General features: G+C 72.2%; 49 protein-coding genes (2 of these 49 running past the window's edge). 33 read left to right on the forward strand and 16 right to left on the reverse strand.

The annotated features are described in order from the left end of the window. From ACFQO7_RS12585 to ACFQO7_RS12595, 3 genes are all read left to right on the forward strand, one after another. Window positions 1-342 carry the 3' end of a cystathionine beta-synthase gene (locus ACFQO7_RS12585; protein WP_203689591.1) on the forward strand. It extends 1032 nt beyond the left edge of the window, so 342 of the gene's 1374 nt are visible here — the last part of the coding sequence; the start codon falls outside the window, past its left edge; its stop codon occupies window positions 340-342. A gap of 187 nt (window positions 343-529) precedes the next feature. Next, window positions 530-1531 carry a choice-of-anchor A family protein gene (locus tag ACFQO7_RS12590; RefSeq protein WP_376806528.1) on the forward strand — a complete coding sequence of 334 codons (1002 nt, stop codon included), beginning with the start codon at window positions 530-532 and terminating at the stop codon, window positions 1529-1531. A gap of 102 nt (window positions 1532-1633) precedes the next feature. Beyond that, window positions 1634-1972, forward strand: a complete 339-nt coding sequence (locus ACFQO7_RS12595) for a hypothetical protein (RefSeq protein ID WP_360522029.1) — start codon at window positions 1634-1636, stop codon at window positions 1970-1972. 262 nt (window positions 1973-2234) lie between these two features. On the opposite strand, the gene ACFQO7_RS12600 is transcribed toward ACFQO7_RS12595, so the two are convergent. Continuing rightward, window positions 2235-3398: a hypothetical protein gene (locus ACFQO7_RS12600; protein ID WP_376806529.1), complete on the reverse strand. Its 1164-nt coding sequence runs from the start codon at window positions 3396-3398 to the stop codon at window positions 2235-2237. A 67-nt stretch (window positions 3399-3465) separates the two neighbouring features. After that, complete coding sequence (locus tag ACFQO7_RS12605) at window positions 3466-4389, reverse strand: ribonuclease Z (RefSeq protein WP_376806530.1); 924 nt, start codon at window positions 4387-4389, stop codon at window positions 3466-3468. Window positions 4390-4514: 125 nt separating this feature from the next. On the opposite strand from ACFQO7_RS12605, the gene ACFQO7_RS12610 reads away from it, so the two are divergent. Further along, on the forward strand, window positions 4515-5060 hold the full coding sequence (locus tag ACFQO7_RS12610) for a peptidase associated/transthyretin-like domain-containing protein (protein ID WP_376806531.1): 546 nt from the start codon (window positions 4515-4517) through the stop codon (window positions 5058-5060). Here ACFQO7_RS12610 and ACFQO7_RS12615 read toward each other — a convergent pair. Next, on the reverse strand, window positions 5039-5563 hold the full coding sequence (locus ACFQO7_RS12615) for a GNAT family N-acetyltransferase (RefSeq protein ID WP_376806532.1): 525 nt from the start codon (window positions 5561-5563) through the stop codon (window positions 5039-5041). The genes ACFQO7_RS12610 and ACFQO7_RS12615 overlap by 22 nt on opposite strands. 251 nt (window positions 5564-5814) lie before the next feature. On the opposite strand from ACFQO7_RS12615, the gene ACFQO7_RS12620 reads away from it, so the two are divergent. The 4 genes from ACFQO7_RS12620 (at window position 5815) to ACFQO7_RS12635 (ending at window position 9929) form a co-directional block, all read left to right on the forward strand. Further along, window positions 5815-8175, forward strand: a complete 2361-nt coding sequence (locus ACFQO7_RS12620; RefSeq protein ID WP_376806533.1) for a beta-xylosidase/alpha-l-arabinosidase — start codon at window positions 5815-5817, stop codon at window positions 8173-8175. A gap of 90 nt (window positions 8176-8265) precedes the next feature. Then, window positions 8266-8853 carry a hypothetical protein gene (locus tag ACFQO7_RS12625; RefSeq protein ID WP_376806534.1) on the forward strand — a complete coding sequence of 196 codons (588 nt, stop codon included), beginning with the start codon at window positions 8266-8268 and terminating at the stop codon, window positions 8851-8853. Window positions 8854-8931: 78 nt separating this feature from the next. After that, window positions 8932-9459 carry a hypothetical protein gene (locus ACFQO7_RS12630; RefSeq protein WP_376806535.1) on the forward strand — a complete coding sequence of 176 codons (528 nt, stop codon included), beginning with the start codon at window positions 8932-8934 and terminating at the stop codon, window positions 9457-9459. A gap of 98 nt (window positions 9460-9557) precedes the next feature. Then, on the forward strand, window positions 9558-9929 hold the full coding sequence (locus tag ACFQO7_RS12635) for a hypothetical protein (protein WP_376806536.1): 372 nt from the start codon (window positions 9558-9560) through the stop codon (window positions 9927-9929). A 69-nt stretch (window positions 9930-9998) separates the two neighbouring features. Here ACFQO7_RS12635 and msrA read toward each other — a convergent pair whose 3' ends face one another. Further along, the gene (msrA, locus tag ACFQO7_RS12640; protein WP_361040223.1) at window positions 9999-10655 is read right to left on the reverse strand and encodes a peptide-methionine (S)-S-oxide reductase MsrA; all 657 of its coding nucleotides are present in this window, start codon (window positions 10653-10655) and stop codon (window positions 9999-10001) included. Between the two features lie 30 nt (window positions 10656-10685). Between msrA and ACFQO7_RS12645 the strand changes: the two genes are divergently transcribed. After that, a complete protein-coding gene (locus tag ACFQO7_RS12645) occupies window positions 10686-11822 on the forward strand; it encodes a cystathionine gamma-synthase (RefSeq protein WP_376806537.1) in 1137 nt (378 codons plus the stop codon). Window positions 11823-11929: 107 nt separating this feature from the next. Here the strand turns inward: ACFQO7_RS12645 and ACFQO7_RS12650 are convergent, their stop codons facing one another. Then, a complete protein-coding gene (locus tag ACFQO7_RS12650; RefSeq protein ID WP_376806538.1) occupies window positions 11930-12556 on the reverse strand; it encodes a hypothetical protein in 627 nt (208 codons plus the stop codon). A 116-nt stretch (window positions 12557-12672) separates the two neighbouring features. Here ACFQO7_RS12650 and ACFQO7_RS12655 point away from each other — a divergent pair, with 116 nt between their 5' ends. The 3 genes from ACFQO7_RS12655 (at window position 12673) to ilvA (ending at window position 16224) form a co-directional block, all read left to right on the forward strand. Next, entirely contained in the window at window positions 12673-14046 is a 1374-nt protein-coding gene (locus ACFQO7_RS12655) for an amidase (protein WP_376806539.1), read from the forward strand. A gap of 172 nt (window positions 14047-14218) precedes the next feature. Then, window positions 14219-15001 carry a DUF4328 domain-containing protein gene (locus ACFQO7_RS12660; RefSeq protein ID WP_376806540.1) on the forward strand — a complete coding sequence of 261 codons (783 nt, stop codon included), beginning with the start codon at window positions 14219-14221 and terminating at the stop codon, window positions 14999-15001. Then, entirely contained in the window at window positions 14998-16224 is a 1227-nt protein-coding gene (gene ilvA / locus ACFQO7_RS12665; RefSeq protein WP_376806541.1) for a threonine ammonia-lyase, read from the forward strand. The genes ACFQO7_RS12660 and ilvA overlap by 4 nt, the downstream gene beginning before the upstream one ends. A gap of 95 nt (window positions 16225-16319) precedes the next feature. Here the strand turns inward: ilvA and greA are convergent, their stop codons facing one another. Then, a complete protein-coding gene (greA, locus tag ACFQO7_RS12670) occupies window positions 16320-16808 on the reverse strand; it encodes a transcription elongation factor GreA (protein WP_360522080.1) in 489 nt (162 codons plus the stop codon). Window positions 16809-16922: 114 nt separating this feature from the next. After that, window positions 16923-17363, reverse strand: a complete 441-nt coding sequence (locus tag ACFQO7_RS12675; RefSeq protein WP_376806542.1) for a DUF4307 domain-containing protein — start codon at window positions 17361-17363, stop codon at window positions 16923-16925. A gap of 79 nt (window positions 17364-17442) precedes the next feature. On the opposite strand from ACFQO7_RS12675, the gene mca reads away from it, so the two are divergent. The 5 genes from mca to ACFQO7_RS12700 all read left to right on the forward strand — a co-directional run bounded on the left by mca (window position 17443) and on the right by ACFQO7_RS12700 (window position 23618). Then, on the forward strand, window positions 17443-18333 hold the full coding sequence (mca, locus tag ACFQO7_RS12680; RefSeq protein WP_361040208.1) for a mycothiol conjugate amidase Mca: 891 nt from the start codon (window positions 17443-17445) through the stop codon (window positions 18331-18333). 5 nt (window positions 18334-18338) lie between these two features. Next, window positions 18339-18560, forward strand: coding sequence for a hypothetical protein (locus ACFQO7_RS12685; protein ID WP_376806543.1), 222 nt, complete (start codon window positions 18339-18341; stop codon window positions 18558-18560). Window positions 18561-18669: 109 nt separating this feature from the next. Further along, the gene (locus ACFQO7_RS12690; protein ID WP_376806544.1) at window positions 18670-21219 is read left to right on the forward strand and encodes a putative bifunctional diguanylate cyclase/phosphodiesterase; all 2550 of its coding nucleotides are present in this window, start codon (window positions 18670-18672) and stop codon (window positions 21217-21219) included. Between the two features lie 66 nt (window positions 21220-21285). After that, window positions 21286-22905 carry a hypothetical protein gene (locus tag ACFQO7_RS12695; RefSeq protein WP_376806545.1) on the forward strand — a complete coding sequence of 540 codons (1620 nt, stop codon included), beginning with the start codon at window positions 21286-21288 and terminating at the stop codon, window positions 22903-22905. Window positions 22906-22907: 2 nt separating this feature from the next. Next, on the forward strand, window positions 22908-23618 hold the full coding sequence (locus tag ACFQO7_RS12700) for a PspA/IM30 family protein (RefSeq protein ID WP_376806546.1): 711 nt from the start codon (window positions 22908-22910) through the stop codon (window positions 23616-23618). Window positions 23619-23714: 96 nt separating this feature from the next. Here the strand turns inward: ACFQO7_RS12700 and ACFQO7_RS12705 are convergent, their stop codons facing one another. Together ACFQO7_RS12705 and ACFQO7_RS12710 are read right to left on the reverse strand one after the other, a co-directional pair. Continuing rightward, on the reverse strand, window positions 23715-24803 hold the full coding sequence (locus tag ACFQO7_RS12705) for a DUF3626 domain-containing protein (protein WP_376806547.1): 1089 nt from the start codon (window positions 24801-24803) through the stop codon (window positions 23715-23717). A gap of 329 nt (window positions 24804-25132) precedes the next feature. Then, a complete protein-coding gene (locus ACFQO7_RS12710; protein ID WP_376806548.1) occupies window positions 25133-25369 on the reverse strand; it encodes a hypothetical protein in 237 nt (78 codons plus the stop codon). Window positions 25370-25513: 144 nt separating this feature from the next. On the opposite strand from ACFQO7_RS12710, the gene ACFQO7_RS12715 reads away from it, so the two are divergent. The 6 genes from ACFQO7_RS12715 (at window position 25514) to purE (ending at window position 33455) form a co-directional block, all read left to right on the forward strand. Then, window positions 25514-26794, forward strand: a complete 1281-nt coding sequence (locus ACFQO7_RS12715) for a helix-turn-helix domain-containing protein (RefSeq protein ID WP_376806549.1) — start codon at window positions 25514-25516, stop codon at window positions 26792-26794. Further along, window positions 26791-27300, forward strand: coding sequence for a flavoprotein (locus tag ACFQO7_RS12720; protein WP_376806550.1), 510 nt, complete (start codon window positions 26791-26793; stop codon window positions 27298-27300). The genes ACFQO7_RS12715 and ACFQO7_RS12720 overlap by 4 nt, the downstream gene beginning before the upstream one ends. A gap of 154 nt (window positions 27301-27454) precedes the next feature. Then, entirely contained in the window at window positions 27455-29464 is a 2010-nt protein-coding gene (locus tag ACFQO7_RS12725) for a thioredoxin domain-containing protein (RefSeq protein ID WP_376806551.1), read from the forward strand. Between the two features lie 110 nt (window positions 29465-29574). Continuing rightward, the gene (locus tag ACFQO7_RS12730; RefSeq protein WP_376806552.1) at window positions 29575-31752 is read left to right on the forward strand and encodes an asparagine synthase-related protein; all 2178 of its coding nucleotides are present in this window, start codon (window positions 29575-29577) and stop codon (window positions 31750-31752) included. A gap of 15 nt (window positions 31753-31767) precedes the next feature. Beyond that, window positions 31768-32952, forward strand: coding sequence for a 5-(carboxyamino)imidazole ribonucleotide synthase (locus ACFQO7_RS12735; protein ID WP_376806553.1), 1185 nt, complete (start codon window positions 31768-31770; stop codon window positions 32950-32952). Continuing rightward, complete coding sequence (gene purE, locus ACFQO7_RS12740) at window positions 32949-33455, forward strand: 5-(carboxyamino)imidazole ribonucleotide mutase (protein ID WP_203689520.1); 507 nt, start codon at window positions 32949-32951, stop codon at window positions 33453-33455. Before ACFQO7_RS12735 ends, purE begins: the two co-directional genes overlap by 4 nt. Before the next feature lie 126 nt (window positions 33456-33581). Here purE and ACFQO7_RS12745 read toward each other — a convergent pair whose 3' ends face one another. Further along, window positions 33582-38534, reverse strand: coding sequence for an SCO7613 C-terminal domain-containing membrane protein (locus ACFQO7_RS12745; protein WP_376806554.1), 4953 nt, complete (start codon window positions 38532-38534; stop codon window positions 33582-33584). Between the two features lie 257 nt (window positions 38535-38791). Then, window positions 38792-40144, reverse strand: a complete 1353-nt coding sequence (locus ACFQO7_RS12750; RefSeq protein ID WP_376806592.1) for a UDP-glucose dehydrogenase family protein — start codon at window positions 40142-40144, stop codon at window positions 38792-38794. A 244-nt stretch (window positions 40145-40388) separates the two neighbouring features. Between ACFQO7_RS12750 and ACFQO7_RS12755 the strand changes: the two genes are divergently transcribed. Further along, window positions 40389-41543, forward strand: a complete 1155-nt coding sequence (locus ACFQO7_RS12755; RefSeq protein WP_376806555.1) for an acyl-CoA dehydrogenase family protein — start codon at window positions 40389-40391, stop codon at window positions 41541-41543. 26 nt (window positions 41544-41569) lie between these two features. On the opposite strand, the gene ACFQO7_RS12760 is transcribed toward ACFQO7_RS12755, so the two are convergent. The 3 genes from ACFQO7_RS12760 to ACFQO7_RS12770 all read right to left on the reverse strand — a co-directional run bounded on the left by ACFQO7_RS12760 (window position 41570) and on the right by ACFQO7_RS12770 (window position 45449). Next, window positions 41570-41764 (reverse strand): hypothetical protein, encoded by a 195-nt coding sequence (locus ACFQO7_RS12760; protein WP_376806556.1) that lies wholly within the window; start codon window positions 41762-41764, stop codon window positions 41570-41572. 95 nt (window positions 41765-41859) lie between these two features. Next, entirely contained in the window at window positions 41860-42033 is a 174-nt protein-coding gene (locus tag ACFQO7_RS12765; protein ID WP_376806557.1) for a hypothetical protein, read from the reverse strand. A gap of 158 nt (window positions 42034-42191) precedes the next feature. After that, a complete protein-coding gene (locus ACFQO7_RS12770; protein ID WP_376806558.1) occupies window positions 42192-45449 on the reverse strand; it encodes a S8 family peptidase in 3258 nt (1085 codons plus the stop codon). A 145-nt stretch (window positions 45450-45594) separates the two neighbouring features. Between ACFQO7_RS12770 and ACFQO7_RS12775 the strand changes: the two genes are divergently transcribed. Together ACFQO7_RS12775 and ACFQO7_RS12780 are read left to right on the forward strand one after the other, a co-directional pair. Further along, the gene (locus ACFQO7_RS12775) at window positions 45595-46131 is read left to right on the forward strand and encodes a SigE family RNA polymerase sigma factor (RefSeq protein WP_376806559.1); all 537 of its coding nucleotides are present in this window, start codon (window positions 45595-45597) and stop codon (window positions 46129-46131) included. After that, entirely contained in the window at window positions 46124-46813 is a 690-nt protein-coding gene (locus ACFQO7_RS12780) for a hypothetical protein (protein ID WP_376806560.1), read from the forward strand. Before ACFQO7_RS12775 ends, ACFQO7_RS12780 begins: the two co-directional genes overlap by 8 nt. A 40-nt stretch (window positions 46814-46853) precedes the next feature. On the opposite strand, the gene ACFQO7_RS12785 is transcribed toward ACFQO7_RS12780, so the two are convergent. Then, window positions 46854-47351 (reverse strand): MarR family winged helix-turn-helix transcriptional regulator, encoded by a 498-nt coding sequence (locus tag ACFQO7_RS12785; protein ID WP_376806561.1) that lies wholly within the window; start codon window positions 47349-47351, stop codon window positions 46854-46856. Window positions 47352-47462: 111 nt separating this feature from the next. On the opposite strand from ACFQO7_RS12785, the gene ACFQO7_RS12790 reads away from it, so the two are divergent. The 3 genes from ACFQO7_RS12790 (at window position 47463) to ACFQO7_RS12800 (ending at window position 50359) form a co-directional block, all read left to right on the forward strand. After that, window positions 47463-47915, forward strand: a complete 453-nt coding sequence (locus tag ACFQO7_RS12790; protein ID WP_376806562.1) for an SgcJ/EcaC family oxidoreductase — start codon at window positions 47463-47465, stop codon at window positions 47913-47915. A 91-nt stretch (window positions 47916-48006) separates the two neighbouring features. After that, entirely contained in the window at window positions 48007-48504 is a 498-nt protein-coding gene (locus ACFQO7_RS12795; RefSeq protein ID WP_376806563.1) for a YflT domain-containing protein, read from the forward strand. A gap of 76 nt (window positions 48505-48580) precedes the next feature. Continuing rightward, on the forward strand, window positions 48581-50359 hold the full coding sequence (locus ACFQO7_RS12800) for a glycoside hydrolase family 35 protein (RefSeq protein ID WP_376806564.1): 1779 nt from the start codon (window positions 48581-48583) through the stop codon (window positions 50357-50359). A 96-nt stretch (window positions 50360-50455) separates the two neighbouring features. On the opposite strand, the gene ACFQO7_RS12805 is transcribed toward ACFQO7_RS12800, so the two are convergent. Next, complete coding sequence (locus tag ACFQO7_RS12805) at window positions 50456-51046, reverse strand: Dps family protein (protein WP_376806565.1); 591 nt, start codon at window positions 51044-51046, stop codon at window positions 50456-50458. Between the two features lie 254 nt (window positions 51047-51300). Here ACFQO7_RS12805 and ACFQO7_RS12810 point away from each other — a divergent pair, with 254 nt between their 5' ends. From ACFQO7_RS12810 to hrpA, 4 genes are all read left to right on the forward strand, one after another. Further along, entirely contained in the window at window positions 51301-52074 is a 774-nt protein-coding gene (locus tag ACFQO7_RS12810; protein ID WP_376806566.1) for a VOC family protein, read from the forward strand. A gap of 42 nt (window positions 52075-52116) precedes the next feature. After that, window positions 52117-53157, forward strand: a complete 1041-nt coding sequence (locus ACFQO7_RS12815) for a glycosyltransferase family 2 protein (protein ID WP_376806567.1) — start codon at window positions 52117-52119, stop codon at window positions 53155-53157. A 48-nt stretch (window positions 53158-53205) separates the two neighbouring features. Continuing rightward, complete coding sequence (locus ACFQO7_RS12820; protein ID WP_376806568.1) at window positions 53206-54615, forward strand: glycoside hydrolase family 18 protein; 1410 nt, start codon at window positions 53206-53208, stop codon at window positions 54613-54615. Between the two features lie 201 nt (window positions 54616-54816). Next, window positions 54817-57550, forward strand: partial view of an ATP-dependent RNA helicase HrpA gene (gene hrpA, locus ACFQO7_RS12825; protein ID WP_376806569.1) — the 5' portion only. It continues 1241 nt past the right edge of the window; the window shows 2734 of its 3975 coding nt (coding positions 1-2734); the start codon lies at window positions 54817-54819; its stop codon lies beyond the right edge, outside the window.

Genomic DNA, 57550 nt, shown 5'->3' on the forward strand with positions numbered 1-57550 from the left:
CACGTGCACCCCACCGAGACCGTGCGCGACGCGATCGACATCATGCGCGAGTACGGCGTCTCCCAGCTGCCGGTGCTCAAGGCCGAACCGCCGGTCGTCACCGGTGAGGTCGCCGGCGCGGTGGCCGAGAAGGACCTGCTGGACGCGCTGTTCACCGGGGCGGCCGCGCTGCACGACCCGCTGGACCGGCACGTCGGCCCCGCGCTGCCGATGATCGGCGGCGGCCAGCCGGTCGCCGAGATCGTGGCACTGCTGGAGAAGGCAGACGCCGCGATGGTGCTGATCGACGGCAAGCCCCACGGCGTGCTCACCCGCCAGGACCTACTCGCCCAGCTGGGCTGATCCCGCCGCTCCGCCAAGATCGCTCGACTTGCCGGGCACTTGTGTGAATCGATCGTCAGGATACGCACAGGTGCCCGGCAAGTCTGCCGATCTTGGTGGGGCGGGCGGCCCGCGGTATGCGATCGGGTCGGTGTGTCGGGGATGCCACATTCACGATCGGCGTGCGGCGGGGGGCTACCCTCCGGTCATGCGGAGGCCGAGCGCGCTGAGCCGCTGGGTACGCCGGACGGATGCCGGCGCGCCGGGACGAGCCGTGTTCGCGGTGCTCCTCGCGCTGCCGCTGGCACTCGCCGCCGGTTCCGCCGGCGTGGCCGCGCCCACCCCGGACCCCGCCGAACGCGACCGCTCGGCGGCGCTGGCCGCCTGTTCGCCGAACGTCGACCTGCGCGCCCCCGACGGCGGCCCGCTGACCCCGCCGCTGGCCCGCGGTTCGCGGGTGCTGGTCCACCTGCGCCAGGACCGCACCAACGTGCTCACCATCCGCTCGGGCGACCTCAACCGGATCGCCGAGCTCATTCTCAGCAGTTCGCCGATCGAGTCCGCGCCGCTGCTCGTCAACGTCGACACCCGGCTCGTCGACGACCGGCTGACCTGGGCGGTGCCTCGGGTGACCGGCCTCGGCGGAGGCCCCGTGGACAGCGTCGTGTGGCACTTCCCGAGCGCGGTCCGCCTCGTGCTGACCGGTCCGCCGGCGCCCGGCGTGGTCTTCGCGCCGTACGCCGAGGTGTTCGCGGCGCCCAGCCCGTCCCCCTCACCGAGCCTTTCGCCGAGCCCGTCGCCCGCGCCGAGCCTGTCGCCCGCCGCGTCGCCGATCGTCCCGCCGAGATCCTCCGGCCCGGCCGGCGAACCGTCCACCGGGCCCGGTCTGCCTCCCGTGGCGGCCCGTCCCGCCGGTCTGCGGGCGCTGCTCCGCGGCGCCCCGGTGCTGCCGGACGGGCTGGACTGCGCGCCGCCGCCGTCGGCCTCGCCGAGCGCGTCCGCCGCCGCGGAGAGCCCCGCGGCCGGGCCGGGTGGTCCCGCACCGGACGGCACCGGGTCGGCGGAGCCTTCGCCGAAGCCCGCGGGGGAGCGGCTGATGGCGCTGGCGTCACGCCCTGTGACGTGGTTCGGGGTCGCCGGGATGCTCGTGGGGCTGGCCCTGCTTATCTCAGTAATCGCTGGTAACCGGGCACGCCGCCGGTTCCGTTAGCCCGTTTCGGCGGCAATCGCACAGCCTGTGCGACTGCACTGCCTTCCGTGAGTGTTGACTAAGCGTACGGAAGCGGCAGTGCTACCGAGGGGAGCGTGGAACGTGGTCACCGTCGACCATGCACCACCCACCGAGACCAGCCACAGGGAACCCTCCGACATAACCGATCACCTGCTGTGGCGCGACGCGCAGCAGATGCTGGGCCGGCACGACAGACCTGACGACGACCAGCTGTGCAACTGGTGCGGTCAGCATTGGCCGTGCCCGCCACGAAGGCTCGCCGAGCGTGCGCAAGCCGCGGCCAGCCGGCACTGGCGGGAGGCCTGGACCGTGCGGCACGACATCAACGGGATGCGCTCGCTACCCGCCTGGCGTGCTGATCTTGGCGAGCGTGGCGGCTCCATCATGCGAAACGGCACCCGCAGGAGCCTCTTCGACTAGCCAGTAAAGGGTGTTCCGACGACCCCCTGCCGTCCCCCGGCGTGTGGTCCTCGGACCCCGTCCCAGCGGCGACGCCGTTGCGCTCCGCCAGCGTAGGCGCGCCGCGTGCATCGGTACGACTGAGCGGGAGCCGACATGCCTCCGTCGACTCCGCAACGCCTCCGGCCAGGCGTTCTCCCCAGTCGTGCAGATGCGTCAGTGGGCGAGGGTACGTGATCTCCGGTTCCCCGCAGTCCGGTCACGTACCCTCGCCCCGACTCGTCTAGGGCGAGAACTTCCAGATCAGCAGCAGGTAGCCGCCGCAGTACGCGGAGACGGCCGCGAGCGTGCCCACGATGACGAGCATCTTCGCCGGCTTCGTCCGGGCCAGTGCCCCTGCGACCGGCAGCAGCAGGGCGAACGCGGGCAGCAGGAAGCGCGCCTTCGCGTTGAAGTAACCCGAGCCGCCGAGCGAGACGGCGATCATGAGCGCGCTGAACATGAGCAGCTGCCAGGGCTGGCGGTCGATGACCGAGATCGCGAACAGCGCCACGCAGAGCAGCAGAACGAGCGCCACCAGCAGGTAGTCGGGCACCTTCGCCTCGGACAGCGCCGAAGCGGTCATCTTCGCCGTGTACCGGCCGGCGTCCCAGCTCGAGCCCCAGCCCTCGTGCTGGATGTGGAACCAGCCGTCCAGCCGCCCGGTCCGGGCCGCCACCCAGCCCAGGTAGCCCAGCCAGCCCAGCGGCGCGACCAGCATCGCGAACCAGGCCCGCCAGGAGCGGTCCTGCCGGCGCACGATCGCCACGAAGGCGGCCAGCACCACGACCGGGAAGAGCGCCGAGGCGGACGGCCGGGTCAGCCCGGCGAGCACGCTGAGCAGGGCCGCGGTCACCCACTGCCGACGCAGGGTGGCCAGCAGCGTCCAGGCCGCGAACGCGGTGAACATGGCCTCGGTGTAGCCCATCGACTCGACGATCGCGTGCGGCAGCAGGCCCCAGACCGTGGCCAGCAGCACCCCGGTGCGCCGGTCGTGCAGGTGGTTGCCGATCGCGAACAGCCCCCAGGCCGCCACCAGCGACATGACCCAGGTCAGCAGCACGCCGACGGTCGGCAGGCCGAACGGCAGGATCGCCCCGAGCCAGCGGGTGAGCGTCGGATGCAGGGGGAAGAACGCCATGGCGTTGGTCTGGATCTCGGCCGCGGAGGGGTAGCCGTGAGCGGCGATCTCGACGTAGTGCCCGGCGTCCGCCCGGCTGCCCAGCAGGCCGACGGCATCCTTGCCGACCGTGTGGGCCCAGATGAACAGCACGACCAGTCCGCTGGTACGGGCGGCGGCGTATGCCACGAGCGCGGGCCAGGCGGCGGCCAGCGACCGCCGGACGGCGGCGGGCCATGCCGCGGGGCGGATCCGGGCGGGCGCGCTCGGTGAGCTGATCTCGCTCAAGGGGGTGTCTCCGGGTTCAGCGCAGGAGGGGGGCGTGGATCGCCGCGACGAGTTTAGGCCGTTCCCGTCAGCGGCGGGGTGGCACCGCGATCCGGGCCAGCTCCTCGGCGACCACGATCTCCCCGTCGAAGTGCGCCGCGGCCTCGTCGCCGAACACCGCCGCGTTCGGGTGGCGCTGGGAGAAGTGCGTGAGCACCAGCCGGCGTACGCCCGCCTCGGCGGCGATCCGGGCGGCCTGCGCCGCGGTGAGATGCCCGGCCTCGGCGGCCAGCTCGGCCTCTGTCTCCAGGAAGGTCGACTCGATGACCAGCAGGTCGGCGCCCTCGGCCAGCCGGATCGCGGCCTCGCACCAGCCGGTGTCCATCACGAAGGCCGCCACCTGCCCCGGCCGGGGCTCGCTGACCTCGTCGAGGCTGACCAGGCGGCCGTCGGCCACCACCGTGCCGACCCGCTGCAGCACGCCGACGTCGGGGCCGCGTACGCCGAGCGCGGCCAACCGCTCCGGCAGCATCCGTCGGCCGTCCGGCTCGGCCAGGCGGTAGCCGAACGACTCGACCGGGTGCCGCAGCCGCCGCGCGCTGAGCGTGCCGAACGGTCCGGTGGCCAGCACGCCGTCCCCGTCGACCGGGCACTCGGTGATCCGGGCCTGGTCGTGGAAGTGGCTGGCGTGCCGTAGCCGCTGCAGGAAGTCCGCGCCGGAGCCGGGGAAGTGGATCGGCACCTCGTGCGGCACCCGGTCCAGCGACAGCCGCTGAACGATGCCCGGCAAGCCCAGGCAGTGGTCGCCGTGGAAGTGCGTGACGCAGATCCGGGTGATGTCGCTCGCCGCGGCGCCGGCCAGCAGCAGCTGCCGTTGGGCCCCCTCGCCGGGGTCGAACAGGAAGCCCTGGTCGTCCCAGCGCAGCAGGTAGCCGTTGTGGGCACGCTGGCGGGTGGGCACCTGGCTGGCCGTGCCGAGCACGATCAGCTCCCGGCTCACGGACGCCCCCATGCGGAGATCGTCTTCACCGGGGGAGGGTATCGCGCCCGACGCGTCCAGCGTTCTTCCAGCAAGCGCCGAGGCAACGCCGACGCCGCCTGCCTGACGTCGCCGGAACAGGACAGGGGGACGAGACGATGGGACACGACCACGAGGGCCAGCGGGTGAGCCGCCGGTCGATCTTCGCGGGGATCAGCGCGGTCGGGCTGGGCAGCCTGCTCGCCGCATGCGGGGACGGCACACCGGCCACCACCACCAGCGGGGAGCCGGTGTCGCCGGACGCGACCACGTCGGCGGACCTGACCGGCCTGTTCACGGACGCGAACACGTGCAAGCTGTCGCCGTCGACCACGCAGGGGCCGTACTACTTCGACGCGGACAAGATCCGCAGCGACATCCGGGAGGACCGGGCGGGCACCCGGCTCCGCGTGGTGCTGAAGGTCCAGGACAGCGAGCAGTGCAAGCCAGTTACCAACGCGGTGGTGGAGATCTGGCACTGCGGCGCCGTACGCGGCGCACACCGGGCGGGACACCTTCAACGACGGCAACGGCATCTTCCAGGACAGCAAGCTGATGAAGGTCACCCAGGACGGCGACGGCTACCTGGCGGTGCTGGCGCTGGCCGCCGATTCCGACACCGACGGCAGTTGACCCGGGGCGGTCACGGGATCGGGCGGGCGTAGCGCACGACCGGCACGCTCGCCGAGCCGATCGAGGTGGTACGGGCGAAGCCGTCGGCGACCCAGCCGCCCCGCTCGTAGAAGCGGCGCGCCCGGGTGTTGTCGTTCACGACGTACAGCAGCGCCTGGCGGCAGCCGAGGGTGGCGAACTCGGCCAGGCAGGTGTTCATCAGGGCGAGCCCGACGCCCGAGCCGATCGCGTCCGGGCGGACGTGGATCGCGTTGAGCACGCCGGTGCCCGCCGGGGCCTGTTCCTCGGCTCCGGCGGGACCCAGGTAGCTGAAACCGAGCACGGCGCCGCCGCGTTCGGCGAGGTGCAGGCGGTGCGTGTCCGCCTCGGCGGCGTACCGCCGCGCCCATGTGCCCTGCTGCTCCGCGACGGTGATCCCGGCCAGCTCCTGCGCGGTCAGCAGCTCGCGGTACGCCGACCGGCGGCTCAGCGCGTGCAGCTCGCCGATGGCGGCCACGTCCTCGGGCGTGCCGCCCCGGCGGATCGTCAACGTCATGCCCGGCACGCTACCGCCAGGTGCTTCAGGCAGGGCGCGTGCTTTCCGGAAATGAAAGCCTAGGTTGCGAAAGTTTCGGAACCGCGATGCAGCCTCCGAATTCGACATCGTGGGTGACAAAGTGCGCCGCAACCCTTGTCCTGAAGCCGGATCAGGGTGTTAGGGTGCGTGAGCTGATGCCTCAGTGGTGAGGCGCGAATACCGGAAACTACCGGAAGTGCAGCCATTCCGGGTGGAAGACAGGCAGGGCGATGTCGACCCACAAGGACGCCGCCGTCGCGGCCGCAGCCGATCTCGAACCCGACGAGCAGCCCTGGCGGGACCCGGCGCTGCCGGTCGAGCAGCGCGTCGACGACCTGATCGCGCGGATGACCCCGGCCGAGAAGATCGCCCAGCTCTACAGCGTGTGGCCCGGCGCGGGTGCGGACGGCGACGACGTCGCGCCCTACCAGCAGGACATGGTCGAGGACGGGTTCGACTGGCAGACCCTGATCGCGGCCGGGCTCGGGCAGCTGACCCGCCCGTTCGGCACCGCTCCGGTCACCCCGGCAGAGGGCATGGCCCGCCTGGCCGGGCTGCAGGAGGCGATCGTCGCGTCCGGACGGTTCGGCATCCCGGCCCTGGTGCACGAGGAGTGCCTGACCGGGTTCACCACGCACGGCGCGACCATTTTCCCGACCGCGCTGGCCTGGGGCGCGGCCTTCGACCCCGCACTCGTCGAACGGGTGGCCGCCGCGATCGGCCAGGGACTGCGCGCGGTCGGGGTGCACCAGGGCCTCGCGCCGGTGCTCGACGTGTCCCGGGACCCCCGGTGGGGGCGCACCGAGGAGACCATCGGCGAAGACCCCTACCTGGTCGCGACGATCGGCACCGCGTACGTGCGAGGGCTGGAGTCCGCCGGGATCGTGGCCACGCTCAAGCACTTCGCGGGCTATTCCGCCTCGCGGGCCGGGCGCAACTTCGGCCCCGTCGCGATGGGACCGCGCGAGCTCGCCGACGTGATGCTGCCACCGTTCGAGATGGCACTGCGCGACGGCGGGGCCCGCTCGGTCATGCACTCGTACGCCGAGATCGACGGCGTGCCCGCCGCCGCGGACGGCAGGCTGCTCACCGACCTGCTGCGCGGCTCGTGGGGCTTCGACGGCACCGTGGTCGCCGACTACTTCGGCATCACCTTCCTGCACTCGCTGCACGGCGTCGCGGGCGACCTCACCGCCGCGGCGGGCCTCGCCCTGGCCGCCGGCGTCGACGTCGAGCTGCCGATCGTGCGCTGCTACGGGCGGCCGCTGGCCGACGCGGTGCAGGACGGCGCCATCCCGATGACACTGGTGGACCGGTCGGTGCGCCGGGTGCTGCGGCAGAAGTGCGAGCTCGGCCTGCTCGACCCGGACTGGACACCGCCGCGCCCGGCAGCCGTGGACCTCGACCCGCCCGCGGCCCGCGAACTGGCCCGGCAACTGGCCGAGCAGTCGGTGACGCTGCTGGCCAACGACGGCGTGCTGCCCCTGGCCCCGGCGGCCTCGATCGCCGTGGTCGGGCCGCTGGCCGACGACGCCGACGGCATGCTCGGCTGCTACACCTTCCCGCGCCACGTCGGGCTGCACCACCCCGGCCTGCCGCTCGGCGTGTCCATCCCGACGGTGCTCGAATCGCTGCGCGCCGAGCTGCCGAAGGCGGCGATCACCCACGCCGCGGGCTGTGCGGTCGACGGGACGGACACCACCGGAGTCGCGGCCGCGGTCGCGCGCGCCGAGCAGGCCGACGTGTGCGTCGTGGTGCTCGGCGACCGCGCCGGGCTGTTCGGCAAGGGCACCTCCGGCGAGGGCTGCGACGTCACCGAACTGCGGCTGCCCGGGGTGCAGGAGCGGCTGCTCGGGGCGCTGCTGGACACGGGACGGCCGGTCGTCGCCGTGCTGCTGGCGGGGCGCCCGTACGCCCTGGGCGCGTGGGCCGACCGGCTCGCCGCGGTGGTGCAGGCGTTCTTCCCCGGTCAGGAGGGCGGCCCGGCGGTGGCCGGGGTGCTGGCCGGCCGGGTCGAGCCGTCGGGGCGGCTGCCGGTCGGCGTGCCGCGCCACCCGGGCGGACAGCCCGCGAACTACCTCGCGCCGCCGCTCGGCCACGCCACCGAGGTGAGCACCGTGGACCCGACGCCGCTGTTCCCGTTCGGGCACGGGCTGTCGTACACGAGCTTCGCCTGGGAGCCGCCCGCCGACGCGGGAACGGTGACCTGCCCGACCGACGGGGCGGTCACGGTCGCGCTGACCGTGCGCAACACCGGCGAGCGGGCCGGGACCGAGGTCGTGCAGCTCTACCTGCACGACCCGGTCGCCCAGGTCACCCGTCCGGTGCAGCGGCTGATCGGATACACCCGCGTCGCGCTGGAACCAGGCGCGGCCCGGCGGGTGGAGTTCACCGTTCCCGCCGACCTGGCCGCGTACACCGGGCGCGACGGGCGGCGACTGGTCGAGCCGGGCGACCTGGAGCTGCGGTTCGGCGCGTCCAGCGGCGACATCAGGCACACCGTACGGGTGCGGCTGACCGGCCCCGAGCGGTTCGTCGGCCACCGGCGCAGGATGACCTCCGAGGCGACCGTCACCGACGCGCGCGCCTGACCGCTGAAATCAGGGTGCAACCGGTGGGTACGCGAACACGTGTAGTGCGCATCCAGGACGACCGTCCTGCCACGACACGGGGAGACGAACATGCGTACCCACCTGGCTCGGCCCGCCGGTGCACTGGCCGCCGCGGTCCTTTCGGCCGTGCTGCTCGCCGCCTGCGACACCGGAGCCGCCACCGGCCCCGCGGCCGCCTCGTCCGCCGCGCCGGCCACGTCTACCGCGCCCACACGCCCGGCGGGCGAGGTCCCGCTCGGGCCTGCCGGATACGGCGCGCTGCGGCTCGGCATGACCCCGGCGCAGGCCGCGGCCACCAAGCTGATCACCACGCCCGCCGGTGAGAAGACCGGCTGCTGGACGTACGCCCACCTGATCGGGTCGGGGAAGACAGGCCAGGACGACATCGACGGCAGGCTGTTCTTCTCCGAGAAGCTCGGCCTGGCCGCCATCTACGCCTACCCGGGGGTGGAGACGCCCGAGGGCATCACCGTGGGCAGCACCGTCGACGAGGTCCGCAGGGCGTACCCGTCCTGGGAGGCCGTGGGCGGCGAGGCCGAGGGCCGCGGTTACGTCAAGGTGCCGGGCAACGACGCGGCGGCGTACCGGATCGAGGTCGACAAGGGCAAGGTCGTCCAGCTGTCCCTCCAGCTGGGCAAGCAGGACTGCTACGAGTGACCGCACAGCACCGTTGCCCCCGGTCGCGGCGGCTGCTACGTTCTGGCGCGATCAACGACAAGTCCTGGGGAGACCGTCATGGTGCTGCATCGCGCCCGCCCGCCGTATCTCGGCGTGGCCTTCTTCTTTCTCGCCGGGCTTTTCGTCATCTGGAGCTCGATGAACGGCTGGGAGCTGCGGTTCCTGTTCATCCCGCTCGGCTCCGGCGCGCTGTTCGGCATCGGGCTGCTCTCGGTGCTCATCTCGCTGGCCGTGCTGGTCGCCGCGTTCCGGCCCGCACCGGTGGTGCTGGACACCTCCGGGCTGGCCCTGCGTACGGCGGGCATCAAGCGCACGCTGCCGTGGTCGGCGGTGGAAGCGCTGGTCCTGGAGCCGTTCACCGAGGAGGTCGGGGGCCGCACCGAGACCACCGCCCGGCTGGTCCTGGTGCCCGCCGCCGGTGTCGACCTGGGCGTGGCCACGGAATACCGCGACATCGTCGGCGGTCGGCCGTCGGTGATCCTCGTATCGGTCAAGTCGCTGCGCGCCTCCACCGCCGAGGTGGCCGGGGCGCTCGCCCACTACGCGGGGGGCAGGTTCGTCGACGGCCTGACCACCCCCGCCTGACGATCCCGCGATCTCCACTGGCCGACCGGCGACGCGATACCGGCCGGTCGGCGGCACGTGGGCCCGCTCGGGGCGCATTAGCGTCTGCTGCCATGGGCATGGCGAAGATCGTTTCCAAACTGTGCCTGCCCGCCATCGCCGCGACGGCGTTGCTGTCCGGCTGCGGCGCCTCTCATGACATCGAGTACTCCGCCACGGGCGGCGGGGAGAGCGGCACGGGCACGGTCACCTATGTCGACAGCTCCGGGGAGACCGTCACCGAGTCGGTGACGTTTCCGTGGCGCAAGACGGTCTCGGTGGACGAGGGCGTCAAGGTGACCCTGAGGGTGATGCCGGTGCCGCTCACGGCGAAGTTCGGGCAGCTGGACATTCCGCTCAAGGTGAGCTGCCAGATCTCGGTCGGCGGGGATGTCAAGGACTCGCTGCCGCTGCACGAGCGTCTGGCCGAGTGCGACACCGTCAGCCAGTAGCGTCTCCGGGCGCGACGACGCCGCCGCGCCCGGAGGGGCACGGCGGCGTCATTTGAGCGGGTCGGACCGTCAGGCGTCGGTCTTCGCGACGCCGATCGGGCAGCTCATGCCGTTGGGGCCGATGCCGCAGTAACCGTCGGGGTTCTTGGCCAGGTACTGCTGGTGGTAGTCCTCGGCGTAGTAGTACTCGCCGAGCATCGCGATCTCCGTGGTGATCTGGCCGTAGCCTTCGGCGGTCACCACCGGCTGGAACGCGTCCCGCGAGGCCTCGGCCTCCTTGAGCTGTTCCGGCGTGGTGGCGTAGATCGCCGACCGGTACTGGGTGCCGATGTCGTTGCCCTGGCGCATGCCCTGGGTCGGGTCGTGGTTCTCCCAGAACACCCGCAGGATCTCGGCGTACGAGATGATCTCCGGGTTGAAGACGATCTCCACGGCCTCGGTGTGCCCGGTGTAGCCGGAGCAGACCTCCTGGTAGGTCGGGTTCGGCGTGCTGCCGCCGGCGTATCCGACCGAGGTCGAGTAGACGCCGTCGAGCTTCCAGAACAGGCGCTCGGCGCCCCAGAAGCACCCCATGCCCACGACGGCCACCTGCATGCCCTTGGGCCAGGGGCCGGTCAGCGGGGTGCCCAGCACGTAATGCTCGGCCGGCGGCACGATCGGGGTGTCCCGGCCGGCCAGGGCCTCGCTGGCGTTGACGACATCGAGCTTCTTGTGGCGAAGGAACATGTCTCCAGTCTGCTCCTCTACGCTGGGGGAATGTCTTACGGGTTTGAAACGCTCGCCATCCACGCGGGCCAGGAGCCGGACGAGCGCACCGGCGCGGTGATCCCGCCGATCTTCCAGACATCGACCTACAAGCAGGACGCGGTCGGCTCGCCACGGCTGGGGTACGAGTACTCCCGGTCCGGCAACCCGACCCGCGACGCGCTGCAGGAGTGTCTGGCGGCGCTGGAGGGCGGTTCGCGCGGGCTCGCGTTCGCCAGCGGCCTGGCCGCCGAGGACACGCTCATCCGCACCGTGTGCAAGCCCGGCGACCACGTGATCATTCCCGATGACGCGTACGGCGGCACGTTCCGCCTGTTCGCGAAGGTCGCCGAGCGCTGGGGCCTGTCCTGGACCGCGGCCCGGATCTCGAACGTCGACGACGTGCGGGCCAAGGTGACCCCGGACACGAAGATGATCTGGGTGGAGACGCCCACCAACCCGCTGCTCGGCATCGCCGACATCGCGGGCCTGGCGGCCGTGTCGCGGGACGCCCACGCGCTGCTGGTGGTCGACAACACCTTCGCGAGCCCCTACCTGCAGCAGCCGCTGGCGCTGGGGGCGGACGTGGTGGTCCACTCGACCACGAAGTACGTGGGCGGGCACTCGGACGTGGTCGGCGGCGCGCTGGTGCTCAACGATCTCGCGCTGGCCGACGCGCTGAAGCTCCACCAGAACGCGATGGGCGCGGTGAACGGTCCGTTCGACGCCTGGCTGACGCTGCGCGGGGTGAAGACCCTGGCCGTGCGCATGGAGCGGCACTGCGACAACGCCGAGAAGGTGGCCGAGTTCCTGACCCGGCACCCGAAGGTGAAGCAGGTGCTCTACCCGGGCCTGCCCGAACACCCCGGCCACGAGCTGGCCACCAAGCAGATGCGCCGGTACGGCGGCATGATCAGCTTCCGGATGGGCGACCCCGAGGCCGCCGAGCGGGTGTGCAACACGACGAAGGTGTTCACCCTGGCCGAGTCGCTGGGCGGCATCGAGTCGCTGATCGAGCACCCGGGCAAGATGACGCACGCCAGCGTCGCGGGCTCCGAGCTGGAGGTCCCCGCCGACCTCATCCGCCTGTCCGTGGGCATCGAGACCATCGACGACCTGCTCGCCGACCTGGCCACCGCGCTGGGCTGACGGACCCCCGCGCCGTTTCCGAAGAAGATCGCTGTTTCGGGTCAAACCTCCGGTTGAACCGCAGGTCTTGACCCCGAAACAGCGATCTTCTTCTGGTTGAGGGCAGGTCAGACCGGGCGGCCGGGTGGGCGGATGCGGTCGGCCTCGATGGAGTAGCTGTCGCCGTAGATGCGAAGTTTGTCGCCTTTGCAGGTGTAGCGGTCGGGGGTGATCGTGGTGCTGAGGTTCTCGCGGTCGCGGACGCTGCCGTTGATCTTCCACGTGGTGGTGCCCGAGGCGGACGCGTTGCTGTAGCTGATCATCTCGTCGTCGGCCTCGTAGTTAAGGCGCGTGGTGCCGTTGTGGACCACCTCGTAGCGGTCGCCGTTGCGGGTGCCCTTGCGGGTGACCTTGTCCACGGTGACCAGGGTGCCGTCCGCGCCGTAGCTCAGCAGCGTGCCTGCCCCGGTCAGCTGCACGGTCACCCCGAAGATCTCGGCGCTGGAGGTGTACGACGTCTCCCGCCACTGTCCGATCAGGCATCGCGCGGGCGAGACCGGCACCGGGGACGGCAGCACGGCGACGGGACTCGGCGACGGCGAGGCCGACGGGGACGGCGCGGGGCCGGAAGCCCGCCGGGTCAGCAGATATGCCGCCGCGCCCCCGCCGAGGCACACCACGAGCACGACGACGAGCAGCACCACGCCGACCACAAGGGGGGCGGTCCAATCACGACCATTCTGTTCCGGCTGCATCAGCCCAGCATCGCCAACGAAATCCGTCGCGGCAAGGCTCCAGTTGCTCACGACGCGTCACGGCACTCCATACTGGAGCCCCGGTTTTCTGGCTCACGACGTGGTGGAGGAAAGACATGGCGGACACCTGGGTCGGCGCCACCGCCAAGCAGATCGCGCGAGCCGTGCGGCGCGGTGACACGTCGGCGACGCAGGTCGTGGCCGATCACCTCGACTACCTGACCGGTGCCGACCCGGTGGTGGCGGCGTTCCGCACCGTGCGGGCCGCGGAGGCGGCCGCCGAGGCGGAGAAGGTCGACGACCAGAGTGACATGGCCAACCTGCCGCTGGCCGGGGTGCCGATCGCGGTCAAGGAGAACACCCCGGTCGCCGGGCTGCCGACGTGGCACGGGTCCGCGGGCGCGCGCCAGGCCGTCGCCGAGCAGGACCATGAGCTGGTACGCAGGCTGCGCGGCGCGGGCGCGGTGGTCCTCGGCACGACCCGGATGCCCGAGCTGGGGCTGTGGGGCGTGACCGACGACGACAGCGCGGTGACCCGCAACCCGTGGGCCTTGGATCGCACCCCCGGCGGCTCCTCCGGCGGCTCGGCGGCCGCGGTCTCGGCGGGCCTGGTGCCGATCGCGCACGCCAACGACGGGCTGGGCTCCATCCGCATCCCGGCGGCCTGCTGCGGCCTGATCGGGCTCAAGCCGGGCCGGGGCGTGCTGCCGGTGAACCTGGGCGCGGACGACTGGTTCGGGCTGGTCGAGCACGGCATGCTGGCGACCACGGTCGCCGACGCGGCGCTGGGCTTCGCGGTGCTGGCCGGGCGTACGCCGCAGCCGCTGAGCCAGCCGGGCCGACTGCGCATCGCGGTGTCGCTGAGGTCCCCGGTGGCCGGGGCGAGCGCCGACGAGGCCAACCGGGCCGCGGTGGCCACCGCCACCCGCCTGCTGACCGAGTGCGGCCACGACACGCTGACCGCCGACCCGGCGTACTCGACCTCGCTCGGGCTGCGGGGCATGGCGACCTGGTTCGCCGCGGCGTACCGCGACGTCGAGGCGGCCGGGCTCGACCGCTCCAAGCTGCAGAAGCGCACCCGGCGGCACGTCGCGATGGGCGGCTGGGCGTGGCGGCGCGGCCTCGTGCGCGAGCAGGACCGCACCCAGTTCCGTGACCGCTGCCTGGAATTCTTCGCCACCAACGGCGTGGACCTGCTGCTCACGCCGGTGCTCGCCGGGCCGCCCCTGAAGGCCGGCGACTGGCACCGCCGAGGCTGGCTGACCAACGTGGTGGCCAACGTGCGCAACGCCCCGTTCGCCGCCCCCTGGAACATCACCGGTTTCCCCGCGATGACCCTGCCCGTCGGCGTTCGCCCCGACGGCCTGCCCGCCGCCGTGCAGCTGGTCGGCCCGCCCGGCACCGAACTGCTGCTCCTGGCGGTCGCCGGCCAGATCGAACTGGCCGCCCCCTGGCGCCGCCACGCCCCCGGCTTCCCCCGCCCGAACTGAGGAAAGAAGGGCACCTTCCACTCGCTATGCGTTGTGGAAGGTGCCCTTCTTAACTCTCTTGCACGCAACGTGACTGGCGTGGAACCGGGTGATCCTGGCTGAGCTGGGGCGGGTTTCGGCGTTGCCGGTTGTTCCGTTACTCTCCGTGGGCCCTCGACCCTGGAGAAACGCCGTGACCTGCCCACATTGCTCCGCCGTCAATCCGGCGACCGGGATCTACTGCCGTGCCTGCGGGCTGGACCGCTCCGCGCCGCTGATCCACCCGTACGCGAAGCTGTACAGCGTGCACGGCATCGGCCTGGCCGCGGTGGCGGCGGTCGTGGTCTCGACGGTGCTCACCGTGCTGGGCGCGGCGCTGGCCCTGGTGCCCGGGGCGATGGCGGAGCAGGCCCAGGCCGACCGCGACACCGACCTGCTGCAGCGGGCCTACCTGGTCGAGCTGGCGATCACCGGGGTCGACGTGCTCGGCATGCTGGTCGCGGGCGTGCTGGTGATCATCTGGCTGTACCGCGCGCGGGTGAACCTCGACGCGTTCCCTGAGGCGCAGTCCGGTCTGGTCGCGGGCTGGGCGATCGGCGGCTGGTTCATCCCGTTCGCGAACTTCGTCATCCCGTGCCGGGTGATGCACCAGGTCGCCTCCGCCAGCCTCCAGCACCGCCGGGTCGGCCTGTTCACCGGCCTGTGGTGGGCGGGGTACGTGGTGAGTTTCGCCACCTCGCAGATCAGCGGCCGCATGGAACCGGACGCGAACACCTTCGCGGCGCACGTGGCCTACTTCGACGACATGCTCGGCTTCGGCGTGGTCGAGGCGGTGGCCACCGTGCTAGCCGGGTTCTTCCTGGTCAAGCTGATCCTGTCGATCAGCGGGGCGCAGACCGCGCGGATCGAGCGCGGCCGGGCGGCGCACGTCCCCGTTGTGCCCGCGGCCGTGCCGAGTGGCACGATCAGCCTGTGACACCTGAGCTGGTCAGCCTGGCCGACATCGAGGCGGCGCGCGAGCGCCTGCGGTCCGTCGTACGCACCACCCCGATCGAGCCGTGCCGGCCGCTGTCGGCCAAGCTCGGCGGGCCGGCCTGGCTCAAGTGCGAGAACCTGCAGCGCGCGGGCTCCTACAAGGTGCGCGGCGCCTACGTGCGCATCTCCCGGCTCAGCGAGCAGGAGCGGGCACGTGGCGTGGTGGCGGCCAGCGCCGGCAACCACGCCCAGGGCGTCGCGCTGGCGGCCGGGCTGTGCAAGACCAAGGCCACCGTGTTCATGCCGGTGGGCGCGCCGCTGCCGAAGGTCGCGGCGACCAAGGGGTACGGCGCGCGGGTCGAGTTCGCCGGCAACACCGTCGACGAGGCGCTGGTCGCCGCGCAGGAGTTCGCCGAGCGCACCGGCGCGGTCTTCATCCACCCGTTCGACCACCCCGACGTGATCGCCGGGCAGGGCACGGTCGGCCTGGAGATCCTCGAACAGCGCCCCGACGTGCAGACGATCATCACCGGCATCGGCGGTGGCGGCCTGATCTCCGGCCTCGCCGTCGCCGCGAAGGCGCTGCGCCCCGACATCACCGTCATCGGCGTACAGGCCGCCGGCGCGGCAGCGGTGCCGCCCGCGCTGCGGGCCGGACGCCCGGTGCGCCTGCCCAGCATCGCCACCATCGCCGACGGCATCGCGGTCGGCCGCTGCGGCGACCTCACCTTCTCCCACATCAGCAAGCTCGTCGACGAGGTCGTCACCGTCACCGACGAGGAGATCTCCCGAGCCCTGCTGATGCTCCTGGAGCGCGGCAAGATGGTCGCCGAGCCGGCCGGCGCGGTCGGCGTGGCCGCCCTGCTCGCAGGCCGAGTGCAGGTGAAGACCCCCGTCGTCGCCGTCGTCTCCGGCGGCAACATCGACCCTCTGCTGCTGCTCCGCGTCATCGAACACGGCCTCAGCGCCGCCGGCCGCTACCTCCACGTCAACGTCCGCTGCGCCGACCGCCCCGGTCAGCTCGCCGCCCTGCTCTCCCTGATCGCCGACCAGCGCGCCAACGTCCTCGACGTGGCCCACCAACGCCACGACCCCCGCCTGCACTTCGGCGAGGTCGAGGTCGAACTCTCCGTCGAAACCCGCGGCGCCGAACACTCCGACCAACTCGTCACCGCCCTCCGCGCCGCCGGCTACCAGGTAGACGTCGACACCCCCTTTGCCTGACCCCACCCGAGATCAAGGCGATCTTGCGAGGCGGGCGGGAAACGGTGAGGGCCGGCGCCGCGGGAGCGGGCCGGCCCTGGGGCGTGTGTGGTGGGTCAGCCGCCGAAGGCTTCGAAGGAGACGACGGTGACCTTGATGTCGACGCCGCTGGGGGCGGTGTAGGTGACGGTCTGGCCCTTGCGGGCGCCGAGGATCGCCTGGCCGAGGGCCGACTCGGGGGAGTACACGGTGATGTCCGTGGTCGCCGCGATCTCGCGCGAGCCGAGCAGGAAGGTCTCGGTGTCCTCGGTGTCGTCGTCGAAGTAGATGACGACGACGTTGCCGATGGAGACGCTGTCCCCGCGGGGGGCCTCGCCGACGTGGGCGACTCGCAGCAGCTCCTGGAGCTGGCGGATGCGGCCCTCTGCCTTGCCCTGCTCCTCGCGGGCGGCGTGGTAACCGCCGTTCTCCTTGAGGTCACCCTCCTCGCGGCGGGCGTTGATCTCGGCGGCCATCGCGGGCCGGGCGGCGATGAGGTCGTTCAGCTCGCCCTGGAGCCGGTCGTACGCGTCCTGGGACAGCCAGGTGGCATCAGTCGTGGACACGGGCGTTCTCCTCAGGTCTTGCGGGTTCTCGGAAGTGGTTGCCGGTCGGCCATGCGCCGCAGTGGTAACTGCCCCCTTGAGCGCGATGGGCGAAGTTACCAACCTACCAGCGACTCACGCCGGGTGGCAGCCCTTAACCTCGCCGGTCACCGGACGTCCCGTCGTCGCGAGGCGGTGTGTCACCACGGTGCGGTCCGGATCCGGGCCCGGCCGCACGGTGACCTCCTCCAGTCCGACCTCGTGCCCGGTCTTGTCCCGGGCGCGGACGAGGCAGACCGCGGTGCCGTCGGCCGGCATCTGGATCATGAACGTCACCGCGACCTGCGTGTCGCTCATTTCGAACGCCGTCACCGACGCTGTGTAGTCTCCGTCACCGTACGCGCGGTAGAGGCGTGCGCCGATGAGCGTCATGGCCAGCACGGTCAGCACGCCCAGCACGGCCACCGTCGAGCGGGAGGCGCGTCGCTGCTCACGGCGGCGGCCGTACCGTCCGGCCGGCCACGGCGCGCGCTCGGCCGCCTGGCCGGCGGCGGTGTCGGTGGAGGTCTCGGTCACCGGTGGGGGTCCTTCGTGTGATGCGTCAGACGCGTGAGGAACACTGTCAGGGTCGATTCTCGCACGTGGGGAGAGCACGGTGACGCAGCGGCTGCGACTGATGGCGGTGCACGCGCATCCGGACGACGAGTCGTCCAAGGGTGCCGCGACTATGGCGCGGTATGCCCGCGAGGGTGCGGAGGTGCTGGTCGTCACGTGTACCGGCGGCGAGCGGGGTGACGTGCTCAACCCGAAACTCGACCGTCCGGACGTCTGGGAGAACATCGCCGAGATCCGCCGCGCGGAGATGGCCGCGGCCCGCGACATCCTCGGCGTGGACCAGGCCTGGCTCGGTTTCGTCGACTCGGGCTGGGTCGAGGGCTACACCCACGACGACCCGTCCGGCCTGCCCGAGGGCTGCTTCGCCCGGGTGCCGGTCGAGGAGGCGGCGGCGCCGCTGGTCAAGCTGATCCGGGAGTTCCGGCCGGAGGTGGTGCTGACCTACGACGAGGAGGGCGGCTACCCGCACCCGGACCACATCCAGACCCACCTGGTGACCATGGCCGCGGTCGAGGCCGCCGCCGACCCGCAGCGCTACCCCGAGTTCGGCCCGGCCTTCGAGGTGCCGAAGCTCTACTACCACATCAGCTTCACGAAGCTGAAGTTCACGGCGCTGCACGAGGCGATGCTGGCGGCCGGGCTGGAGTCGCCGTACGCCGAGCGGCTCAACGACGACTGGGTCGGCGACAAGTCCCCCCGGATCACCACCCGGGTGCCCTGCGGCGAGTACTTCGAGCTGCGGGACGACGCCCTGCGCGCGCACGCGACCCAGATCGACCCGGACGGGCCCTGGTTCCGCGCGCCGCTGACCGTGCAGCGCACGGCCTGGCCGACCGAGGACTACCAGCTGGTCAGGTCGACCGTGGCGACCGCGATTCCCGAGGACGACCTGTTCGCCGGCGTACGCGCGCCGGCGGGAGCGGATAGGTGAGGCACATGCTGGAGTTCCTGGCCGACAACAACTTCGGCGACACCCGGTCGGGCGACGGTCTCGCCGGTCCGATGGCGCTGCTGTTGATCCTGCTCCTGGCCGCTGCAACGGTTTTCCTGATTCGCAACATGAATCAGCGGCTCAGGCGGTTGCCCGAGACGTTCGATTCGGCGAGCATGAGTGACGGTGCGCGGACGGACTCGCCCGTCACGCCGGACCCTCGCTGAGGCGGACCGAGGGAATCGGACACGGCCTGTCGCGTCAGGCGGAGAGTGTGTCGTCTTCAGAGGGAGACGGCGGGCCTCCGCCTACGGTGCGCGCGGACAGGGGGCACGGATGGGCAGGTGGCTCACGCGGGCGGCGGACGGACTCTACCGCTGGTCCGGTGCAGCCTCGCTGACGTCGCGTGTCCGCATTGTCATAACCTGTCTCGTCGTCGGCGCGGTGCTGATCGCCGGCGTCGGCGCGATCGTCGGCGTACACGAGGGTGACCTCGGCCAGTTCGGGCTGCTCATCGGCCTGATCACGCTGGCCCACCTGTTCGGCCTGCGCATGCGGGTCGGCTCCACCACCATCGACGTCGACTGGGGCGAGGCCGCCCTGATCGTCGGCTTCGTCCTGGTGCCGGTCACCTGGATCCCCGCCGCGGCGGGCATCGGCGTGCTGCTGGCCAAACCGGTGGTGTCACTGGTCTCCGGCAACCGCACCAGCCCGGTCGAGACCGTCCGGGCCGCCGCCTCACTGACGCTGGCCGCCGCCGTCGCGGCACTGGTGGTAGGGATCGGCGGGGTGCCGGTGGCCCCCGGCGCGTCCGGCATGTCGGCGCAGGCCGCCGCGATCGTCGTGCTGGCCGCTCTCGTCTACCTGCTCAGCAGCGCCGTGCTGCTCGCGGTGCACCTGGCCGTGCGCGACGGGCAGAACATGATCGGGGTGGTCTGGCAGGCGCTGCGCGGCACGCCCGTGATGATCGTCGGTAACGTGGCGCTCGGCCTGGTCGCGGTGCGGTTGTGGGACAGCAGCTGGCTCTGGGTGCTGCCACCGCTGCTGTGGCTGCTGCACCAGCTCTACGTGCACCGGGTGCACGAGGACGAGGAGCGCCGCACCTGGCGGGCGTTCGCGCTGGCCAGCCGCTCACTGCACCGGCTCGACGAGCTGGCCGTGGCGCAGGAGGGCCTGCAGGCGGCCCGTTCGCTGTTCCCGGTGCGGGCGGTGGAGCTGACCGTGCTCGGCTCGCAGACCCGATACCGCAGCAGCCTGCGTACCGGCGAGGAGATCCTGGTCGAGCCTGCCTCGGAGACGCCCCCGGCGGACGCGGGCCGCGCGCCCGCGGTGACCCGGGCGCTCGAAGTGGCCGGCGGCCGGGTCGGCGTGCTCACCCTGCGGCTGCTGCGCCAGCGCGCCTGGGGACCCAACGACCAGCATCGGCTGGCCGTGTTCGGCGACGCCCTGGCCGCCGCCCTGCACGACGCCGCCACCCACAGCGCCCTGCGTGAGCTGCGCGAACGCACCATGTACGAGTCCCACCACGACCCGCTGACCCGCCTGCTCAACCGCGACGCGCTGATGGACCGCGGCGACGCGGTGCTGCGCGGGCTCGACGCCCGTGTGCCGGTCGCCCTGCTGCTGCTCGACATGGACCACTTCAAAGAGGTCAACGACACCCTGGGCCACCTCGCCGGGGACGAGCTGCTGCAGACCGCGGCGTCGCGGCTGTCCGGCGACGTCGGGCATGGCGAGCTGCTGGCCCGGCTCGGTGGCGACGAGTTCGCGCTGCTGGTCACCGACCTGCCCGGACTGTCCGCGGACCACGACGAGGTCGACCGGCTCAGCGCCGCGAACCTGGTCGCCCAGCGCCGGGCGCGCATGCTGACCGCGACGTTGGCCAGCCCCACCGAGGTTGCCGGGGTGACGCTGTCGGCCGAGGTCTCGGTCGGGGTGGCCGTGGCGACCGCGGGCGAGTTCGACCTCACCGAGCTGCTGCGGCGCGCCGACGTCGCGCTGTACCAGGCCAAGGAGTCGGGGTCGCGGGTCGCCGCGTACGACCCGCACCGCGACCGGACCAGCACCGACCGGCTCGCGCTGGTCGCCGAGCTGCGCGCCGCCCTGGCCGCCGACGACCAGCTCCATCTCGTCCTGCAGCCCGCGGTCGAGCTGGACACCGGCGCGCCGTCCGGGGTGGAGGCGCTCATCCGCTGGCACCACCCGCGCCGCGGCCTGCTGCTGCCCAAACACTTCGTCCGCGCCGTCGAGGCCAGCGACCTGCTCGGCAAGTTCACCCGGCACGTGCTCGACCAGGCCCTGACGCTGGCGGAGGAGTGGACCCGGCAGGGCCTGGACGTGCCCGTCGCGGTGAACCTGTCCCCGCGCAGCCTGCTCGACCCGCAACTGCCCGCGGACGTGGCCGAGCTGCTGCGCCGCCACAACATGCCCGCCTCCCGGCTGGTCCTGGAGATCACCGAGACGGTGGTGCTCAGCCCGCTGCCCGTCACCGACCAGGTGCTGCGTGAGCTGCGCGGGCTCGGGGTCCGGTTCGCCGTGGACGACTTCGGCACCGGGTTCTCGTCGCTGACCTTCCTCACCCGGATCGCGGTCGACGAGCTGAAGGTCGACCGCACCTTCGTCGGCCGGATGGCCGAGTCGCGGCAGGCCGCCGCCATCGTGCAGGCGGTCGTCGACCTGGGCCGCCAGCTCGGCCTGCGCGTCGTCGCCGAGGGCGTGGAGACGGCCGATCAGCGGGTCGCGTTGCGCCGCCTGGGCTGCGACGCGGGCCAGGGCTTCTACTTCTCCCACCCGCTGCCCGCCGACGAGATCATCGAAGCCCTGCACACCCTCACCCGCGCGGCCCGCCCCATCCGCCCCCTCCGCGCCCGCCCGCACACCGCCTGATCCAGGGCCGATTGAGGCAGGGCTATTCGCCGGGTTCGGGGGGATTGCGGGGGATATCGTGATCACGTGCCGGTGCAGACCACTGAGGTCGATCTCTTCTCGGTTCTGTGCTGCCTCGCGATCATCGTGCTGGGCGTGGTCCTGGCGCTGACGATGGCCAGGCGGCGCAAGGGGCGCGGCCAGGGGACGGCGCAGGCCACCCCGCAGCAGGCCGGCCCGGCCGACCCGTTCGCCGCCTACAGCACCACCCAGCTGAACACGTACGCCAACGGGCAGCTGGTGGCCGTGGACAACGCGGTGCGTACGAGCGAGCAGGAACTGGGCTTCGCCACCGCCGAGTACGGGGCCGAGGCCGTGACCACGTTCGCCGCCGCGGTCGCCGCCGCGAAGGAGGAGCTGGCCGCGGCGTTCCGCATCCGCCACCAGCTCGACGACGAGATCCCGGAGGACGACACCACCCAGCGGCGGCTGCTGCGGGAGATCGTCGACCGGTGTTCGACGGTGGACCGGCGGCTCGACGCCGAGGCGGACGCCTTCGAGAAGCTGCGTGCCATGCAGGCCAACGCCGAGGAGCTGGCGCAGTCGCTGACGGCCCGCGCCGGGCAGCTGCGCGGCGCGCTCCCCGCGGCCGAGGCGAAGCTGACCCGCCTCACCGACCGCTACACCGAGGGCGCGCTGACCGCCGTGGCCGGCAACGTCACCGAGGCCACCGCCCGGCTCGACTTCGCCGACGAGCAGCTCACCGCCGCGGGCGCCGACATCGCGGCGGGCGACCGCGGCAAGGCGGCGCTGTCGCTGCGCGGGGCCGAGCAGGCCACCGGGCAGGCCGGAGCCCTGCTGGAGGCGTTGGACAAGGCGGCCACCGATCTGGACACGGCGGGGCAGCACGTGACCGGCCTGCTCGACGAGGTGCAGGCAGAGGCGGCCGCGGGCAAGGCCGCGATGCAGGCCAGCGGGGGCGCGGGCGGCGCGGACCAGATGAACCTCGCCGCCGCGGTGGCCCGCGCCGATCAGGTCGCCGGGGACGTGCGTACGCAGCTGGCGGGCGCGAAGACCGACCCGCTGGGCATGATGCGACGGCTGGAGACAGCCGCTTCCGGCCTGGCCGAGGCCATGGGCGGGGTACGCGATGCCGCGAACCGCACCGAGCAGGCCCGCCGCCAGCTGGAGCAGACCCTGCACGCAGCCCGTGCCGCCGTCGACTCGGCGACCGGCTTCATCACCACGCGCCGCGGCGCGGTCGGCTCGACGGCGCGCGCCCGCCTGTCGGAGGCGCACGCCCAGCTGGACCGTGCCGAGAGCGGCACCGATCCGGTCACCGCGCTGGCCGCCGCAGAACGCGCGCACGACCTCGCCGCGCAGGCCGTCGACTCGGCCCGCGACGACGTCGAGCGCTGGTCCTTCCCGTCGGCGTACGGCGGACAGCTCGGCGGCGGCCGCGTGATCATCGGCGGTCCCGGCGGCTTCGGCACGGCGGCCGCGGGCGGCATGGGTGGCGCGGTGCTGGGCGGCATCCTGCTGGAGAGCATGCTCGGCGGCGGCATGGGCGGCTTCCGTATCGGCCTCACCAGCGAGGCGAACCAGACCGGCGGCGCGGCAGCGTCCGTGGCGCCGCCGGTGCTGGGCCGTTTCGGCGGCCCCAGCACGTGGGCGAGACCGGAGAAGGAACACTCAGGGGGGAATTGATCATGGCGGCACAGTCGATCCTCGGGCGCATCACCCAGATGGCCCGCGCCAACATCCACGCCATCCTCGACGACGTCGAGGATCCGCAGCAGATGCTCGACCAGATGGTGCGCGACTACACCGCGAACATCAGCGAGGCCGAGAACGCCGTCGCGCAGACCATCGGCAACCTGCGGTTGCTAGAGGCCGACTCGGCGGAGGCGACGAAGAACGCCGCCGAGTGGCAGGCCAAGGCTCAGGCCGCCAGCGCCAAGGCCGACCAGGTGCGCTCCAGCAACGCCGCCGACGCCGACAAGTTCGACAACCTCGCCCGGATCGCGATCGGCAAGCAGATCGCGTACGAGAACGACGTGAAGAGCTTCGGCCCGATGATCGCCGAACAGACGCAGGTCACCGAGCAGCTCAAGCAGGGTGTCACCCAGATGCGTGGCAAGCTCGACGAGCTGCGCCGCAAGCGTGACGAGCTGGTCGGCCGGGCCAAGGTCACCGAGGCGCGCGGCCGGGTGCAGAGCTCGGCGCGCAGTATCGACGCGCTCGACCCGAGCAGCGAGATCAACCGGTTCGAGGAGATGGTCCGCCGCGAGGAGGCCCGCCTCAAGGGCCACGACGAACTCCAGGCCTCCACCGTGGACGCCCAGTTCGAGGAGCTGTCCGCCTCGGTCCGCGACCAGGAGATCGAGTCCCGCCTGGCGGCGATGAAGTCCGGCCGCTGACGACGTTCGGCCGGCCGCGCCCGGTCCGCCCGGTGGCTGCAGTTTCGGGGAAAGTGCAGCGGTCCATACCTGCACTTCCTCGAAACTGCCCGTCGGTCAGCGGCCCGCGAACGGGCGGCCGGCGTGCACGAGGGTGTGCCAGAGCTGTTTGACGTACTGGAGGAGTTCGTCGGGCGTGCCCCAGGGGGACCAGGAAAGCGGGTCACGGAGCATGTCGGCGGCGGCGCGGCCGACCAGCTCGGCGTCGAAGGCCCCACGCGGGCCTGCGTAGCGCTCGCACACCTGGGCGGCCAGGGGCGGGATCGCAGGACCGCGGAAGTCCGGTCCCACCTCGGCGGCGGTCAGCTCGAAGCCGGCATGCCACTCCAGGCCCACGTCGAGTCGCGCGGCGAGTCCGGCGAGCACGTCACCGGCGGCCGTGCCGCGGAAGCTCGGGTCGAGCACCAGCGCCTCGGCGTCCGCCGCCAGGTCCACCGGCCCGTGGACCTGCACTTCGAGGTAGTCGTCCAGGGCTCGGCCGGGTTCGGCGGCCGGGGCGGCCCCGGCGAGTTCGCGCAGCGCCGCGAGCGGGTCGGCATCGGGACGGCCCAGCGTGACTCCGGTTTCGCGGGCCTGCTCGACGAGCCCGGCCAGCACCGGCTCGAAGACGGCGAGCGTGCCGACGTCGGTAGGGCCGAGGTGGCTGTCGCCCAGGGTCACCGTGCAGCGGGCGTTCACCGAAGGCCGCAGCCGGACGTGGCAGGAGCCGAATCTCGGGCATGCCCCGTCGGGGTGCCCGAGCAGGTTCAGTCCGCCGTAAAGGACCCGCTCAGCGGGCAGTGTGCCGGGCGCGAGATATGCGTCGCCGAACAGGGCCTGCTCCCAACGGTCGCGGTCGCCGCCCAGGAAAGCGGTGCGGCTGCCGTTGGTGACGCCGGTCTCGAACTGGCTGCGGTAGCGGCCGTCGGCGGCCAGCGACTCGGCGACGGTGCGCCCGTCGGACATCAGCCGGTCCGGGTGGAAGTTCAGGGTGACCCGCCCGTGCGCGGCCACGACCGCCAGGAGTTCGGGCAGGTCGGGCACCTCGCCGAGGCGTTCCAGGGCCCGTTCGCGATGCCGGGTCGCGACCCCGGTGACGTGCGCGAGCGCCGCCCGTTGCGCGGTGGTCAGTGCCGTCGGTGTGCTTAGGAAAGCCGCCCCCGTCATGCCCGAGACCCCATCACACCGCCCCCACCGGCGGCAACGTGGTTACCCGAGGGGCCGCCCGGCTGAACGGGCGGCCCCTCGGCCGGGACCCGGGGTGCGAGCCATGGTCACCGGCACCGGGTGCGGAGGGTGCGACTCCGCGCCCGAGAACTGCGGCCCTGGCTAGGGCTCCTCGCCTGCAAGCCGGAGCGTGCTCAGCGCGTACATCCGGTGTCGGCGGCACTCGTCGTCGAAGCGTCTGCCACAGCGACAACCGCCATCGGGCCGACGTATGTGATCCGCGAGCAGCATTCGCGCAGTCTCGACCGCCGCCCTGCTCACCCCGCCGTTCATCGACAAAGACGCATGTCGTGCAGGAGTCGGTCTCGGATGATCTTGAGCGTCATCGTGTCGCTGCTCCAGTGCCACTGCGATGTGCGCTCCAGCAGGCGCACATTGGCCGCCACTTCCGCGCCGAAGGCAGGTAGGCGGAGGTTCATGGGAAGACCTCGGCGCGGTGCAGCCGGCGGCCGATCCTCTGATGATGGTTGCTGTGCATGACCCGTCGAATCTGCGGTGACGGTCATTGATGTCCCTCCCGGATGCCCCTATCGTCTTGATTGCGGCGGCGAGGCCGGAAGGATTCGAGCCACCCCCACCCCGCGCCTGAAATCAGCGTCACCGTCACTGTCCGCAGTGACCAGTAGGCAGCGCGTTTCAGGGGGTTTCAGATGGTGTCCGGTGCTCGTGATGAGACGTTTCCGAGCTTGCTTCGGCGGTCGCGCCTCCGGGCGGGGCTTACGATTGCGCGGCTGGCCGAACAGATCAACTTCAGCCGGTCGCATCTGAACAACCTGGAACTCGGGCACCGAGGCTGTCCTGCCGAACTCGTGCCCATACTTGACCGTGAGCTGGCGGCTGAGGGTGACCTCGTACGGGCCTGGGAGGCGGACGAGGAGATGAAGCGACGGGAATTTCTCCTGGCCGGGGCCACCGTGGTGGTGCCCATCGCACCTTCGCGTCCGACTGGCGCGGGGGCCGAGCATGATCCGCTCGCGGGTGAACTCCGGCGCAGCCTGCTCGCTCGAAGGAGCGTCGGGGCTGCACGGGCGGTCGACGCGGCCCAACTGGTGAGAGACATCCGTGCCGCGCACACGTTGTACCACCGTGCTGAGTACGCGGCCGCATTCCGGATGCTGCCCGGAGTGGTCGCAGAGGCAGAGACTCTGGTGGTCGAGGCCGAGGGCAGCGGCCATGCGCATCGCCTGCTGGCCCTCGCCTATCTCGCCGCGTCGAAACTCGCTGCCAAGGTGGGCGATCGCGAACTCGATCGTGTCGTGGCCGACCGTGCGTTGAGCAGTGCGAGGATCGCCGGGGACAGGGCGCTTTGCGCTGTCACGCAACTCCAGATCGCGTCGGCATTGCTGAACCTGCCAGGCCGACGAGACGAAGCCGAGGCGGCGGCCGACTCGGCCGGTGAGGAGCTCGCCCACGCGAACACGCCGGAGGACGCCGCAGCGATCTCCGCCCGGGGGACGGTGCTGCTCTTCAAAGCCACGGTCGCCGGCCGCGGCGGCAGGGCGGCCGAGTCGGCGAGGTGGCTGCACAAGGCTGCTGACGTCGCCCGCACGTTCGGACGCGATGGGAACGAGTTGTGGACGGCCTTCGGCCCGACCAATGTCGCCCTGCATCGAGTCGCCATATTCAACGCCCTCGGCCGCCCGGAGGAGGCGATCGCGGCGGCCGCGCGGATCAACACATCCCGGCTGCCCGCGAGCCTGCTGGGGCGGCGGGCACAGGTGCATCTTGACCTTGCGACTGCCTTCACGCCATCCGGGCAGCAGGATGCGGCAGCGGTCCTTCACCTGCTGGAAGCGGAGCGGCTGGCCCCACAGGCGCTCCATGTCAATCATCGCCCACGCGGGCTGCTCGCCGAGTTGATGCGTCGTGAGCGCCGGACGGTGACGCCCGGCCTGCGGGCGCTCGCCGAGCGGTCGGGCGTGCGCGCTTGACGAGGAACGCTCATCTCGTCGTCTGCGCGGCCCCGCCCGCGACGGCCGTGGCAGAACTGGTCGGGCTGCTGCTGGCGGACGAGTGGACGGTCCAGGTCGTGCCGACCGCGACCGCCGTGGACTGGCTGGATCTGCCGGCGCTGGAGGCGCTGACCGGCAACCCGATCGCCGTTGGCCCCCGCAAACCCGACGAGCAGCGGCAGGCGGCCGGTCCGGATCTTGTCATCGTGGCTCCGGCCAGCTTCAACACGATCAACAAGTGGGTGGCCGGGATCAACGACAACGTGGCGCTGGGGCTGCTGAACACGGTGTTCGGGCTCCGGGTGCCGACGATCGTCAGCCCGTACGCGAAGGCGGCTCTCGCGGCGCATCCCGGCTTCCGCCGCAACCTGGCCCTGCTGGCGGAGTGGGGTGCGCTGCTGACGGAGCGCGACGCGTTACGCCCCGAACACCCGGACCAGCCGTACCGCTGGAATGCGATCATGAATCTGTTGCCCCGCCGTTGACTGTGCAGCTGCGCTGAGGTGCAGTTTCCTGGTTTCTGCGCTTATCCCGGCCGGGATTCGTGCAGTCTCCCCGAAACTGCAGTTCCGGCGGCGGGGTTCGGCGACAAATGGGGCACCGGGGTATGGGGCGGGGCGTTGTGAGAGGGTGGGACGTGTGAACCGACTCGGGGACGCGACCTCGCCCTACCTGCTGCAGCACGCTGACAACCCGGTGCACTGGTGGCCGTGGTGCGACGAGGCGTTCGAGGAGGCCAAGCGGCGCGACGTGCCGGTGCTGATCTCCGTCGGCTACGCCGCCTGCCACTGGTGCCATGTGATGGCGCACGAGTCGTTCGAGGACGCCGTCGTCGGTGACCTGGTCAACGAGCACTTCGTGGCGATCAAGGTGGACCGCGAGGAGCGGCCCGACGTGGACGCGGTCTACATGTCGGCGACGCAGGCGATGACCGGGCAGGGCGGCTGGCCGATGACGGTGTTCGCCGCGCCTGACGGCAAGCCGTTCCTGTGCGGCACGTACTACCCGAAGGCGCAGTTCACCCGGCTGCTGGAGGCGGTCACCGAGGCCTGGCGGGATCAGCGCACCCAGGTGCTGGAGCAGGGCGACGCGGTGGTCGAGGCGATCGCGCGCAACCCGCTCGAGGGCGGCGGCGAGATCACCAAGGAGCTGCTGGACCACGCGGTGGAGCGGCTGCGCGCCGACTACGACAGCGTGCGGGGCGGTTTCGGGGGCGCGCCGAAGTTCCCGCCGCACATGCTGATGCTGTTCCTGCTGCGCCACCACCAGCGGGCCAAGGACGCCGACGCGCTGGAGCTGGTGCGCCACACCGGCGAGGCGATGGCCCGGGGCGGCATCTACGACCAGCTCGCCGGTGGGTTCCACCGGTACGCGGTGGACGCGACGTGGACGGTGCCGCACTTCGAGAAGATGCTGTACGACAACGCGCTGCTGCTGCGGGTGTACAACGAGATCTGGCGGCTGACCGCCGACCCGATGGCGCAGCGCATCGCCACCGAGACGGCCATGTTCCTGGTCAACGACCTGCAGACGGCCGAGGGCGGCTTCGCCTCGGCGCTGGACGCCGACACCGAGGGCGTGGAGGGCACGACGTACTCGTGGACCCCGGCGCAACTGGTCGAGGTGCTGGGGGAGGACGACGCGAAGTTCGCGGCGGACCTGTTCGGGGTGACCGGCGCGGGCACGTTCGAGCACGGCACGTCGGTGCTGGTGCTCAAGCGCGACATCGACGACGTCGCGCCGGAGGTGCAGCAGCGCTGGGAGCGGGTGCGCGGGCTGATGATGGCCGCGCGCCGGGAGCGGCCGCAGCCGATGCGCGACGACAAGGTGGTCGCGGCCTGGAACGGGCTGGCGATCACCGCGCTGTGCGAGTTCTGGCGCAACTACACCGAGGTCGGCGACGTCGCCGACGTGGAGAACGTGGACTTCCGGTCGATCGCCGTGGAGGCGGGCGAGCTGCTGCTGACGCGGCACGTCGTCGACGGGCGGCTGCGCCGGGTGTCCCGGGACGGTGTCGTCGGGCAGCCGGCGGGGGTGCTGGAGGACTACGGCTGCGTGGCCGAGGCGTTCTGCGCGCTGCACCAGGTCACCGGCGACGGGCGCTGGCTGGAGGCGGCGGGGCGGCTGCTGGACACGGCGGGAGAGCGGTTCCGGGACGGGCAGGGCGGCTTCCACGACACCGCCGACGACGCGGAGCAGCTGGTGATCCGGCCCGCGGACCCGACCGACAACGCCACCCCGTCGGGGCTGTCGTCGCTGGTCACCGCGCTGCTGAGCTATGCCGCGCTGAGCGGGGAGCCGCGCTGGCACGAGATGGCCGAGCGGGCGCTGTCCACGGTGGTGCCGCTGCTGGCCCGGCATCCGCGCTTCGCCGGGTACGCGGCCGCGGGGGCGGAGGCGCTGCTGTCGGGGCCGTTCGAGATCGCGATCGCGACCACGAACCCGGAGACCGACCCGCTGCTGCTGACCGCGATCGAGCACGCGCCACCCGGAGCGGTGATTGTGGCGGGTCACCCGGACGCGCCGGGCGTGCCGCTGCTGGCGGGCCGGACGATGGTCGGTGACCAGCCCACGGCGTACGTCTGCCGGGGATTCGTCTGCGACCGTCCGGTGACGACGACTGTCGAACTGGCGACAATTCTCGCCTGATAGTGCGATATGAACGGCCAAACGGACAATCCTGGCTAGGCTGAGGCTTCCCCCGCGTGGCGTGCCCCGTGCCGCCACTGTCGCCCAGCCTTCCCTGAGGAGATGGTCGCGTGGCCGGTCTGGCCGCCCTGCTGAGCTTCGGCTCCGATCGCAGCTCCACCGACACGCTCACCGCACTGTCCCGCGCGCTCGCCCCGCGCGGCTCCGAGGAGGCCCGCGGCGTCTGCGGCTCCGCGAAGCTCCTGATCCGGGCGGCGATGCCGATCGTGCACCGGCTGGACACCACCACGCTGATCGTCGACGGCATCGTCGAGCTGAGCACCCTGGCCAACCGGTACGCCGAGCGCGGGCCGCTGGGCCTGGTCGGCGGCCCCGACCCGTACACCCTGATCATGGCCGACCCGGACGGACTGGTGCTGGCCCGCAACGGCGACGGCCCGCCGCTCTACTACGCCCGTTGCCGCGGCGCGGTGCTGGTCGCGAGCGAGCCCTCCGCGCTGCTCGCCGCGGGCGTGCCCGCCCGGCCCGACCCGGAGACGGTCGCCCGCTTCCTGGCCGTGGGCAGCTGCGACGAGGGCGCGGCCACCTTCTTCGACGGCATCCGCCGGGTGCTCCCGCACCAGGTCGTCGAGATCTCCGCCGGGCACACCGAAGGCTGGGTGGTCCGCGCCCACCCGCCGGTCCGGCACCGGGGTCACCCGATCACCGGCCGGATGGCGCTGCTCGGCGCGGTCGGCGAGGGACGGCTCGGGGTGCTGCTCGGCCCCGGCCTGCCTGGTGCGGCGGTGCTCGGCGCGGCGCTGTCCGAGCGCAGCGAGCACCGCGGCCTGCCCGTCTACTCGGTCAACTTCCCGGGGCTGCCGGCGGACTCGTCCGCGTACGCCTCGGCGCTGCTCGGTCCGCTGCCCGACGGCCACGTGCGGCACCGGGCGCTGCCGTTCTTCGCCGACGAGATCGACGTCGACGGCTTCCTCGCCGACGTCGGCGAACCCATGCCCGACCTGTCGAGCTACCTGGCCTGGGCGGTGGCGCGGGCCACCGGCGGGGAGGTCGACGCGCTGCTCGGGGCCGGGGGCTGGAGCGGGCCGGTCGGGCACCTGCCGCGCCTGGCCGACCGGGTCGCCAGCCGGTACGGCGTCGCGCTGCGCTTCCCGTACCGGGACCTGGAGACCACCGACGAGGCGCTGCGCGCCGAGCTGCGCGGATTCGCCGAGCGCACCCTGCCGCCGGTCTCGCTGCGAGCCGCCGCCGCGGCCCCGGCCGCCGCCACCCTGGAGCCGCCGCTGCGGGAGATCCTGCTGCGGCTGCGCGCCGAGACGATCAGCGCGCTGCTGTACCCGCGCCACGGCGGCACCGACCACGACGCGCTCGCCGTCATGCAGCACCTGCCGACCGCACCCGAGGCCGACGTGGCCCGGTTGTGGCGGCGCTATCTGCTGGAGCGCTGGCTGACCACGGTCCTCGGCCCGTACGAGCGCACCCCCGACGTGCCCGCCGCCCGCCCCGCGCCCGGCCCCCTGGTGATCACCGCGGCCGGGCAGGACTGGACCACGCACCCGGTGCTCACCGAGCCCATCGCCGCCGGTGACCGCTACACCGAGAAGTTCGCCTGGTACGTCGCCGAGTTCGCGCACGGCGCCGACAAGACCGCCCGGCAGGCGCTGCGCCGCCCCTGGCACCTGCTCGTCGCCGCGAAACCCGTCGCCGTGGCCCAGGGCCTGTCCCGGGCCATCTGGGAGATCGAGCCCGGCTCGTACGCCCGCGCGCTGGTCAAGCTCGCCGGGCCCGCGGTCGGGCTCGCCGACCCATGGAGCATGCAGGTGGCGCTCGACCACGGCGGCCCGGTCCGGCTCGGGCTGGCGGTGCTCAGTGCCCGGCTCGGCCGCCGGGCGTGGGCGGAGCGTTTCGCCGGACCGCTGGTCCGCTCCGTCTGCCCGCCCCGCGAGCAGGCCTGCCCGCCCGCGCACCTGGCGGTGGTGCCGCCGCCGCGCGACGCCGACCGGGTCGCCGAGCAGATCGTCGCGGCGCTGCGCAAGACCCTGCCCGACGAGGTGTACGCCATGCTCGCCGGCTGCGCCGTCGTCGGCGCCGGAGACGGCGGCATGCGGCTGCTGGGCTGGTCACAGCCCGGTGAGCCGCCCGCCGGGCTGCTGGAGCGGCTGTGCGAGCGCAACCCCTTCGGCCAGGGCGACGAGCGCACCCCGCTGGTGCTGGCGCTGTCCGCGCCCCGCCGCGTGGCGCAGCCCACCGGCCGCAAGGGCGCGAAGGCTTCGGCACGTCGGCGCTGATTAGACTCCTTGCCGATGGACACTCGCACCGGCCTTCCCGTCGTCGGCATGATCGGCGGCGGCCAGCTCGCCCGTATGACCCACCAGGCGGCGATCGCCCTCGGCCAGTCCCTTCGGGTGCTGGCCAACGACGTCGACGAGTCCGCGGCCCTGGTCGCGGCCGACGTCCAGCTGGGCAGCCACACCGACCTGGACGCGCTGCGCACCTTCGCCAAGTCGTGCGACGTGGTCACCTTCGACCACGAGCACGTGCCCGGCGAGCACATCCGTGCCCTGGTCGCGGCGGGCCACAAGGTCTTCCCGGGGGCCGATGCGCTGCAGTACGCCCAGGACAAGCACCTGATGCGGCGCAAGCTGTCGGAGCTGGGCGCGCCCGTGCCGCGCTGGGCGCCGATCGCCTCGGCCGCGGAACTGGTCGAGTTCGGGCTGCCCGCGGTCGTGAAGACCGCCCGCGGCGGCTACGACGGCCGCGGTGTGTTCGTCGTCAACGACGTCGAGGAGATCATCGACCTGCTGGCCAGCGGGGCCGAGCTGATCGTCGAGGAGAAGGTCGAGCTGCGCCGCGAACTCGCCGTGCAGGTCGCCCGCTCGCCGTACGGGCAGGTCGCGGTGTACCCGGTGGTCGAGACCGTGCAGCGCGACGGCATCTGCGTCGAGGTGCTCGCCCCCGCCCCGGACCTGCCCGAGGACGTGGCGGTCGGGGCCCAGGAGCTGGCCATCCGCCTCGCCAACGAGCTGGGCGTGGTCGGCCTGCTGGCGGTGGAACTGTTCGAGGTCGCCGGAGGCGGGCCTCGAACAGGGGGGCAGAGTGAGACTCCGTCGGGGCTCGTGGTGAACGAGCTGGCCATGCGGCCGCACAACTCCGGGCACTGGACCATCGAGGGTGCGCGGACCTCCCAGTTCGAGCAGCACCTGCGGGCGGTCCTCGACTACCCGATGGGCGACACTTCGCTCGCCGCGCCCGTGGTCGTCATGGCCAATGTGCTGGGCGGGCCCGACGGTGGCCTGTCGATCGACGAGCGGCTGCACCACCTGATGGCCGCCGAGCCGGGCGTGAAGGTCCACCTGTACGGCAAGCAGACCCGCCCCGGCCGCAAGATCGGGCACGTCACCGCCCTCGGCGACGACCTCGCCGACTGCCGCGCCCGCGCCGCCCGCGCCGGCCACTGGCTCACCTACGGAAAGGCCCTCGAAGCATGAGCGAGCAGACTCCCGCGCCGCAAGTCGGGATCATCATGGGGTCCGACTCGGACTGGCCCGTGATGAAGCCCGCCGCCGAGGCGCTGGCGGAGTTCGGGGTGAGCTACGAGGTGCGGGTGGTTTCCGCGCACCGTACGCCGCAGCTCATGATCGATTATGGGCAGACCGCGGCGGATCGCGGCATCAAGGTCATCATCGCGGGCGCCGGCGGCGCGGCGCACCTGCCCGGCATGGTCGCCAGCGTGACCCCGCTGCCTGTGGTCGGGGTGCCGGTGCCGCTGAAGTACCTCGACGGCATGGACTCGCTGATGTCCATCGTGCAGATGCCCGCGGGCATCCCCGTCGCCACGGTCTCCATCGCGGGTGGCCGCAACGCGGGCCTGCTCGCGGCCCGCATCCTCGGCGCGCACGACGCCACCCTGCGCGCCAAGCTCACCGACTACGCGCACAGCCTCACCGAACTCGTCGCCCAGAAGGACGCCGCCCTCCAGGCGACCCTCTGACTCGCCCTGCCCAGCCCACCTGGCGCAACTCTTAAAGAGTCGCGGTCTCCGGTGGCCTCGATGGCGCAACTCTTAAAGAGTTGCGCCATCGAGGCCGGCCGTCGGGGCGGTCGCGGGGTGGGCGGGTCAGCGGAGTTGTTTGTAGCGGTCGGTGGCGCGGCGGCGGCGTTCGGAGTTGGCGCCGAGGACGATGAGGACGATGCCGCCGACCAGGACGCCCAGCCAGGTCGTGCCGACCAGGGTGAGGGCGTGCAGGGCGGCGATGACGGTGACCGCCGCGCCGATCGCCACCGGGGCCTGCTGGCCGTAGCGGGAGCCGATCACGAGGGTCAGGATCGCCGCGACGAGCAGCCCGACCTCGCGGATCGGGTTGGTGTCGGTGACCAGCACGACCACGACGGTGGGCCCGAAGCCCGCGATCAGCGCCGGCCCGTACGCCGCCCAGCTGCCCAGCTGCGGGCGCTGCCGTAGCTCCAGCAGGCCGACCGCCAGCGCGAGCACCGCGAACGGCATGGTGTACGCCTCCGGCAGCGCGATGTCGGCGCTGCGCATGATGAGCCACCACGCGGCGATCTCGCTGGCCGCGGCGGCCCACCACAGGATCCGGCGCTGGGTCGGCGGCCGACCCGCTCGGGTGGCCGCGATGCCGAGCACCGCCCCCCAGCCGACGAGCAGCGCCGCGACCTGCGACGGCGCGCGCACGGCCAGGGCCAGGGCGATCACCCCGGCGGTGTAGCCGGCCCACTCGACCGCGCTGGCCTCGCGTACCGCCTCCGGGCGGGTGAACCGCGGGTGCAGCGCCGCGCCGACGATGAGGATCGCCCCGACGCCCAGCACGCCGAACGCCGCCCATTCCGGCTTGGCGCCGACCCGCAGGCTGACGGTCAGCACGAACAGCTGCGCGGCCAGTGCCGCACCGAGCCAGCCCAGGATGCGGGCGCGCTGGCTCTTGCCGCCCAGCGCCGCGACGGCTCCGACGGCGACCGCGCCGCCGAAGGTGAAGATGGTCAGCCCCGGGGTGGCCAGCGCACCGGCCAGGCCCGCGCCGCCCGCGATGAGGCCCAGCAGCAGCACCGCGACCAGCCCGGCCCGGACGGGCCGGTCGACGTCGTCACCGGACGGCGGCTCGGTGAGCGCGACGCTGAGCATGCAGACCGTGAACACGCCCAGCCCGGCCAGCACGCTCGCGGGCCAGGCCAGGCCGAGGCCGGCGGGGGCGATCAGCAGCGTCACCGCCGCGCCGGGGACCACGACGGACACGGCCCGAGTGGGCCCCCCGCCGAAGCCGACGGCGGCGATGCCCGCGGCGACGGTGAGCAGCACCGCGGTCAGCACCGCGGCGACGTCCGTGGTGACCGTGCCGGTCGCGGGCGGCCCCTGCCAGATCGCGTTCAGGCTGTCGTACGGGCGGACCAGCGCGGCGTGCAGCGCGGGCGCGAGCGAGGTGAGGGCGATGAACGCCGGTGCGGCGGCCGCGGCGGCGGCCATGGCGCCCGGGTACGACGGGAAGCGCCGGCTGCGCTCGATCAGCTCCTGGCGGGTGTCGAACCCGACGCGCCAGCGCTGCGGCCCCTCCTTCGGCACCCGGCGCGGCATCGGCACGGCCACCCGTTCGGGGGTGAGGCCGAGCTGGTCGCGGGTGGTGGTGCGGAGCAGTTCGGCGAGCACCACGAGCAGGGCCGCGGCGGCGGCGTACACCCCGGCGGGATGTCCGTTGGCCAGCGCGAGCAGGGCTATCAGCGTGCCGGAGATCGCCACGCCGACGGTGCCCCAGCCCAGGTAGGGCGCGGCGGGACGGCGGGCGGCGGCCAGCGCCGCGAGCCCGATGCTGACCCCGCCGAGCGCCGCGGTCAGCAGCACCTCGGGTTCTTTGCCGGCGCTCGCGGCGAACGCGGCCAGCGCCGCGGGACCGGCCAGCAGCACGGCGAGCACGCCCGCGCCGCCGAGCACGTCCAGGTGTGCCGGCGGCTGGGCGTCGGCCTGGCGGGCCTGGTCGGTCATCAGCGCGGCCAGCAGCACGAGCGCCGCGCCGACGAGGGCGATCATGCCGAGCGCCGCGGCGGTGGTCCACGGGCGCACCAGGCTGGCCCCGAGCGCGTGCAGCGCCACCGCGGTGGCCACGGCCAGACGGGTGTACCCGGCGCGCGCGTCCTGCGCCACGGCCGCCGCCAGGGCGTACCCGGTGGCGATGGTCAGGCCCAGCACGATCGGGGACCACCAGGGCCAGCCCAGGGCGGCGGGGGTGCCGACGGTGGCCAGGATCGCGGCGATCGCGGCGGCCTGGTGGCTGCGCGGCGGCGGCAGCACGACGGCCGCGGCGATCGCGAGCACCACCAGCGCGGCGGGTGCCTGCCAGCCGAACTCCACCCCGCCGCCGACCGGGGCCAGGTTGGCCGCCCACAGGTCGCCGGGCCGGGCGAGCGCCTTGATCCCGCCTGCCAGTGCCGGGTAACCCGCGATGAGCACGAGGATGCCGCCGGCCATGGCACTGCCCGCGACGGGCCCTCGGCGTTGCTCCTCCGGGAGCAGGCGGACCGCGACCCCGACCGCGAACACCAGCAGCGCCGACAGCACCAGCCAGTACGTCGGGGCGATCAGGTGCGCCACTCGGGCCAGGGCGGCGATCAGCGCGGTGGTGACCGCCGCGGCGGCGAAGTCCGCGCCGTCCAGGGCGCGGTCGGCCCGGCGGCCGGAGTCGATGTACGGGGCCAGCGCCAGCAGGATCGCCGCGACCAGCAACAGCGCGCCCAACCCGGCGTCGAGCACGCCCGCGCCCGCGGTGCCGAACGACGCCCCGGCCACGACCAGCGCGCCCAGCCCCGCACCCAGCGCGAGCGGGGTGCCCAAGCGGCGGTGCGCGACCAGACGCGCCGCGACCACGCCCAGGGTGGCCGCACAGGCGAGGAACGCCGAGGCGAGCGCGACCTGCTCCCCGGCCGCGGGGAACAGGGTGAGCACACTGGTGCCGACGGCGAGCGGCGCGGCGAACGCGGCCGCACCGGCCGCGGCGTCGCCGAGCAGCCCGGTGGCCGGGGGCACGGGCAGCGCCCGCTGCGCCGCCGCGAGCAGCACCCCCGCCAGCGTGAACGCCACCATCAGCCCCGCCGTGGACCAGGTGTGCGCCAGCGCGACCCCGACCGCGGTCGCGCCGACCAGGAACGAGGCGATCAGGTGCGTGCGGGCCGCGCGCGGGGTGGCCGCGGCCCAGGGCGCGCCCTCGGCGGCGCCGATACCCGCGACGCCGATCCCGGCGGCCAGCAGCGCGATCGCCCCGGCGGCCAGCAGCCACTGGGTGGCGACCCAGCCCAGCCCCAGCGAGGCGGGCGCGGCCAGTGCGGTGAGCGCCGCGCCCGCGACGACGGTCTCGTGCCGCCAGGCGGCCGGCAACGCCAGCGCCGCCGCGATCGTCAGCAGCGCGATCGTGGCGACCAGCGGCCAACCCGGATGGCCGGACCGCTGCGCGATCTCGGCGGTGAACCCGGTCACGTCGGCGCTGCCGAACGGCCACGCCGCGGCGACCGGCGCGAGCGCGGCCCGCAGCGCGCTGCCCGCGGTGAACAGGCCGATTACGACCAGGGCGAGGGTGGAGGCAAGCTGCGGGCCACGCCGGGTCGGCTCCGGGATGGCCCGCACGCCCAGGCCGGTGATCGCGACGGCGGCGGCGATGACCAGCAGTGCCCGGTCGGGCAGGGCGACCACGGCGACCCGCGCCGCCGAGCCGATGACGGCCAGCACCATGGCCCCGGCGGCGAGTTCGTTCAGCGGTGCCCGGCGCAGCATCAACGCGCCGACCAGCGCCACACCGACCGCCAGCAGCAGCGTGCCGGAGGCGCGCAGCACCGACGGCACCGTGTCGGCGGTGAGCAGGGCGGCCACGGCGTACACGGTGGCGGCGGCGATGGCCAGCCCGTGCAGCACCCAGGCCAGCTCGCGCAGCCAGAACGCGGAGCGCCGACTCGCCGTGGCGGCCGTCTCGGGCCGACGCATGAACGTCGCGACGCTCTCGGGAAGCCCGGCGGTCTTCGCCGACGCGGGGCGGGCGGGGGCGTTGGCCAGTTCGACGGCGCGGGCGATCACGGCGTTCTGCGCGGCGACCACGGTCAGCACCACGGCCCAGCCGGCCGGGCCGTGGATCAGGTCGTACACCAGCAGCGGCAGCACCGGCTGGATCGCGATCACCACGGCGTAGCGCGGGATGGTCAGGCCGGTGGCCCGGTGGTAGAAGTACGAGATCCCGGCCGTCGCGGCGAAGACCAGCCCGGCCACGACGGCCAGCGAGGTGTCGATCAGGCTCAGCTGCGCCAGCAGGTAGCCGTCGACGGGCAGCAGCGCCAGGCCGACCGCGGCCAGCGCCTCCGCGGTCGCGGACAGGCCGCCCCGGACCAGGCTCGGCGCGATGCCGAGCAGCGCGACGGTGGCCACCGCGAGCACGGTGAGCCGGATGCCGGGGGCGACGTTGCTGAGCGCGACCGCACCGAACACCACCGCGGCGATGCCGAGCAGCAGCGAGCCCAGCGCGAGCATGATGTTCTGCACCGAGCGCGCGGACGCCTCCGGCGGCGGCTCGGCCATCGACTCAGGCAGCGGCGCGACCCGCGGCCCGCTGCCCCGCGCCGAGTCGGTGGGCCGACCCGAGCCTGGTGGCCGGGCCGCGTCACCGGGCCGACCCGTGCCGGCGCCACGAGGGGCGGTAGGGGCCTGGCGGGGCACCGTGGCGTCGTCCCCTGCCGCGGGGCCGGCCGCCGCCGGATCCGCCGACTCGGCGGGCGGCACGGCGGGATCCTTCGCGCCGGGCGGGCGGGGAATCCAGCGGCGCTGCTTGGGGGCGGCCTTCTTCTGCCGCTGCGCCTCGGCGTGGGCGAGGATGTCGCGCTGGTACAGCGCCGCCTGCAGCTTGCCGCTCAGCTTCTTGCGCTCGCCGGACAGGCGCAGGTCCTCGGCGTTCATGTCGGCGATGGCCTTGTTGAGCCGGGCCACCTCGGCAGCGAGCTGCTCCGGGGTGTTGCCGCAGTGCGGGCAGCGCACCGACGGATCCCGTTCCCGGCCACACATCGAGCACGTGCTGGTGGCCGCAGCCATGGCTACCTCCGACTCCAGGCACGTCACCGGCCGCTGGTGGGGAGTCCTCGGCGGTCCGCCGTCCAGGCGGGCCGTCGGGACGAGCCACTAGCGGAGACGACGCGGCGTATGGATCCACTCAGCAGCAGCATGCCTAATAGGAGTGACCTTTGAAAAGCCCCATTTCAGTCAGCAAGTGGATCGCGGGGACACGCCGCACCCCACGTAAACGAAAGGGCCCGTCCGCGCGGTGCGGACGGGCCCTTTCGTTTAGTGCGTCAGACCGTCGGGCGGCCCAGTGCGCGCAGCGTCCAGCCCGCGGACTTCCAGGCGGTCGCGTCGAGGCAGTTGCGGCCGTCGACGATCAGCTTGTTCGCGGCGACCTCGCCGAGGGCCACCGGGTCGGCGTTGCGGAACTCGGCCCACTCGGTGAGCACGCAGACCAGGTCGGCGTCGGTGACGGCCTCGACCATCGACTTGGCGTACTCGACCTCGGGCAGCGCCCGCTTCGCGTTCTCCATGCCCTGCGGGTCGTACACGTGCACCGAGGCGCCGGCGCGGGACAGCATGCCCGCCACGGCGAGCGCGGGCGCGTCGCGTACGTCGTCGGAGTTGGGCTTGAAGGTCGCGCCGAGCACGGCGATGCGCGCGCCGGACAGGTCCGGGCCGGCCGGGCCGAACTTGCGGCCGAGCAGGCCGGCGGCCAGGTTCAGCACCCGCTGGCGGCGGCGCAGGTTGATCAGGTCGACCTCGTGCAGGAAGCGCAGCGCCTCACCGGCGCCCAGCTCCTGGGCACGGGCCTGGAACGCGCGGATGTCCTTGGGCAGGCAGCCGCCGCCGAAGCCGACACCCGACTGCAGGAAGCGGTTGCCGATGCGCGGGTCGTAGCCGAGCGCGCGGGCCAGCTGCGTGATGTCGCCGCCGGCGACCTCGCAGACCTCGGCCATCGCGTTGATGAAGGAGATCTTGGTGGCCAGGAACGAGTTCGCGGCGACCTTGACCAGCTCGGCGGTGGCGAAGTCGGTGGAGACCACCGGCACCTCGCGGTCCTCGGTGGCGGCCAGGTCGAAGACGCCCTTGTGGGCGGCGTGCAGCAGTGAGTTCGACCACTCGGTCTTCGTCGCCACCACGATGCGGTTGGGCCGCATGACGTCGTCGACGGCGAAGCCCTCCTGCAGGAACTCGGGGCTCCAGGCGACCTCGACGGCCAGCTCCGGGCGGGCGTGCTTGGCGACCAGCTGCTCGACCCACTCGGCGGTGCCCACCGGCACGGTGGACTTGCCGACGATCAGGGCCTTGCGGCTCAGGTGCTGGGCCAGGTTGCTGACCGACGCCTCGACGTAGGTCAGGTCGGCGCCCAGGCCGCTGGCGCGCTGCGGGGTGCCCACGCAGATGAAGTGGACGTCACCGAAGTCGGCGGTCTCCTGGTACGACGTGGTGAAGCGCAGCCGGCCCGCGGCCAGGTTGCGGCGCAGCATCTCGTCGAGACCGGGCTCGTGGAAGGGCACCTCGCCCTTGCCCAGCTTCTCGATCTTGTCGACGTCCACGTCGAAGCCGATGACCTCGTAGCCGAGTTCGGCGTAGCAGATGGCGTAGGTGGCTCCCAGGTAACCGGTGCCGATGAAGGTCAGTCGGGGCCGGGCGGCGCCTGACGGCGGGGTCACCGGGGCAGGCTGGCTCGCGTACGGGAGCGTCACGCTTCGTCTCCTTGATCCGCAAGGGGGGTGGGGTATCAGGTTTGAGCAGTTGAAGAGCCTACGCCCTCGACCACCCCAAAGAAAGTTTACCGGCAGGCGCTGGACGACCTTGGCTGATCGAGCGTTAAGCTACCGACCGGTACGCCCCATCTGCTAGCCGGTTCTGAGGAGGTCTCGGGTGTTCACGCTGTACCAGCTCTCCGAGGAGCACGTGGCGATCCGCGAAGCCGTGCGTGAGGTGTGCGACGCCAAGGTCGCCCCGAACGCGGCCGTTGCGGACGAAACGAGCGAGTTCCCGCAGGCCAGCTTCGATGCGCTGCGCGCCTCGGACTTCCACGCCCCGCACATCCCCGAGGAGTACGGCGGCGCGGGCGCGGACGCGCTCGCCACCGCGATCGTCATCGAGGAGGTCGCCCGCGCGTGCGCCTCGTCCTCGCTCATCCCGGCCGTGAACAAACTGGGCACGATGCCGGTGCTGCTGGCCGGGTCCGCCGAGCTCAAGCAGCGTTACCTGCCCAAGGTCGCCTCCGGCGAGGGCATGTTCTCGTACTGCCTCTCCGAGCCCGAAGCGGGCAGCGACGCGGCTGCCATGACAACCCGGGCAGTTCGTGACGAAGATCACTATATTCTCAACGGCGTGAAGCGCTGGATCACCAACGCCGGCGTCAGCGAGTACTACACCGTCTTCGCCGTCACCGAGCCCGGCATCGGCGCCAAGGGCATCTCCGCGTTCGTCGTCGAGAAGTCCGACCCGGGCGTGAGCTTCGGCGCGCCGGAGAAGAAGCTCGGCATCAAGGGCTCGCCCACCCGCGAGGTGTACCTCGACAACGTGCGCATCCCCGCCGACCGGATGATCGGCGAGCCCGGAACCGGCTTCGCCACCGCCATGCGCACGCTCGACCACACCCGCGTCACCATCGCCGCGCAGGCGCTCGGCATCGCGCAGGGCGCGCTGGACGCGGCCCTGGACTACGTCAAGGAGCGCCGCCAGTTCGGCAAGCCGATCGCGGACTTCCAGGGCGTGCAGTTCATGCTCGCCGACATGGGCATGAAGCTCACCGCGGCCCGCGAGCTGACCTACTCCGCCGCGGCCCGCTCCGAGCGCGGCGACGCCGACCTGACCTACTTCGGCGCGGCCGCCAAGTGCTTCGCCTCCGACGTGGCCATGGCGATCACCACCGACGCGGTCCAGCTGCTCGGCGGCTACGGCTACACCAAGGACTTCCCGCTGGAGCGCATGATGCGCGACGCCAAGATCACCCAGATCTACGAGGGCACCAACCAGGTCCAGCGCATCGTCATGGCCCGCCAGCTCCTCAAGGGAGTCATCTGACCCCGTCCCTCTCCTGCGGAGCTCGATCAGATGGTGAGGGTCCAGCTGTCGATGTAGCCGGTGTCGCCGACGCCCGCGTCCTGGCCGTTTGCGGCGGTGCAAGCTGCCAGGGCCCCTGCCGACGCCGCTGTTGCCGGCGTGCCGCTCACCGCCAGGACGGTCGCCGCCGCGAGCAGCGCGACGCCGAGCCGCCGCCGGACCGGTGCCAGTGCAGTACCCACCGTTCCTCCTCGTTTCCGTGGCCTCCGTGCGCCAGGTCGTTGCCGGAAAGAGAGCCGTGCGGCGCGATCCGGACGTCGGATTGCCGACGGCTTCGTCAGGGCCGCGATACCTGGGACGGGCCGGGTTGTTCTGGGACCTCGGCGCAAAGGTCGGCGCGGCTGACATTGACCAGGTGTTCGGCCCCGGCCTCGACTTCTGCGCGGTCGGCCTGATCGGGGAAGAACTCGGTGAGGAAGCCGTCCCGGTCGTAGCCATAGGTGCTGCTCATCCAGCTCATCCTCCTCGGAGGGGCGCGGTATCGATCCTCCGATCGAGGACCGATGGCGAAGCTACCGGCTTGCCAGTACTGCTGCGTACGGACACGTTGTTGGGTTGCGGACACGGACAGGGCCCGACGGATGACCGTCGGGCCCTGTCCGTTGTGCGTCAGGCGATGCGGTACGCGCGCACGATCGTCTGTGTCACCGTGTTGCCCGCCTGGTCGGTGGCCTTCACGCGCAGCGACACGAAGCCGGGCCGCTTCGGGTGGCTGACGAACGCCGTTCCCCAGAGCACGCGCTGCTTGACCCACGTCCGGCCGTCGTCGAACGACGCCTCGACGCCGAGCTCGCGGCAGGACGCGGACGCCGTGGCCAGATGCCGGTCCAGCACCACCGGGACGGCCAGGATGCGGCCCGCTCGCGCGGTGTTGGTGTCGTCGAGCGCCGGCACGAGCCGGGCTGTGGTCAGCGGGAACCGCTCCGGCGCGGAGGTGTGCGCCGAGGTGAAGGTCCAGACGACCGTGACCGAGGTGGACAGGGTGTCCGGCGCGCCGCGGGTGACGGTCGCCTCCAGCCGGTACGCGGCCTTCGCGGCGGGCACCACGAACTCGGCGTACGAGCCCTCGGCGGTGCCGATCTCCTTGCCGTTGCGCGACAGCCGCATCTTCACCTGCAGGTCGTCACGCCCGACCGGCCGGCCGTCCGCGTCGGCGAACATGGCCGGCTGGACCGTGATCACGTCACCGTCCCGGCCCGCGTAGCCCGTCGCCGACCACTCCGGCGCCCCGAGCACCGTCGGCCCGTACGGCCCCGCGTTCCAGTTCTGGGTGTACGCCTTGCCCGGCTCGTAGATCGACTCCTGGGTGGTGGAGTTCGGGCCCTCGACGAACGTCGTCGTCCAGATCAGCCCGCCGTCGGTGTTGTAGTACTCGGTGGCGCGGAACGGCAGGTCGATCGCGGTGTTGGAGCCGATCGGCCCGGGTCCGCCGATGGCGGCCGCGCGGTGGAAGCGCACCGCGGTGGCCGTCGCCGACTGGCTGTGGTAGACCGCCTTGACGGTGGCCAGGTTGGCCGGGGACAGCTTCCTGGCGAGGCCGGTGAACATGTCACCCTTGCGCACGTACGCGAGGTCGTACGTGTACGGGCTGTTGCGGAAGGTCCCGTCCTTGCCGGGACGGGCGAGCCCGATACCGAGCGTCACGGCGAATTCGGGTGCCGCGACGGCGGGCCCGATCCGGCCGAAGAACACATCCGGGAACGACGTCCCGTTGAGCTGCACGCCGGGGTAGCGCAGGCCGTCGTCCCAGTTGGCGCTGATGTTGATCGCCGTCGGGGCGGCGTCGCGCTGCGGCACGGTCAGCGCGACCGGCTTTGCGGTACGCGCGTCGAGCGCCTCGGTGACCGGACCGCGCACGTCCAGCAGGGGCTGCACGAGCAGCGTGGACACGCTGCCGTCGTGGATGGTGCTGTACAGCGCGTATCGGCCCTTGGGCAGCCGCATGGTGCCGCCGCCCGCCACCGAGGACAGGGTGGTGAACTCGCCGGTGGCCAGGTTCGCCGCCACGGTCTCGTAGTCCGTGGCCGGCTTGCCGTCCCGCCCGGTGTGGGGCAACTGGACGTCGTAGCTCTCGATCTCCCGGTTGAGCGCGAACGGGACGCGTACCCGCAGGTCCCCGGCCCCGGTCGCGGTGACGGTGCCCTGATAGACGCCGTCGGGCGCGTCGACGCGGGTGTCCACGGTGACCGTCGCCGAAGCGCGGCCGCCCGCGGGCACGACCAGGGTGGCCGGGCTGACGGTCAGCATGCCCGCGGGGGCGGGAGCGACCGACAGCGACAGCGTGACCGGCGCGGGGCTCGTGTTGCGATACCAGATGACCTGGTTGAACGGCGTGTCGTCGGCGTGCGGCCAGCGCTGGACCGGGAAGTCGATGGAGCCGACCTCGGCGGCGACCGGCTGCGCGACGGCGCGGCCGATGTCGAGCCGTCCCGCGCCGACCTCGTACAGGCTGTCCTCGCCGCCGGGCTTGGTGGCGTTCATCAGCGCGGCCTTGAGCTGCGGGCCGGCCCAGTCCGGGTGCTGCCCGGCGAGGATCGCCGCCGAGCCCGCGACGTGCGGGGTCGCCATCGAGGTGCCCGCCATGGGCTGGTAGCCGCCGCCGGGGGCGGCCGCGACGATGTCGACGCCGGGCGCGCTGAGGTCGGGCTTGATGTGGTTGTCGCCGAGGCGGGGGCCCCGGCTGGAGAAGTACGCCCGCTGGTCGTCGGCGTCGACCGCGCCGACGGAGAGCGCCTCGTCCACGGTGGACGGTGACGAGATCGACTTCGGCTTGCCCTCGTTGCCCGCGGCGACGACGAACAGGGTGCCGTACCGCCGGCTCAGGTCCTGGACCGCGGTCTCCAGCGGGTCGAGGCCGGGCCGGTCGGTGTCGCCGAGGCTCAGGTTGACCACCTTCGCCTGCGCCGCGGCCCACTCCATGCCCGCGATGACGTCGGAGTCCTGGCAGAAGTCGGTGGCGCAGACCTTGCCGACGACCAGTTTCGCGCCGGGCGCGACGCCCCGGTACGTCCCGCCGGAGGCGGCCCCGGTGCCCGCGATGGTCGAGGCGACGTGGGTGCCGTGCCCGACGTTGTCGGTCGGGTCGTCGCCGCCGGTGAAGTCCCGGACCGCGGCGAGCTGCCCGGCGAAGTCGGGGTGGGCGGCGTCGATGCCGGTGTCGAGCACACCGACCGTGACACCCGTACCGTCGAATCCGGCCTGCCAGGCCGACGGCGCGCCGATCTGACGCACGCTGCGGTCGAGCGAGATCCGGCGCTTGCCGTCCAGCCAGATGCTCGTGACCCCGGCCGTGAGCGTGCGCCGCGAGGCGGTGCCGCGGGTCAGCGACGACCAGAGGTCTGCCCGGTCGTTCCGGCTCGCCCGCACGGCGAGCACGTCGGCGGCGGGCAGGTCCGCCCGCACCCGCGCGGCACCGTCGACGACGGCCGCCCGCGCCCGCGCGGACGCGTCCTGCGGGTAGGCGACCAGCAGCGGCAGCTCGGCGGCCCGGTCGTCGTAGCCGAACCCGCCGAGCGCGGTCAGGTCGAACAGCCGCCGGTCGAGCCGTCCGTCGCGCAGCAGCGGCATCGCGTCGGCCGGCACGACGTGCCGGTGGCCGTCCTCGTGGCTGCTCACGAACCGCATGCCGGTGCGGCCCGGCCCGCGCTCGATGCCCACGGCGCCGTCCGTGTGCAGGGTGACCCGGTCCCCGGTGATGAGCGTGAAGACGGCCGGGGCGGCGCTCCCGGCCGTCGGACGCTGCGCCGCGGGCGGGGCCGTCGGGCCCACCGCGGTCACCGCGTTCGCGGGTTGAGCCGTCAGTGCCGCCGCGACCAGCGCGGTCGCGAGCGCCCCGGCTGTCAGTGCGTGTCGTTGCCGTCGTCGCACATCGTCCTCTCCGCCGCCGGGTGTCTCCCGGGACCGCACGATGACGTCCGGTCCCGGTGGCCGGTTGACCGGCCGGGCGTGACGGTGCTCACAAAGCGGGCCCTGGGCGGGCGTTCGGCAATCCGGCCGAGGTTCCATTCGGCTGGTGACCGCGGAACGAAGCTTCGGGGGCACGGGCCGGCCGAGTGACGCCGAGGACTTCGACGCCTTCTACGCCGCCTGTGCGGGACGGGTGGTGGGTCACGTCTACACGCTGACCGGCAACCGCACCGAGGCGGAGGACGCGGTCGCCGAGGCGTTCACCCGGGCCTGGCAGCACTGGCCCGAGGTCCGGGACGCGGACAGCCCGGAGGCGTGGGTGCGCCGGGTCGCCACCCGGATCGCGGTGAGCAGCTGGCGCAAGGCCTTCAACCGGGTGCGCGCCCACCGCAGGGCGGCCGTCGACCACAGCGTGCCCGGCCTCACCGAGGACCACGTCGCGCTGCTGCAGGCGCTGCAGCGGCTGGGCGTCAACGAGCGCCGGGCCGTGGTGCTGCACCATCTGAACGATCTCAGCGTCGCCGACGTGGCCGCGGAGATGGGCAAGCCGGTCGGGACCGTCAAGACCTACCTGGCGCGTGGCCGCAGGGCCATGGCCGGGCTGCTGGACGAGGCGCACCAGGAGGAGGCCTCCCATGGCTGAGCTGCACGACGACCTCACCGGGATCGCCGAGGGGGCCCAGCGGGCCGCGAAACTCCCCGCTGCCCGGATGCTGCGGGAGCGCGCCGACCGTCGCCGCCGCCGCCGTTCGGCGGTCACCGGCGCGGGGCTGGTCGTGCTCGCCGTGGCCGCCGCCACGGCCCTGCTGCAGGCGCGCGAGAGTGCCGAGCCGCCGGTGGCCGGTGCGCCGTCGTCGGCTGCCCCGTCCGTGACCACTTCGGTGGGACCGCAGGAGATCCTCGGCGGCCGTCGGCAGGTCATGATCGTCGTGCCCGGTATGCACGATGCCGTGCTGGCGATCGGCCCGGACGACGACCGGGTGCGCGCCACCACCGAGCAGGGTGTCGACGACAGAGCGCGCTGGGTGCTGCGCCCCGAGGGGGACCGGTACCGGATCGAGCTGGCCGCGCCGCAGGCCGGTGGCCGCCTCTGCATGACCGTCGTGCACGACGCCGCGCCGGGCAGCGTGCGCGGCCGGGCGTGCGATCCCGCCGCGCAGACGCAGTTGTTCAAGATCGAGCAGGTCGCCGACGGGACCTGGTCGCTGTTCCAGGGCCGGCGCTACGTCCAGGTCGTCGACGGCACCAATGCCCTGGTCCCCGACCTGCCCGAGAACCTCACCACCACGTACGAGTTCGCGGACCGCGGCCCGGCGGCCGGGTGAACGGCACGGACCTGCCGCGTCCCGGCTTCGTGTGGGTGCCTCAGGGCTTCGGGCCGGCCGGGCGGGTGCGGCCCGCGGTGCCGGCGCGGACCTCGCGGGTGGCCGCCAGCAGCGCGTCTGCGGCCCGCCCGAAGTAGTCGAACAGCACGGCCAGCTCCTCCGGCCGGTATCCCTGGAACACCTCGCCGAGACGTTGCCGGGCCGGGCCGACGATGGTGTCCACGTCGAGCTTGGGCACCGGTTCGACCAGCACCCGCCGCCGGTCGGCGGGGTCGGCGACGCGGCGCACGTGCCCGGCCCGCTCCAGCCGGTCGATGAGCCGGGTGGTCGCGCCCGTGGTGAGGCCGGTGCGCTCGGCCAGCTCGCCCGAGGTCAGCCGGCCGGCGAGGTTGAGCGTGCTCAGCGCGGCCCAGTCGGTCGGGTGCATGCCCGCCGCGTCGGCCGCGGCCTGGGCGTGCGCGGTCATCGCGTCGAGGTAGCGCCGGAACGTCTCGTGCGCTCCCGGCGGCATTCCGGTGGGCGGTGTGGCGGCGGACATGGCGTGACGGCTCCCTCTGCGCTAATCTCTGCATGAGTGCAGATATTGCATAGATGCAACTTCTGCATATCCGGAGACCATGCTAGGCCCCGGCCGACCAGGGAGGAACACGTGAACCACCCCGACCGCACCGCCGATCTGGCGGCGATCGAGCAGTTGCTGGCCTCGATCGCGCACGCCTGGGAGAACGCCGACGCCGACGCGTACGGCCGCGCCTTCACCGCCGACGCCAGCTACGTGACCTTCGTCGGCACCGTGTACCGGGGGCGGGAGGACATCACCGAGAGCCACCGTGCCCTGTTCCAGGCGTTCACCAAGGGCACCCGGCTGTCCGGGGAGACGATCTCCACCACGTTCCTCGGCTCGGACACCGCCGTGGTGGTCGGCCGCGGCGACACCTACAAAGGGGACCGCCGCCCCGCGCCGACGAAGATCCAGACCTACACGCTGGTACGCGAACCCGACGGCTGGCGGGTCGCCGCCTTCCACAACACCCGCCGCCGCTCGCTGATGGAGGCTATGCAGTTCCGCTTCGCCCCCGGCACCCGGCCGGCCGTCCGCTGAGGGCGAAACGTCCAGGGCGGACGGTGACGGTTGACGAGGCCGCACGACGGGTACCCGCCTGGCAACGTCAGCCGTGCAGAGGAAGGTTCCCATGACACAGACCGAATGGGCCGCGGACAGCCGCGCCGCGGGGCAGGTCGTCGTCGCGACCTACGACACCTACGCCGAGGCGGAGCGGGCCGTCGACCACCTGTCGGACAACGGGTTCCCGGTCGAGCGCACCGCGATCGCCGGCCGCGGGCTCAGTCTGGTCGAGCAGGTCACCGGGCGGATGACGATGTGGCGCGCGGCGGCGAACGGCGCGGTCAGCGGAGCCCTGCTGGGCATGCTGTTCGCCTGGCTCTTCGGCTTCTTCAACTGGGTCACGCCGCTGATCTCGCTGCTGCTGCTCGTGCTGTACGGCGCGGGGTTCGGCGCGGTCGCGGGCGGCCTGTTCGGCCTGGCCGGGCACGCGCTCACCGGTGGCCGCCGCGACTTCTCCTCGGTGTCGGCGATGCAGGCCGACCGCTACCAGATCCTGGTCGACGCGGCCGCCGCCGACGAGGCGATCCGCCTGCTCGACAGGATCGCTGCGGAAACCGATTACTGAGTAAACTGCCAAGCTATTTGATGTTCTATGACCGATACTGGTGAAAACGCTTTCCCTTGGTCTAGACTCCCCGGCCATGCCAGTCTTCAGTGTCACGCCGGACGCCGTCGAGCTCGATGGAAAGCCGTTCCAGGTGCTCTCCGGGGCGATCCACTACTTCCGGGTGCTGCCCGAGCAGTGGGGCGACCGGCTGCGCAAGCTGCGCGCGATGGGTCTGAACACGATCGAGACCTACGTGCCGTGGAACCTGCACGAGCCCCGGCCGGGCGAGTTCGACTTCGGCGGCCGGATCGACCTGGGGCGCTTCCTGGCCGAGGCGGCTGAGGCGGGGCTGTACGCCATCGTGCGGCCGGGGCCGTACATCTGCGCGGAGTGGGACAACGGGGGGCTGCCCGCCTGGCTGCGGGCCGCCGAGGAGATCCCATTGCGCTGCCACGACCCGCGGTTCCTGGAGCCGGTCGACCGGTTCTTCGACCGGCTCGTCCCGCACCTGGTCGAGCACCAGGTGACCCGGGGCGGCAACGTGCTGATGGTGCAGGTCGAGAACGAGTACGGCTCGTACGGCTCGGACCGGCGCTACCTGCGCCACCTCGCCGACGGTCTGCGCGCCCGGGGCATCGAGGTGCCGCTGTTCACCTCCGACGGCCCGACCGACCTGATGGTCACCGGCGGCACCCTCGACGACGTCTACGCCACCGCCAACTTCGGCAGCCGCCCGGCGGAGCGTCTCGCCGAGATGGCCGCGCTGCGCCGCTGGCCGTCCTTCTGCATGGAGTACTGGAACGGCTGGTTCGACCACCACGGCAAGGACCACCACGTGCGGCCCGCGGCGGAGGCGGCGGCCACGCTGGCCGAGATGGTGGACGCGGGCGCGTCGGTCAACCTCTACATGGCCCACGGCGGCACCAATTTCGGCTTCCTGGCCGGGGCCAACGCGGTCGGCGAGCACCTCGACGACGTGTACCTGCCCGACGTGACGTCCTACGACTACGACGCCCCGCTGAGCGAGCACGGGGCGCTGACACCGAAGTACTGGGCGTTCCGGGAGGTGCTCGGGCGCGGGGTGGAGTTGCCCGATCCGCCGTCGGAGCAGCCCAAGACGCTGCCTGCGGGCCGGGTCGAGCTGACCGAACGCATTTCGCTGCTGGACTGCCTGGACGTGCTGTCCACCGGCACCGTGCACAGCGCCGTCCCGAAGACGCTGGAGGAACTCGGCCAGGCGTACGGGCTGGCCGTCTACCGCACCCGCGTCCCCGGGCCGCGGACCGGCTATCAGCTGCGCGTCAAGGGCCTGCACGACCGGGCGCTGGTGCTGGTCGACGGCTCGCCCGCCGGCGTGCTCGACCGCAACGGACCCGTCGCGCTGCCGCTGGAGATCGCCGACGACGCGGCGGCGGTGACGCTCGTCGTCGAGGCGATGGGCCGGGTCAACTACGGCCCGCTGGTGGGCGAGCGCAAGGGCCTTGTCGGCGGGGTCTTCCACGGCCAGCAGCTCGTGCACGGGTACGAGATCGACCCGGTGCCGCTCGACGACCTGTCGGTGCTGCCGTGGGGCCGCGAGACCGGCGCGGCCGGGCCGGTGTTCCACCGCGGAGTGCTGCACGTCGACGAGGTGCGCGACGCGTTCCTCGCGCTGCCCGGCTGGCACAAGGGCTACGTCTGGGTCAACGGCTTCAACCTGGGCCGCTACTGGGAGCGCGGTCCGCAGGTCACCCTGTACGTCCCCTGGCCGCTGCTGCGCGAGGGCGACAACGAGATCATCGTCCTGGAACTCGACGCCGAGCCCGCGCACCCCGTCATCGAGGTGCGCGAGCAACCCGACCTGGGCCCCGCGACCACCTACATCGCGACCTGACCCGCCGCATGATCGCCGGACTTGCCAGGCACCTGTGCATATCTTGAGCACTTATTCGCCCATGTGCCTGGCAAGTCGAGCGATCTTGGAAGGCGGTCAGGATTCCACGAGCGGGGTGTCCACCAGGTGCTCGGCGAGGAACCAGGCCTGCAGTTCGCCGGTGCGGATGACGTCCGAGACGAGCAGGTCGTTGGTGCCGTCGTCGCCCATCTCGTCGGCGCGTTTCGCGGCGTCGTGCGCGGCGATCAGGATCGCCTCGTGCGCCTCCAGCAGGCGGGAGATCATCGCGGGCACCTCCTCGACGCCGTCCGGCGGGCGCGGGATGACGGTGATCTCCGCGACGTGGCGCGGGTCGCCGATCGCCACGCCGCCCAGGGTCTGCACCCGCTCGGCGATCGTGTCGATGAGTTCCAGCTGCTCGCCCGCGTGCTTGTCGAGTAGCAGGTGCAGCTGGTAGAACGTCGGGCCGCGCATCAGCCAGTGGTGCTTCTTGTAGAGGCTGTAGAGGATCTGCGAGTCGGCGAGGCACTGGTTGAGCCGTTCGCACGAGTACATCCGGGCGTCGTGGGACAGGCCCACCGGGAGCTGGCGTACGGTGCCGAACTCCTGGATCTGCATTCCCTTCTGATGCAGCATGGGCTGGCTGCCGCGGGTCGCGGCGGACTTGGCGGGCGACTTGGTGGGCATCGGAGTTCCTCTCGTTCCGGCCGCGCCGGCAGTTGCGGGCACAGGCTCATGACCAGCAAAGATGCCGCCCCGATGGGTGCGCGGCACGCCGTGGCCAGTCTTTCAGGAGCGGCCTCGGGTGGGCTGCCGGTTGCCGAAGTCCACCGCCGCTGCCTTGATCTGTAACCACTGGGCCCGGCACCAAACCTGTGCGCTTCGGGCGGAATTTCGGCGATGCCGGGGTCTTCCCGCGCGCGCGGAGTAAGGATGTCGGCATGGCGGCAACCTATGAGCAGGGCACCCCGAGCTGGGTCGATCTGGGCAGCACGGACGTCGAGGGCTCGGTGGCCTTCTACGGGCGGCTGTTCGGCTGGACCGACGAAGACCTCGGCCCCGACGCCGGCGGTTACCGGATGTTCCGCAAGGACGGCAAGCAGGTCGCCGGGCTCGGCCCCGCCACCGACGTGGCCCGGGGCAGCGCGTGGACCACCTACTTCGCCGCGAACGACGCCGAGGACATCATGGCGAAGGTCGCCGAGCACGGCGGCACCGTCGTCGTGCCGCCGATGGACGTGATGGGCCAGGGGCGGATGGCGGTCTTCACCGACCCCGAGGGCGCGTTCTTCTCCGTGTGGCAGCCGTTGGCGTTCGCCGGGTTCGAGCTGGCGAACGAGCCGGGCAGCGTCACCTGGAACGAGCTGATGACCTCCGACGTCGACGCCGCCAAGGTGTTCTACCGGGAGGTCTTCGGGGTGGGCATGCGCGACGTGTCGATGGCCGAGGGCATGACGTACACACTGCTGGAGGCCGAAGGGCGGCCGGTGGCGGGCGCGCTGCCGATCGACGCCGCGTGGGGCCCGATGCCGTCGCACTGGTCGGTCTACTTCGCCGTCGACGACTGCGACGCGGCTTACGCCAAAGCCCTGGAACTGGGCGCGACCAAGGTCATGCCGCCCGAGGACTCGGCCGCCGGGCGGTTCGCCATCCTCAAGGACCCGCAGGGCGCGACCTTCTCGGTGATCAGAAACAACCCGGATTTCTCCATCTGAGAACGCGCGGGGTCAAGGCACTTCGATGGCTATCGTGTCCGCATGGCCGTGCCGAGACTGTCCGTCGTCATCCCGATGTACAACGAGGAGGCGGTCCTGCCCCTGCTCGTGAGCCGGTTGCGGCCGGTGCTCGACGGGCTGGGCCAGACCTACGAAGTCGTCGCCGTCGATGACGGCAGCCGCGACGCCACGGCCGCCATCGTGACCCTGATCCGGGCGAAGTGGCCCGAGCTGCGGCTGGTCCGGCTGCGCCGCAACAGCGGACACCAGGCCGCGCTCACGGCCGGCCTGCACCGCTCGCATGGCGACTACGTGGTCACCATCGACGCCGACCTGCAGGACCCGCCCGAGACCATCACCGAGATGCTGCACCTCGCGCAGTCGCAGGAGCTGGACATCGTCTACGGCGTGCGCGGCGACCGGGCCAGCGACACCCTGTTCAAACGCGGCACGGCGAACCTCTACTACCGGCTGATGCGCCGCATCGTCGGCAACCGGATGCCGCTCGGCGCGGGTGACTTCCGGCTGCTCAGCCGGGCCATGGTGGACGCGCTGCGCGAGCTGCCCGAGCAGGCGCCGGTCTATCGCCTGCTGGTGCCGTGGCTGGGTTTCCCCAGCGGGCAGGTGGTCTACACCAGGGAGAAGCGGGCGGCGGGCAGCAGCAAGTACCCGCTCGGCAAGATGGTCAACCTGACCGTCGACAGCATCATCAGCTTCACCGCGGCCCCGCTGCGGCTGGGCATCTGGCTGGGCGTGTTCGGCGCGCTGGCCTGTGTCGTCGCCGCGGCGAAGGTGCTCGTGGCGTACTTCCAGGGCACGGTCGTGCCCGGTTGGACCTCCCTCTCCCTGGTGGTGCTGTTCCTCGGCGCCTGCCAGCTCATCTGCCTCGGCCTGCTGGGGGAGTACGTGGGCCGGATCTACCAGGGCGTCCAGGCCCGGCCGGCGTACTTCGTCGGCGAGGACTCGCTGGCCGAAGCCGAGAGCCGGGCCCGTACGCGTCAGCGGCGGCCGCTGGAGGAACCCGACGAGGAGTCGGATCCCTTGCCGCACTTAGGAAATCTAACTGTTAGGTCTCTTGACTGAAACGCGCTCCCGCGTGAAAGTTCGCATTGACGAACGATGGGAGTGCATATGCTCAGAACTCTGCTCCGCCCGGGCATCGCCGGGGCGGTCGCCCTGGCCCTGGGCGCCGGCTTCCTGGCCGCGCCGGCCTCCGCCGGCGGCGCACCCAAGCCGGACGCGCCGAAGAAGGTGATCTCCGCCTACTTCACCAACTGGTCCGTCTACGGGCGGGGTTACTTCGTCAAGGACATCCCCGCCGACAAGCTGAACGTCATCCAGTACGCCTTCGGTGTGCCGACGTTCAACCAGGCCACCGGAGCCGTCGGCTGCGACGTGCTCGACCCGTGGGCCGACTACCAGCAGGTCTACTGGGGGCCGGAGAACACCGTGGACGGTGTCGCCGACACCTACCCGGGCCAGAACGTCTACGGCAACTTCAACCAGCTGCGCAAGCTCAAGGCCGCCAACCCGCACCTGAAGATCGAGATCTCGCTCGGCGGCTGGACGAAGTCGACCTGGTTCTCCAGCGTCGCGAAGACCCCCGAGCGCCGCCAGGCGTTCGTCACGGCCTGCATCGACACGTTCATCAAGGGCAACCTGCCGACCGGCGGCTGGCCCGAGGACGCGGGCGGCATCGGCGTCGCGAAGGGCATCTTCGACGGCATCGACCTGGACTGGGAGTACCCGACGGCCAAGGCCGACAGCAACGTCGACTACGGCCCGGAGGACCGGCACAACGCGACGCTGCTGGCCAAGGAGTTCCGCCGCCAGCTCGACCTGCAGGGCAAGGCCGACGGCAAGCACTACCTGCTGACCGCGGCGCTGCCCGCGGCAAAGAGCTCCACCAAGTACTACGAGCTGCGCGAGTTCTCGAAGTACATGGACTGGGTCAACATCATGACCTACGACTACAACGTGCCCGGCGGCTCCGTGGCGGGCCCGAGCACCCTGTTCACCCGGGACCCGCGCGACCCGAACGCCGACGACTGGACCTGGAACACCGTCGGCACGGTGGGCTACTACCTCGCCCAGGGGGTGCCCGCCAACAAGATCGTCGTCGGCGTGCCCTTCTACGGCGTGCAGTACATCCGCAACGCCGACGGGCTCTACCAGGCGTTCGACAACACCGGCATGAACCCCGACTCGCTGGTCTGGGACTCCAAGCCGCAGCCGTCGTACCACGACCTGGTCGACGTGTCGGGCGTCCTGAGCCCCTCGGGCACCGCGAGCAACGGCTGGACCCGCAAGTGGAACCCCTTCGCGGGGGAGCCGTACCTGTGGAACCCGGCGGCGGACCACGTGCTCGCCACCGGCACCGTCACCGCGCCGACCACGATCGTGTACACCGATCCGAAGTCGCTCGCCGAGCGCACCGCGCTGATCAAGCTGCTCGGCCTGCGCGGCGCGATGGCCTGGGAGCTCAGCCAGGACTCCGACGACAACGCGCTCATCAACGCGCTGAACCCGGTCCTGAAGTAGCGCACCTCGTGGCCGGCGCCCTGCGGCGGGGACGCCGGCCACGCCCGCAAGATCGTCGGATTTGCCCGGCACCTGCGCGAAAGCCCGGTCAAGATACGCCCAGGTGCCCGGCAAGTCGGATGATCATCGGGGGCGGCTGGCCGCCCGGCGCGAAAACCGCTGGTCGGCAGGGGAGGTCGGCGGCATATCCTGGGGCCCGTCATGACATCGCAGTCCGAGTCCGCGCCGCTCCGCAACAGGCCGCCCCGTAACCCCAGCCAGCTCTCCGAGCTGCGTAAACGCGTCGACGAGCTGATGGCGCAGGATCGCCGCAGGCTCGGCAGGCGCCTCGACGGCGTACGCCGGATGAAGCCGGGCGACGCGCTGGACGCCGCTATGGCGCAGATCACCTCGGCCGTCGGCACCGCCGAGGAGAAGCTCGCCCTGCGGGCCGCCGGGGTGCCCGCGGTCACCTACCCCGACGAGCTGCCGGTCAGCCAGAAGCGCGACGACATCGCCGACGCGATCCGCGACCACCAGGTCGTGATCGTCGCGGGTGAGACGGGCTCCGGCAAGACCACCCAGATCCCGAAGATCTGCCTCGAACTGGGCCGCGGCGTACGCGGGCTGATCGGCCATACCCAGCCGCGCCGGCTGGCCGCCCGTACGGTCGCCGAGCGCATCGCCGAGGAGCTGCAGACCCCGCTGGGTGGCGTCGTCGGGTGGAAGGTCCGGTTCACCGACCACGTCGGCGACCAGACGATGATCAAGCTGATGACCGACGGCATCCTGCTGGCCGAGATCCAGCACGACCGCTCGCTCGCCATGTACGACACGCTGATCATCGACGAGGCGCACGAGCGCAGCCTCAACATCGACTTCATCCTCGGCTACCTCAAGCAGCTGCTCCCGAAGCGCCCCGACCTCAAGGTGATCATCACCTCGGCGACCATCGACCCGGAGCGCTTCGCGGCCCACTTCGCCACCGCCGTAGTCGGCGGAGAGCCGAAGCCCGCCCCGATCGTCGAGGTCTCCGGCCGCACGTACCCGGTCGAGGTCCGCTACCGCCCGCTCGTCGTCGAGGGCGACGAGGACGACAACGACGACGAGCGCGACCAGATCCAGGCCATCTCCGACGCCGTCGACGAGCTGGCCGGCGAGGCCCCGGGCGACGTGCTGGTGTTCCTCAGCGGCGAGCGGGAGATCCGCGACACCGCCGACATGCTGCGCAAGCGCAACCTGCGGCACACCGAGATCCTGCCGCTGTACGCCCGGCTGTCCACCGCCGAGCAGCACAAGGTCTTCCAACCGCACACCGGGCGGCGCATCGTGCTCGCCACGAACGTCGCCGAGACGTCGCTGACCGTGCCGGGCATCAAGTACGTGGTCGACCCGGGCACGGCCCGCATCTCCCGGTACAGCAACCGGCTCAAGGTGCAGCGGCTGCCCATCGAGGCGGTCTCGCAGGCCTCGGCCAACCAGCGCAAGGGCCGCTGCGGGCGCACCTCGGACGGCATCGCGATCCGGCTGTACGACGAGGCGGACTTCATCGGGCGGCCGGAGTTCACCGAGCCGGAGATCCTGCGTACCAACCTGGCCTCGGTCATCCTGCAGATGATCTCGCTGGGCCTCGGCGACATCGCCGCGTTCCCGTTCATCGACCCGCCGGACCGCCGCAACATCGCCGACGGCCTGGACCTGCTGCACGAGCTGGGCGCGCTGGAAGCCCCCGTGCGCGGCGAGCCCGGCAAGCTGACCCCGCTCGGCCGCAAGCTGGCGCAACTGCCGGTCGACCCCCGCCTGGGCCGCATGGTCCTGGAAGCCGACCGCAACGGCTGCCTGCGCGAGGTGCTGATCATCACGGCGGCGCTGTCCATCCAGGACCCGCGTGAGCGCCCCGCCGACAAGCAGCAGGCCGCGGGGGAGAAGCACGCCCGGTTCGCCGACAAGGACAGCGACTTCACCGCGTTCCTCAACCTGTGGAACTGGATCAAAGAGCAGCAGCAGGAGCTGTCCTCGAACCAGTTCCGGCGCACGTGCAAGACCGACTTCCTGCACTACCTGCGCATCCGCGAGTGGCAGGACCTGGAGTCGCAACTGCGCCAGGTGGTCAAGGGCATGGGCTTCACGCTGAACACGGTGCCCGCCGACCCACAGCGTATGCACCAGTCGCTGCTGTCCGGCCTGCTGTCGCACATCGGCATGCACGACCCGGAGAAGCGCGACTTCATCGGCGCCCGCAACGCCCGGTTCTCGCTGTTCCCCGGCTCGTCGCTGTTCAAGAAGGCCCCCAAATGGGTCATGGCCGCTGAGCTGGTCGAGACGTCGCGGCTGTGGGGCCGCATCGCCGCGAAGATCGAGCCCGAGTGGGCCGAGAGCCTGGCCGAGCACCTGGTCAAGCGCCAGTACAGCGAGCCGCACTGGGAGAAGAAGCAGGCCGCGGTGCTGGCGTACGAGAAGGTCACGCTCTACGGCATCCCCATCGTCGCCAAACGCAAGGTCAACTTCGGGCGCATCGACCCGGCGCTGTCCCGGGAGCTGTTCATCCGGCACGCGCTGGTCGACGGCGACTGGGAGACCCACCACGAGTTCTTCCACGCCAACCGCGACCTGCTCGCCGAGGTGGAGGAGCTGGAGCACCGGGTACGCCGCCGCGACATCCTGGTCGACGACGGCACCCTGTTCGACTTCTACGATGAGCGGCTGCCCGCCGACGTCGTCTCCGGCCGCCACTTCGACAGCTGGTGGAAGAAGGCCCGCCACCAGACCCCCGACCTGCTCAGCTTCGAGAAGTCGATGCTGGTCAACGAGGCCGCGGGCGGAGTGGACGAGGACGACTACCCGGACGTGTGGCGGCAGGGCGAGTTCGACCTGCCGCTGACCTACCAGTTCGAGCCCGGCGCGAACGCCGACGGCGTGACCGTGCACATCCCGCTGCCGCTGCTCAACCAGATCA

Source organism: Catellatospora aurea (assembly GCF_042663325.1).
Taxonomy (GTDB): Bacteria; Actinomycetota; Actinomycetes; order Mycobacteriales; family Micromonosporaceae; genus Catellatospora; species Catellatospora aurea.

Excerpts from the sequence above, each read along its gene's own strand:
- ACFQO7_RS12590 (WP_376806528.1), top strand. The coding sequence starts at position 530 with ATGCGGAGGCCGAGCGCGCTGAGCCGCTGGGTACGCCGGACGGATGCC.
- ACFQO7_RS12605 (WP_376806530.1), bottom strand. The coding sequence starts at position 4,389 with ATGGGGGCGTCCGTGAGCCGGGAGCTGATCGTGCTCGGCACGGCCAGC.
- ACFQO7_RS12610 (WP_376806531.1), top strand. The coding sequence starts at position 4,515 with ATGGGACACGACCACGAGGGCCAGCGGGTGAGCCGCCGGTCGATCTTC.
- ACFQO7_RS12615 (WP_376806532.1), bottom strand. The coding sequence starts at position 5,563 with ATGACGTTGACGATCCGCCGGGGCGGCACGCCCGAGGACGTGGCCGCC.
- ACFQO7_RS12620 (WP_376806533.1), top strand. The coding sequence starts at position 5,815 with ATGTCGACCCACAAGGACGCCGCCGTCGCGGCCGCAGCCGATCTCGAA.
- ACFQO7_RS12625 (WP_376806534.1), top strand. The coding sequence starts at position 8,266 with ATGCGTACCCACCTGGCTCGGCCCGCCGGTGCACTGGCCGCCGCGGTC.
- ACFQO7_RS12630 (WP_376806535.1), top strand. The coding sequence starts at position 8,932 with ATGGTGCTGCATCGCGCCCGCCCGCCGTATCTCGGCGTGGCCTTCTTC.
- ACFQO7_RS12635 (WP_376806536.1), top strand. The coding sequence starts at position 9,558 with ATGGCGAAGATCGTTTCCAAACTGTGCCTGCCCGCCATCGCCGCGACG.
- msrA (WP_361040223.1), bottom strand. The coding sequence starts at position 10,655 with ATGTTCCTTCGCCACAAGAAGCTCGATGTCGTCAACGCCAGCGAGGCC.
- ACFQO7_RS12645 (WP_376806537.1), top strand. The coding sequence starts at position 10,686 with ATGTCTTACGGGTTTGAAACGCTCGCCATCCACGCGGGCCAGGAGCCG.
- ACFQO7_RS12650 (WP_376806538.1), bottom strand. The coding sequence starts at position 12,556 with ATGCAGCCGGAACAGAATGGTCGTGATTGGACCGCCCCCCTTGTGGTC.
- ACFQO7_RS12655 (WP_376806539.1), top strand. The coding sequence starts at position 12,673 with ATGGCGGACACCTGGGTCGGCGCCACCGCCAAGCAGATCGCGCGAGCC.
- ACFQO7_RS12685 (WP_376806543.1), top strand. The coding sequence starts at position 18,339 with ATGCTGGAGTTCCTGGCCGACAACAACTTCGGCGACACCCGGTCGGGC.
- ACFQO7_RS12690 (WP_376806544.1), top strand. The coding sequence starts at position 18,670 with ATGGGCAGGTGGCTCACGCGGGCGGCGGACGGACTCTACCGCTGGTCC.
- ACFQO7_RS12700 (WP_376806546.1), top strand. The coding sequence starts at position 22,908 with ATGGCGGCACAGTCGATCCTCGGGCGCATCACCCAGATGGCCCGCGCC.
- ACFQO7_RS12705 (WP_376806547.1), bottom strand. The coding sequence starts at position 24,803 with ATGACGGGGGCGGCTTTCCTAAGCACACCGACGGCACTGACCACCGCG.
- ACFQO7_RS12710 (WP_376806548.1), bottom strand. The coding sequence starts at position 25,369 with ATGACCGTCACCGCAGATTCGACGGGTCATGCACAGCAACCATCATCA.
- ACFQO7_RS12715 (WP_376806549.1), top strand. The coding sequence starts at position 25,514 with ATGGTGTCCGGTGCTCGTGATGAGACGTTTCCGAGCTTGCTTCGGCGG.
- ACFQO7_RS12735 (WP_376806553.1), top strand. The coding sequence starts at position 31,768 with ATGGACACTCGCACCGGCCTTCCCGTCGTCGGCATGATCGGCGGCGGC.
- purE (WP_203689520.1), top strand. The coding sequence starts at position 32,949 with ATGAGCGAGCAGACTCCCGCGCCGCAAGTCGGGATCATCATGGGGTCC.
- ACFQO7_RS12745 (WP_376806554.1), bottom strand. The coding sequence starts at position 38,534 with ATGGCTGCGGCCACCAGCACGTGCTCGATGTGTGGCCGGGAACGGGAT.
- ACFQO7_RS12765 (WP_376806557.1), bottom strand. The coding sequence starts at position 42,033 with ATGAGCAGCACCTATGGCTACGACCGGGACGGCTTCCTCACCGAGTTC.
- ACFQO7_RS12780 (WP_376806560.1), top strand. The coding sequence starts at position 46,124 with ATGGCTGAGCTGCACGACGACCTCACCGGGATCGCCGAGGGGGCCCAG.
- ACFQO7_RS12785 (WP_376806561.1), bottom strand. The coding sequence starts at position 47,351 with ATGTCCGCCGCCACACCGCCCACCGGAATGCCGCCGGGAGCGCACGAG.
- ACFQO7_RS12795 (WP_376806563.1), top strand. The coding sequence starts at position 48,007 with ATGACACAGACCGAATGGGCCGCGGACAGCCGCGCCGCGGGGCAGGTC.
- ACFQO7_RS12800 (WP_376806564.1), top strand. The coding sequence starts at position 48,581 with ATGCCAGTCTTCAGTGTCACGCCGGACGCCGTCGAGCTCGATGGAAAG.
- ACFQO7_RS12805 (WP_376806565.1), bottom strand. The coding sequence starts at position 51,046 with ATGCCCACCAAGTCGCCCGCCAAGTCCGCCGCGACCCGCGGCAGCCAG.
- ACFQO7_RS12810 (WP_376806566.1), top strand. The coding sequence starts at position 51,301 with ATGGCGGCAACCTATGAGCAGGGCACCCCGAGCTGGGTCGATCTGGGC.
- ACFQO7_RS12815 (WP_376806567.1), top strand. The coding sequence starts at position 52,117 with ATGGCCGTGCCGAGACTGTCCGTCGTCATCCCGATGTACAACGAGGAG.
- ACFQO7_RS12820 (WP_376806568.1), top strand. The coding sequence starts at position 53,206 with ATGCTCAGAACTCTGCTCCGCCCGGGCATCGCCGGGGCGGTCGCCCTG.